Source organism: Clostridium gasigenes, from assembly GCF_900104115.1.
Taxonomy (GTDB): domain Bacteria; phylum Bacillota; class Clostridia; order Clostridiales; family Clostridiaceae; genus Clostridium; species Clostridium gasigenes.
Map to the genome: position 1 here is coordinate 230,687 of NZ_FNJM01000001.1, position 57,671 is coordinate 288,357.

51 protein-coding genes (2 of these 51 running past the window's edge) are annotated in these 57,671 nt (G+C 27.3%); 44 read left to right on the plus strand and 7 right to left on the minus strand.

Features of this window, described 5'->3' with window-relative positions:
* From BLS77_RS01110 to BLS77_RS01165, 11 genes are all read left to right on the plus strand, one after another.
* Positions 1-822, plus strand: the 3' portion of a protein-coding gene (locus tag BLS77_RS01110) for an ATP-binding cassette domain-containing protein (protein ID WP_089964973.1). 123 nt of this gene lie to the left of the window's left edge; the window shows 822 of its 945 coding nt (coding positions 124-945); its start codon lies beyond the left edge, outside the window; it ends in the stop codon at positions 820-822.
* A gap of 128 nt (positions 823-950) precedes the next feature.
* Positions 951-1,874, plus strand: a complete 924-nt coding sequence (locus BLS77_RS01115) for a hydrogenase small subunit (RefSeq protein WP_089964975.1) — start codon at positions 951-953, stop codon at positions 1,872-1,874.
* Between the two features lie 2 nt (positions 1,875-1,876).
* Positions 1,877-3,289, plus strand: coding sequence for a nickel-dependent hydrogenase large subunit (locus BLS77_RS01120; RefSeq protein WP_089964977.1), 1,413 nt, complete (start codon positions 1,877-1,879; stop codon positions 3,287-3,289).
* Complete coding sequence (locus BLS77_RS01125; protein ID WP_089964979.1) at positions 3,286-3,804, plus strand: hydrogenase maturation protease; 519 nt, start codon at positions 3,286-3,288, stop codon at positions 3,802-3,804. The genes BLS77_RS01120 and BLS77_RS01125 overlap by 4 nt, the downstream gene beginning before the upstream one ends.
* A gap of 66 nt (positions 3,805-3,870) precedes the next feature.
* Positions 3,871-4,212, plus strand: a complete 342-nt coding sequence (gene hypA / locus BLS77_RS01130) for a hydrogenase maturation nickel metallochaperone HypA (protein WP_089964981.1) — start codon at positions 3,871-3,873, stop codon at positions 4,210-4,212.
* Positions 4,213-4,258: 46 nt separating this feature from the next.
* A complete protein-coding gene (locus BLS77_RS01135; RefSeq protein ID WP_089964983.1) occupies positions 4,259-6,694 on the plus strand; it encodes a carbamoyltransferase HypF in 2,436 nt (811 codons plus the stop codon).
* Positions 6,678-6,935 carry a HypC/HybG/HupF family hydrogenase formation chaperone gene (locus tag BLS77_RS01140; protein ID WP_242873904.1) on the plus strand — a complete coding sequence of 86 codons (258 nt, stop codon included), beginning with the start codon at positions 6,678-6,680 and terminating at the stop codon, positions 6,933-6,935. The genes BLS77_RS01135 and BLS77_RS01140 overlap by 17 nt, the downstream gene beginning before the upstream one ends.
* Before the next feature lie 114 nt (positions 6,936-7,049).
* Positions 7,050-8,132 carry a hydrogenase formation protein HypD gene (gene hypD, locus BLS77_RS01145; protein ID WP_089964987.1) on the plus strand — a complete coding sequence of 361 codons (1,083 nt, stop codon included), beginning with the start codon at positions 7,050-7,052 and terminating at the stop codon, positions 8,130-8,132.
* A 181-nt stretch (positions 8,133-8,313) separates the two neighbouring features.
* The gene (hypE, locus tag BLS77_RS01150) at positions 8,314-9,306 is read left to right on the plus strand and encodes a hydrogenase expression/formation protein HypE (protein WP_089966472.1); all 993 of its coding nucleotides are present in this window, start codon (positions 8,314-8,316) and stop codon (positions 9,304-9,306) included.
* Positions 9,307-9,552: 246 nt separating this feature from the next.
* The gene (locus BLS77_RS01155; RefSeq protein ID WP_089964990.1) at positions 9,553-10,305 is read left to right on the plus strand and encodes a hypothetical protein; all 753 of its coding nucleotides are present in this window, start codon (positions 9,553-9,555) and stop codon (positions 10,303-10,305) included.
* A gap of 430 nt (positions 10,306-10,735) precedes the next feature.
* Positions 10,736-11,116, plus strand: a complete 381-nt coding sequence (locus BLS77_RS01165; protein ID WP_089964994.1) for a hypothetical protein — start codon at positions 10,736-10,738, stop codon at positions 11,114-11,116.
* A 153-nt stretch (positions 11,117-11,269) separates the two neighbouring features.
* On the opposite strand, the gene BLS77_RS01170 is transcribed toward BLS77_RS01165, so the two are convergent.
* Positions 11,270-12,064: an N-acetylmuramoyl-L-alanine amidase family protein gene (locus BLS77_RS01170; protein WP_089964995.1), complete on the minus strand. Its 795-nt coding sequence runs from the start codon at positions 12,062-12,064 to the stop codon at positions 11,270-11,272.
* Between the two features lie 420 nt (positions 12,065-12,484).
* Between BLS77_RS01170 and BLS77_RS01175 the strand changes: the two genes are divergently transcribed.
* Positions 12,485-14,563 carry a YgiQ family radical SAM protein gene (locus BLS77_RS01175; RefSeq protein WP_089964997.1) on the plus strand — a complete coding sequence of 693 codons (2,079 nt, stop codon included), beginning with the start codon at positions 12,485-12,487 and terminating at the stop codon, positions 14,561-14,563.
* Between the two features lie 109 nt (positions 14,564-14,672).
* Here BLS77_RS01175 and BLS77_RS01180 read toward each other — a convergent pair whose 3' ends face one another.
* The gene (locus BLS77_RS01180) at positions 14,673-15,215 is read right to left on the minus strand and encodes a DUF2812 domain-containing protein (protein WP_175490727.1); all 543 of its coding nucleotides are present in this window, start codon (positions 15,213-15,215) and stop codon (positions 14,673-14,675) included.
* Positions 15,202-15,537, minus strand: a complete 336-nt coding sequence (locus BLS77_RS01185) for a PadR family transcriptional regulator (RefSeq protein WP_423231019.1) — start codon at positions 15,535-15,537, stop codon at positions 15,202-15,204. The genes BLS77_RS01180 and BLS77_RS01185 overlap by 14 nt, the downstream gene beginning before the upstream one ends.
* Before the next feature lie 429 nt (positions 15,538-15,966).
* Between BLS77_RS01185 and BLS77_RS01190 the strand changes: the two genes are divergently transcribed.
* The 27 genes from BLS77_RS01190 to BLS77_RS19420 all read left to right on the plus strand — a co-directional run bounded on the left by BLS77_RS01190 (position 15,967) and on the right by BLS77_RS19420 (position 45,051).
* A complete protein-coding gene (locus BLS77_RS01190; protein ID WP_089965001.1) occupies positions 15,967-16,326 on the plus strand; it encodes a nucleotidyltransferase domain-containing protein in 360 nt (119 codons plus the stop codon).
* Entirely contained in the window at positions 16,304-16,723 is a 420-nt protein-coding gene (locus BLS77_RS01195) for a HEPN domain-containing protein (RefSeq protein WP_089965003.1), read from the plus strand. Before BLS77_RS01190 ends, BLS77_RS01195 begins: the two co-directional genes overlap by 23 nt.
* 76 nt (positions 16,724-16,799) lie before the next feature.
* Positions 16,800-17,831, plus strand: coding sequence for a PocR ligand-binding domain-containing protein (locus tag BLS77_RS01200; RefSeq protein ID WP_089965005.1), 1,032 nt, complete (start codon positions 16,800-16,802; stop codon positions 17,829-17,831).
* A gap of 326 nt (positions 17,832-18,157) precedes the next feature.
* A complete protein-coding gene (locus tag BLS77_RS01205; RefSeq protein WP_089965007.1) occupies positions 18,158-19,300 on the plus strand; it encodes a glycerol dehydrogenase in 1,143 nt (380 codons plus the stop codon).
* A 290-nt stretch (positions 19,301-19,590) separates the two neighbouring features.
* Complete coding sequence (locus tag BLS77_RS01210; protein WP_089966477.1) at positions 19,591-21,150, plus strand: P-loop NTPase family protein; 1,560 nt, start codon at positions 19,591-19,593, stop codon at positions 21,148-21,150.
* Between the two features lie 33 nt (positions 21,151-21,183).
* Positions 21,184-21,567, plus strand: coding sequence for a type VII toxin-antitoxin system MntA family adenylyltransferase antitoxin (mntA, locus tag BLS77_RS01215; protein WP_089965009.1), 384 nt, complete (start codon positions 21,184-21,186; stop codon positions 21,565-21,567).
* The gene (locus tag BLS77_RS01220) at positions 21,560-21,997 is read left to right on the plus strand and encodes a hypothetical protein (protein ID WP_089965011.1); all 438 of its coding nucleotides are present in this window, start codon (positions 21,560-21,562) and stop codon (positions 21,995-21,997) included. The genes mntA and BLS77_RS01220 overlap by 8 nt, the downstream gene beginning before the upstream one ends.
* Before the next feature lie 281 nt (positions 21,998-22,278).
* Positions 22,279-23,799: a glycosyltransferase family 39 protein gene (locus tag BLS77_RS01225; RefSeq protein WP_242873905.1), complete on the plus strand. Its 1,521-nt coding sequence runs from the start codon at positions 22,279-22,281 to the stop codon at positions 23,797-23,799.
* Positions 23,786-24,649: a decaprenyl-phosphate phosphoribosyltransferase gene (locus BLS77_RS01230; RefSeq protein WP_089965013.1), complete on the plus strand. Its 864-nt coding sequence runs from the start codon at positions 23,786-23,788 to the stop codon at positions 24,647-24,649. Before BLS77_RS01225 ends, BLS77_RS01230 begins: the two co-directional genes overlap by 14 nt.
* Positions 24,650-24,660: 11 nt before the next feature.
* A complete protein-coding gene (locus tag BLS77_RS01235) occupies positions 24,661-25,284 on the plus strand; it encodes an HAD-IB family hydrolase (RefSeq protein WP_139164801.1) in 624 nt (207 codons plus the stop codon).
* 101 nt (positions 25,285-25,385) lie between these two features.
* Positions 25,386-25,658, plus strand: a complete 273-nt coding sequence (locus tag BLS77_RS01240; protein ID WP_207648670.1) for a nucleotidyltransferase domain-containing protein — start codon at positions 25,386-25,388, stop codon at positions 25,656-25,658.
* Between the two features lie 291 nt (positions 25,659-25,949).
* Positions 25,950-26,642 (plus strand): response regulator transcription factor, encoded by a 693-nt coding sequence (locus tag BLS77_RS01245; protein WP_089965020.1) that lies wholly within the window; start codon positions 25,950-25,952, stop codon positions 26,640-26,642.
* Positions 26,617-28,647 carry a HAMP domain-containing sensor histidine kinase gene (locus BLS77_RS01250; RefSeq protein ID WP_089965021.1) on the plus strand — a complete coding sequence of 677 codons (2,031 nt, stop codon included), beginning with the start codon at positions 26,617-26,619 and terminating at the stop codon, positions 28,645-28,647. Before BLS77_RS01245 ends, BLS77_RS01250 begins: the two co-directional genes overlap by 26 nt.
* Before the next feature lie 217 nt (positions 28,648-28,864).
* A complete protein-coding gene (locus tag BLS77_RS01255; protein ID WP_089965023.1) occupies positions 28,865-29,830 on the plus strand; it encodes an arsenic resistance protein in 966 nt (321 codons plus the stop codon).
* Between the two features lie 81 nt (positions 29,831-29,911).
* Positions 29,912-31,039 carry a vWA domain-containing protein gene (locus BLS77_RS01260; protein WP_089965025.1) on the plus strand — a complete coding sequence of 376 codons (1,128 nt, stop codon included), beginning with the start codon at positions 29,912-29,914 and terminating at the stop codon, positions 31,037-31,039.
* Positions 31,040-31,300: 261 nt separating this feature from the next.
* Positions 31,301-32,107, plus strand: a complete 807-nt coding sequence (locus BLS77_RS01265; RefSeq protein ID WP_089965027.1) for a hypothetical protein — start codon at positions 31,301-31,303, stop codon at positions 32,105-32,107.
* Positions 32,108-32,256: 149 nt separating this feature from the next.
* On the plus strand, positions 32,257-32,937 hold the full coding sequence (locus BLS77_RS01270) for a Crp/Fnr family transcriptional regulator (protein ID WP_089965029.1): 681 nt from the start codon (positions 32,257-32,259) through the stop codon (positions 32,935-32,937).
* Positions 32,938-33,089: 152 nt separating this feature from the next.
* Positions 33,090-34,727, plus strand: coding sequence for a hydroxylamine reductase (hcp, locus tag BLS77_RS01275; protein ID WP_089965031.1), 1,638 nt, complete (start codon positions 33,090-33,092; stop codon positions 34,725-34,727).
* A gap of 450 nt (positions 34,728-35,177) precedes the next feature.
* A complete protein-coding gene (locus BLS77_RS01280) occupies positions 35,178-35,858 on the plus strand; it encodes a manganese efflux pump MntP (RefSeq protein ID WP_089965033.1) in 681 nt (226 codons plus the stop codon).
* 209 nt (positions 35,859-36,067) lie between these two features.
* Positions 36,068-37,027: an alpha/beta fold hydrolase gene (locus tag BLS77_RS01285; RefSeq protein WP_089965034.1), complete on the plus strand. Its 960-nt coding sequence runs from the start codon at positions 36,068-36,070 to the stop codon at positions 37,025-37,027.
* 424 nt (positions 37,028-37,451) lie between these two features.
* The gene (locus BLS77_RS01290; protein ID WP_089965036.1) at positions 37,452-38,390 is read left to right on the plus strand and encodes an ABC transporter ATP-binding protein; all 939 of its coding nucleotides are present in this window, start codon (positions 37,452-37,454) and stop codon (positions 38,388-38,390) included.
* A gap of 11 nt (positions 38,391-38,401) precedes the next feature.
* On the plus strand, positions 38,402-39,148 hold the full coding sequence (locus BLS77_RS01295; RefSeq protein ID WP_175490728.1) for an ABC transporter permease: 747 nt from the start codon (positions 38,402-38,404) through the stop codon (positions 39,146-39,148).
* Positions 39,142-40,119 (plus strand): ABC transporter permease, encoded by a 978-nt coding sequence (locus tag BLS77_RS01300; RefSeq protein ID WP_089965040.1) that lies wholly within the window; start codon positions 39,142-39,144, stop codon positions 40,117-40,119. Before BLS77_RS01295 ends, BLS77_RS01300 begins: the two co-directional genes overlap by 7 nt.
* A gap of 26 nt (positions 40,120-40,145) precedes the next feature.
* A complete protein-coding gene (locus tag BLS77_RS01305; protein WP_089965042.1) occupies positions 40,146-42,707 on the plus strand; it encodes a LuxR C-terminal-related transcriptional regulator in 2,562 nt (853 codons plus the stop codon).
* Complete coding sequence (locus tag BLS77_RS01310) at positions 42,704-43,627, plus strand: class I SAM-dependent methyltransferase (RefSeq protein ID WP_242873906.1); 924 nt, start codon at positions 42,704-42,706, stop codon at positions 43,625-43,627. The genes BLS77_RS01305 and BLS77_RS01310 overlap by 4 nt, the downstream gene beginning before the upstream one ends.
* A gap of 253 nt (positions 43,628-43,880) precedes the next feature.
* A complete protein-coding gene (locus tag BLS77_RS01315; RefSeq protein ID WP_089965044.1) occupies positions 43,881-44,672 on the plus strand; it encodes a hypothetical protein in 792 nt (263 codons plus the stop codon).
* A 214-nt stretch (positions 44,673-44,886) separates the two neighbouring features.
* Positions 44,887-45,051, plus strand: a complete 165-nt coding sequence (locus BLS77_RS19420; protein WP_139164803.1) for an iron-containing alcohol dehydrogenase — start codon at positions 44,887-44,889, stop codon at positions 45,049-45,051.
* A 273-nt stretch (positions 45,052-45,324) separates the two neighbouring features.
* Here the strand turns inward: BLS77_RS19420 and BLS77_RS01320 are convergent, their stop codons facing one another.
* Positions 45,325-46,026 carry a DsbA family oxidoreductase gene (locus tag BLS77_RS01320; RefSeq protein WP_089965046.1) on the minus strand — a complete coding sequence of 234 codons (702 nt, stop codon included), beginning with the start codon at positions 46,024-46,026 and terminating at the stop codon, positions 45,325-45,327.
* A gap of 271 nt (positions 46,027-46,297) precedes the next feature.
* Between BLS77_RS01320 and BLS77_RS01325 the strand changes: the two genes are divergently transcribed.
* Together BLS77_RS01325 and BLS77_RS01330 are read left to right on the plus strand one after the other, a co-directional pair.
* Complete coding sequence (locus tag BLS77_RS01325) at positions 46,298-47,029, plus strand: metalloregulator ArsR/SmtB family transcription factor (protein WP_089965048.1); 732 nt, start codon at positions 46,298-46,300, stop codon at positions 47,027-47,029.
* A gap of 358 nt (positions 47,030-47,387) precedes the next feature.
* Positions 47,388-49,682, plus strand: a complete 2,295-nt coding sequence (locus BLS77_RS01330; RefSeq protein WP_089965050.1) for a bifunctional diguanylate cyclase/phosphodiesterase — start codon at positions 47,388-47,390, stop codon at positions 49,680-49,682.
* 55 nt (positions 49,683-49,737) lie between these two features.
* On the opposite strand, the gene BLS77_RS01335 is transcribed toward BLS77_RS01330, so the two are convergent.
* Entirely contained in the window at positions 49,738-51,828 is a 2,091-nt protein-coding gene (locus tag BLS77_RS01335; RefSeq protein ID WP_089965052.1) for a sensor histidine kinase, read from the minus strand.
* Between the two features lie 260 nt (positions 51,829-52,088).
* Here BLS77_RS01335 and BLS77_RS01340 point away from each other — a divergent pair, with 260 nt between their 5' ends.
* Together BLS77_RS01340 and BLS77_RS01345 are read left to right on the plus strand one after the other, a co-directional pair.
* Positions 52,089-52,319, plus strand: a complete 231-nt coding sequence (locus BLS77_RS01340; protein WP_089965054.1) for a hypothetical protein — start codon at positions 52,089-52,091, stop codon at positions 52,317-52,319.
* A gap of 333 nt (positions 52,320-52,652) precedes the next feature.
* Positions 52,653-54,095, plus strand: a complete 1,443-nt coding sequence (locus BLS77_RS01345; protein WP_089965057.1) for a deoxyguanosinetriphosphate triphosphohydrolase — start codon at positions 52,653-52,655, stop codon at positions 54,093-54,095.
* 110 nt (positions 54,096-54,205) lie between these two features.
* Here BLS77_RS01345 and BLS77_RS01350 read toward each other — a convergent pair whose 3' ends face one another.
* Complete coding sequence (locus tag BLS77_RS01350; protein ID WP_089965059.1) at positions 54,206-56,179, minus strand: elongation factor G; 1,974 nt, start codon at positions 56,177-56,179, stop codon at positions 54,206-54,208.
* A 299-nt stretch (positions 56,180-56,478) separates the two neighbouring features.
* Here BLS77_RS01350 and BLS77_RS01355 point away from each other — a divergent pair, with 299 nt between their 5' ends.
* Positions 56,479-57,471, plus strand: a complete 993-nt coding sequence (locus BLS77_RS01355; RefSeq protein ID WP_089965061.1) for an alpha/beta hydrolase — start codon at positions 56,479-56,481, stop codon at positions 57,469-57,471.
* Between the two features lie 160 nt (positions 57,472-57,631).
* Here BLS77_RS01355 and BLS77_RS01360 read toward each other — a convergent pair whose 3' ends face one another.
* Positions 57,632-57,671: the end of a hypothetical protein gene (locus tag BLS77_RS01360; RefSeq protein WP_089965063.1), read on the minus strand. Its footprint extends 443 nt past the window's final position; only the last 40 of its 483 coding nucleotides appear in the window; its start codon lies off the right edge, out of view; its stop codon occupies positions 57,632-57,634.

The following is a 57,671-nucleotide window of genomic DNA, read 5'->3' on the forward strand; positions in this document are numbered from 1 at the left end:
TTAGTTGGAGAATCAGGAGCCGGAAAATCTACAGTAGGAAGATCTATAATAAAAATAAATAAATCAACTGCTGGTGAAATAATATATAAAGGAAAAAATATAGCTAATAATTTGGTGTACAAGAAAGAAAAAAAATCTATAAATAAAACAATGCAATTTATTTTCCAAGATTCAACTTCAGCTCTAAATGAGCGTATGACCATAGGAGAGATAATTGGAGAACCTCTTAAAATTCAAGGATTATATAAAAATAAAGAAGAAAAAATGAATAAGGTTTATGAAATGCTTGAATTAGTAGGGCTAGATAAAAGCTATGCTAGCAAATATCCTAGTGAATTTTCGGGAGGGCAAAGGCAAAGAGTAGGAATAGCTAGAGCTCTTTCTATGAATCCAGATTTTATTATAGCAGATGAGCCAATAGCTTCTTTAGATGTATCAATGCAAGCACAAATTGTTAATTTGTTTAAGAAACTAAAAAAGGAAAAAGAGTTAACCTGTCTTTTTATTACTCATGATTTATCTATGGTTAGGTATATAAGTGATAGAATAGGTGTTATGTATAGGGGGAAGTTAGTTGAGCTTGCAGAGGCTAAAGAGTTATACGAAATGCCCCTGCATCCATACACAAAATCATTACTTCAATCAATTCCAATTGCAAATCCAAAATATAAAAATATTAGAAGTAAATGTTTATATAGTTACAAAGATCATGATTATTCAAAAGAAAGTCCTAAATGGGTGGAAATAAATAAGGCACATTTTGTTTATGCATCATCATCAGAAGTAGCGAGTTATAGAAATAGAATAAATAATAAAGAATAAGTATTTAATACCCCTCATATATTACTAATAAGGAATCTCCAAATAAATAACAAGCCAAAGATTCTTAGGATTTTTGACTTGTTATTTCTTTTTAGATTCCTAATAAAAATAATATATGAGGGGTTATTATGGGCAAAAATAAAAATATTAGCTCTAAAGAATCAAATAATTGTGAAAGAAACTGTAAATTACAAGTTGATAAAAAAGAGAAGGCAATTAAAATTGCTATGAGAGCTATTGATGATGTTAAACTAGGAAAAAATGAAAAGATAAATGCCATATGGTTAGAAATTTCAGGTTGTTTTGGACAAGTAATTTCATTATTAGATGCAGAAGATCCAGATGTAATTTATTTGCTTAGAAAATTTGTTAATATGACATTCTTTGGTAGCATAAGTGGAGATGAGGGTGAAGTTGCTTATGAGAGAATATTAGAAACTTTAAACACCGATTATATTTTTATAGTAAGTGGAGCAGTTCCCTTAAAAGATAATGGATTATATACAACAGTAGCTACTTATAAAGGACAGAAAATAACTGCAATGGAGGCGGTACAGACTATTGCTAAAAATGCAAAGCATATTATTTCTGTTGGAACTTGTTCTTGTTTTGGAGGACCAACTGCAGCTAGCCCTAATTTATCAGATGCAGTTAGTGTTTCACAATTTTTAGGTAGAGATGATGTTATTAAAATACCAGGATGTCCCGCAAATTCAGTTTGGATAATGGGAACGCTAGGATATATTGCTTCTTATGGAGCGCCAGAGTTAGACTCTGAAGGAAGACCAAAGGCCTATTATGGAGATCTAATTCATGATAATTGCCCAAGGAGAAGATTTTTTGATGCAGGAATATTCGCAAAGAAATTTGGAGAAAAAGAATGTATGTTTAAGCTTGGGTGCAGAGGGCCAAGGACTTATGCTTATTGTCCTATAAGTAGATGGAACGGTACGGATAATTGGCCAATTGGAGACAATACAAATTGTATAGGTTGCGCAGGTTCTGAATTTCCAGATGGCACATCACCATTTGTGGATTATGGAGGGCTTTAGTTATGACCAAAATAATAATTGATCCAATAACAAGAATAAGCGGACTTTTAAATATTGAAGTTGAAGTTATAAATAATAAAATAGTGGATGCAAAAAGTAGCGGTAGTCAGTTTAGAGGTTTTGAAAAAATGTTTCAAGGCAGAGATCCACTAGATATTATAAGACTTGCTCCAAGAGTATGTGGTATTTGTTCAACTCATCATACAATAGCAGCTGTTTTAGCATTAGAAAATGCTATGAATATTACACCAGATTATAACGGGAAGGTTGTTCGGGACATTGCTAATGGTTTTGAATTTATACAAAATTATTTAAGGCATATATATTTTTTTGTATTTCCTGATTATGTGGACATAATTAATATAAATCCACTATATAAAACAGCAAGTAAAAAGGAAGCTGATTATAGATTATCAAAAGCAGATACAGATAAAATAAATGAAGATTATTTAGGAGCTATAAAGTATAGTAGGCAAGCTCATAGTGCTATAGCAGAAATTGCAGGGAAAGTACCTCATACCCATGGAATATTTATTGGGGGTACAACTACTAATATTGATGTACAACAAATAGAAAGCATTAAATATAGTATTAATGTAATAAAAGCTTTCGTTGAAGATAAATTAATACCAGATGTAGATCTTATATCAAAAGTATATAAAGATTATTTCAAGAAAGGTGTTGGATACAAAAACCTAATGAGCTTTGGATTATACAATGATTATGAATCGCCAATTAAATACTCAGAGCCAGGAGTAATGTTAAATGGAACTAGGGAAGAATTTGATGTTAATAATATTACAGAAAATGTTGCGAGAAGTTGGCTAGAGACTACAAATAAAAATGGAAATATTTACACCCCAGGGGTAGATGAAACTGTTACCCCCAATCCATATAAGCCTGGTGGTTATAGCTGGGTTAATGCGCGATATGCTATGGAAGTTGGAGCAATAGCTAGAATGACCTTAAGTGGAAATTATAAAGGTGGAATATCTGCAATGGATAGAATTGTAGCTAAATCACTAGAAGCTAAGAAAATTTGTGAAATAATAGAATCATTAATTGGGAAGCTTAAACTTGGCCCTGCATATCAAGAGCGATGGCAAGTTCCAGATAAAGCAAAAGGAATTGGATTAATTGAGGCAGAGAGAGGGTCTCTTGGTCATTGGGTTTCTATAGATAAAAAACTTGTAGCTAATTACACATTAATTCCACCATCATCATGGAATTTATCACCATCAGATAGTGAAGGGATAAGGGGACCTGTTGAAGAAGCTTTAATGGAAACTGAAATTGCAAGCATTAAACATCCAGTTGAAATAGGAAGAATAGTGAGAAGCTTTGATCCTTGTTTAAATTGTGCAGCTCATATAACTAGCGATAGATATGAGCCTATGACTATAGATATAGTATGATAAAAGTTTTTGGGGTAGGAAATATAATGCTTTGCGATGATGGAATAGGTGTGAAAGTTGCTGAATATATAAAAAAAGAATTAGAATCAAATGAGAATATAGAATTAAATAAAAACAAAGAGTTAAGCAAAAATATAGAAGTGATAATTGGAGAAACTGATTTTATGTATTGTCTAGATTGCATAAACAAGGATGATTTTGTAGTTATTATAGATGGGACATACTTTGATTTTAAACCAGGGTATATATCAAAATTATCATTTGAGGAATGTGATAATTTAATTGTAGAAAGTAGAGATCCTCATGGCGATAGTCTACTTAAGGTTTTACGTAGAGAATATAGAGAAATTAATGGGTATTTAATTGGAATAGAAATAGATAAAGTAGATTATTCATTAGACTTATCGCCTAAGTTAAATAAAGAATTTAATAGTATATGCAATAGGGTTTTAGATAAAATAAAAACTCTAATATGCCTAAGTGAAGTTCAAATAAATAGGAAGTCAGTAGTCTAGTCTATTTTGCACCTTGCCTTGTTATTTTTTTAAAATGCCTAAAATGAAAATGAGGGAGATGATAAAGTGCATGAGTTATCAATCATTAGTAGTGTTATTAATATGGTTGAGGAAAATTGCAGGGATAACAATATAAGTAAGGTAGAAAAAATTGTTTTAAAAATGGGTGAATTTTCTTATATAAATAATTCAGCTCTCATTTTTGCCTTTGAAAGCTTAAGTAAAGATGGTATATGTGAAGGTGCGACTCTAGATATAGAAAAGGTTATTGCAATGGCTTATTGCAAAAATTGTAATAAGGAGTTTCACCTTGAGTTTAGTAAAAAGGAATGTCCTATATGTAATAGTTACAGTATGGATATTACAAATGGATATGAGATGTTATTATATAGAATCGAAGGAGAGTAGGGTTTTATGATTTTTTTAGAAGATATTTTAAAGGAAAGAATATAAAATGATTAGGAAATATATTGTAGTAAAAGGTATAGTTCAAGGGGTTGGATTTAGACCTTTTATATACAAAATTGCATTAAATAATAAACTAAATGGCTGGGTAAAAAATAGTTGTGAGGGTGTTTATATAGATATAGAGGGACATTCTAATGATATTTCTAATTTCATAATAGATTTAAAGAGCAAAGAACCTATACTAAGTAAAGTTGAGGATATAACAATAATTGAAAAAGATCTAAAGGGATATAAAGATTTTAAAATACTAATAAGTGATATTAGTAGAAAAGATAGAAAATATCAATACAAAGATGAAAATGAATTAGAAGAATGTAGTAAGGGAATATCAACAATAATATCTCCAGATATAGCAACTTGTGAAGATTGTAGAAATGAGGTTTTAGATAAAAGCAATTTTCGTAGGGGAGGGTATTCCTTTACTAATTGTATAAACTGTGGACCTAGATTTACTATAATAAAAAAATTACCTTATGATAGATTTCAAACTACAATGAATGAATTTAATATGTGTAGCCAATGCATAAGTGAATATGAAAATCCTTTAAATAGGAGGTTTCATGCAGAACCAACATGTTGTAATAGATGTGGTCCAAAGTTAACCGTTTTAGATAATAGGGGAAATATCATAGATTGCATAGATGAACTTAAAAAAATACGAGACTATTTAAAGGAAGGAAAAATAATTGCTGTTAAGGGATTAGGGGGATTTAATTTAATTTGTAATGGAAAAGATAAAGAGGCAATAGATTTACTTAGAAAAAGAAAAAGACGAAAGACTAAGCCTTTAGCATTGATGATGAGAGACATAGATATAATCTTGAAATATTGCAATATAAACAGTAAAGAAAATGAAATCTTAATAGGAAATAAGAAACCTATAGTTCTTTTAGAAAAGAAAGATAATCAATTAGAAAACAACAAAACAATAAATAATGAAGATATAAATCAAACTTTAGGAAAAATAGTGAATAATAAATTATTAAATTACAAACTTCCAAATAATATATCCTTTAATAGTAGTAAATTTGGGGTAGTGCTACCCTACACACCACTACATTATTTATTGTTTGATGAAGAATTAGAAGTATTAGTTTTTACAAGTGCAAACATTAGTGGAGCTCCTATGATTTATAAAAATGAGGAAGCTTTAAGTGAGCTTAAAGCTATTGCAGATTATTTCTTGATTCATAATAGAGATATAAATATGCCTATTGATGATTCTGTGGTTAATGTAATCTTAAATGAGGAAAGAGTTATAAGAGGTGGCAGAGGATATGCTCCAATATCAAGGAAATATATTGTTAATGATGGAATATTAGCACTAGGATCTCAGTTTAAAAATACGTTATCAATAAGTAGTAATAAATATATTTTTACAAGTCCTTATATTGGAGAAATGGACAATTTGGAGACTTTTAGTAATTTTAAAAATAACATGAATTATATAAAAAATATCTATAACATTAATATTAAAACAGTATGTTATGACATGCATCCAAATTATTGGAGTAGTGAGTTTGTTAAAAATTATAAATGCGAAAAAATAGGAGTATATCATCATCATGCACACATAGTAAGCTGTATGGTTGATAATAATATTACTTCAAGAGTTATAGGATTAGCCTTTGACGGTACAGGCTATGGTGAGGATGGACAAATTTGGGGAAGTGAGTTTTTAATATGTGATTTTAAAAGATTTAAAAGAGTTGGACATTTAAGTTATATGGATATGCCAACTGGAGATGGAGCAGTTATGTATCCTTGGAAAATGGGAGCAAGCCTTATATACAAGGCTCTTAAAAAAAATCTAAACAAAGAAATGCCTAATATAATTAAGTTTTTACCAAGCCAGTTTAGTTATAAAAATATTAATTTAATAATTAAGATTATATATAATAAAATTAATACTCCCTTAACTAGTAGTATGGGGAGATTATTTGATGGTGTAGCAAGTTTGCTAGGTTTTAATAGTAAAATATCCTATGAGGGGGAAGCTGCAATTTATCTTCAAGATTTAGCAGAGTATTTTATTAAGGAAAGGAATAATAATATTTATAAAGAGTTTTATAGCTATAATATAAAATTAAATAAGGATATAAATATTATAGATACAAATAAAATAATAAAAAATATTTTAGAGGATTTAAAAAATCAAGTTAATAAAGGTGAAATTGCTATTAGATTTCATAATACTATAGTAGAAATTTCCTCTAATATTTGTATAAGTTTAAGAGATAGATATGGAATAAATGAGGTTGCTTTAAGTGGTGGAGTTTTTCAAAATGAAATATTATTAGAAAAATTATATATTAAGCTTAAGGAAAATGATTTTAATGTCCTTACTCATAAAAATATTCCATGTAACGATAGTGGAATATCTATAGGACAATTGGTTATAGCAAATGAGCAGGGAAATTAAAAAAAAAGAAGGGAGCAGCAATATGTGTGTAGCTATTCCAGGCAAGATTATTGAAATATATGAAAGAGAATCTTTAGTAGAGTTTGGGAAAATAAGAAAAATTATAAATACATCTTTAGTTGAAGATTTGAAAATTGGAGATTATGTTTTAGTACATGTGGGATGTGCTATTGATAAAATGGAAGAGGAAGAAGCAAGAGAAACTTTAGAGGTATTTAAAACACTAGGAATGTTAGAATAGATGTCTTTTACAAGAATAACAGAAGTTATATGGGGTATATAAAAAGTTGAACATGTTAGGCACAATCAAATAAATTGTTTGTAACTACTATTTTAGATATGTAAAAGGGGAATTATGAATTTAATAAATGAGTTTAATAGTGTGGATTTATCCATTAAATTACTTGAAGAAATAAAAAAAAGAGCAACTAAAGAAGTAAGGATTATGGAAGTTTGTGGCACGCATACTAGAAGTATATATAAATATGGAATAGATAAGTTGTTGCCTTCAAATGTAAAGATGTTATCGGGCCCTGGATGTCCTGTATGTGTTACTTCTCAAAGTTATATAGATAGTGCAATAGAGATAAGTAAAAAGAAAAATGTTATAATTACAACCTTTGGAGATATGATGAGAGTACCAGGAAGTTTAAGTTCATTAAGGGCTGAGAAGGCAAAAGGGAGTGATATTAGAGTAATATATTCTCCTTTAGATTCCTTAGAAATAGCTAAAAATAATAAGGGTAATGAAGTTGTATTTTTAGCAATTGGATTTGAAACAACCGCACCTGTAATAGCATTAACTTTGAAAATGGCTAAGTTGGAGAAAATAGATAATTTTACTATGATACATTCAATAAAAACTATGCCAAATACTATGAAGACTTTAGTTTTAAATGAGGTCGTTAATATAGACGGGTTTATAGCTCCAGGACATGTAGCAACAATAATAGGAGAAGAAGTATTTAATAAGTTAGCCAAGGAAAGTGGAACGCCTATGAGTATATGTGGGTTTAAAAGTACAGAAATATTAGCTGGAATACTTTCTATAATAAATATGGTAAATAATAATGAAGTTAGATGTGAAAATCTATATAAGGGGTTTGTTAAAAAAGAAGGGAATATTATTGCTAAAAAACTTATGAATGAAGTATTTGTACCTTCAGATAGCTTATGGAGAGGTATTGGAAATTTAGAGGGTACAGGATATATATTTAAAGAAGAATACGAAATATTTGATGCGAAATTAAAATTCTCATTAAATATAAAAGAAGATATTATTAATAATGGATGTATTTGCGGTGATATATTAAAAGGTAAGAAAAGCCCAAGAGAGTGCAAATTATTTGGAAAGCATTGTAATCCCAATAACCCTATAGGACCATGTATGGTTTCTCAGGAGGGGACATGCGGTATAGTTTATAATGCATCGTATTAGCTAGAAATACTGGGAATGCTAGAAACACTGCGATGGTTGGCAGGATTTTATAGATTGGCACAATCGGGATCAATGTAATAAGTATAATGAATTGGAATGATATAAGATAAATTGGGAAAGGTGTAATTAATTACACTCCAGGGGTGATTAAAGGGGATGGGTAAAAGTGGATATAATAACAATGGCACATGGTAGCGGTGGAGAAGAGAGTTATAAATTAATAGAAGAAGTATTTTATAATAATTTTAATAATGAAGAGTTGTTACAACAAAATGATTCAACTATAGTAGATGAAATTAAAGGAAAAATAGCAATTACCACAGATAGTTTTGTAATAGATCCTATATTTTTCCCTGGTGGAGATATAGGGAAACTTAGCGTATGTGGAACTATAAATGATTTAGCAGTAAGTGGAGCAAAGCCTTTATATATAACAGCTGCATTTATTATAGAAGAAGGATTTCAAATTGAAAGTTTAAAGAAAATTGTTAAATCTATGGCAGATACAGCAAAAGAAGCAGGGGTAAAAATAGTAGCAGGAGATACTAAAGTTGTTGAAAAAGGAAGAGGAGATAAAATATATATAAATACAACTGGTATAGGCGAATTTACTAAGGAGAGATATGAATTAAACATGAAAAACATAAGAATAGGAGATAAAATAATATTAAGTGGCACAATGGGAGACCATGGCATGTGTATTATGAATGAAAGAGAAAAATTAGATATTGAAAGTAGCATAAAAAGTGATTGTGCAACTTTAAATACATTAACAGCAGATATAATGAGTGTAAGTAAAGAAATAAAAATAATGAGAGATCCAACTAGAGGGGGAGTTGCAGGTACGTTAAACGAACTTGTAAATAGTGGTGGGAAAAGTATGATGATTTATGAAAAAGACTTACCTATAAATGAAGAAGTTACAAGCTTTTGTGAAATTCTAGGCATAGACCCTCTTTATGTAGCAAATGAAGGAAAATTAATTTGCATAGTTAGTAGTTGTGATGCTGAAAAAATAATAAATGTTATAAGGTCACATTCATTAGGGATGGATGCTGAAATAATAGGAGAAGTTGTGACAGGTCAAAGAAAGGCACTATATATAAAAACGGAACTTGGAGCAATGAAAATATTACCAATGCCACAAGGCGAGTTATTACCTAGAATATGTTAGGTAAATTTAGTGAAAAAATAGATAATATAATTTATTTTACATGCTTGGAATTGTAAAACAAATAAACACAATGATTATATGGCCTAAATTATTTAGAGTTAATACTAAAGTAGTATCTTAAAAGAATTAGTAATATACACAATATTATTAGAGGAAAATAATTCGAAAAATTAGGCAGAGTGTTGTATCAAATACCATAGTGAGTAAATAAACTATAGTAAGAACAATTTAATAGGAGAAATATAAATGTTAAATATGCTTTTAAATAATTTATTAGGTGGCGGTGGTATGGGGAAAATGCAAGGCAATGGAGGGATGGGAGGAAATCCCTTATTAAATATGTTAATGGGTAATATGAACATGGGTGGACAAGGAAATGGAATGGCAAATAACCCACTTAGTATGTTAATGGGCGGTATGAATGGTAATAGGGGAAATAACATGAATAATCAAGGTGGAAATCAAAATAATGGTAACCAAAATAATGGTATGAATCAGATGTTGAGTATGTTAATGGGCGGAAATAATCCTATGAATGGTGGAAATCAAAATAGCAACCAAAATATTAATAAAGGGAATAATCAAAATTCAATGAAAAACAATCCTTTAAGTATGCTTTTGAATAACACCAATAGCACCGATGGAAATAATGGAGCCAATGGGAGTAATGGAAATAGTGGAAATGCTGGAAATAGTGCAAGTAATGGAGGTAACGGAAGTAACGCAAATGGTGGGAATAATGGAAGTAACGGAAATAATGGAATTGATATAAATCAGCTTTTGAGTATGTTTATGGGGGGGAATAATCAAAACAATCCCATGATGGATGAAAATCAAAATGGAATGGAAAATAATCCATTGAGTATGCTTATGAATAGTATGAATAATGGTAATATGAATAATAATTCGGATACAAATGATAATTCTGAGATGACAAATAGAAATAATAATATGCATAAAAGTCGTAGGCATCATAAAAGTAGTAGGAGACACAGATAATGTATATTTGAAGAGCTTGTTTTAATAATGAAAATAAAATTAAATAACTCTCGAAAATAAGCATTAACTGATATTGGTTAATGCTTATTTAAATTTTGGAAATTCCTTATATAAATGGCCATATTTTTTATATTTATATATCTTAATGATTGTAAGAGTAAAGAAAAGTAAAGTGTTTAAAGATAAAAGTATAAGTGTAAGTTTATCAATTGATTTATAAAATGAATGTATTGTAGATATTAGAGAGATAATAAATGTAATAGAAGTTAGTATTGTTTCATGTTTAGCTTTCATAAAATGCTCCTTTTAAAAAAAATATACTTATCAGAGTAGCCTCTGATTATACCTATAATAACCATGTAATGTAAGTATATCATATGTTATAGATAAGTATAGCGGCTACGATAAAGTTGTTTAATATATATCACAAATGGGACAATATGCAGTTATAAATCTTTCTTTAAAATCAGCAAAACAACCAAAATTTGAATTAGCTTATGAATGTTTGTTAAATGAAATAATTAAGGCCTTTAAAAGACATGACTATGTTTTGCAAAGTGATAAATTATCTTGTGAAAAAGATGATTATATAAATATTATAAAAAAAGCAAATTTTGGAACTGTTGTGACATCTATAAAATTTTTAACAGAATGTCTACAAAAATATCATAATAAAAAAGTTGTTATTTTAATAGAAGAAGGTTTTTCTAGGAAAAAGAAAAGGGACCTTCTTCTTTTTGTTATATTCATATTCACATCGGATTACCTGAAGTATATTCATAGTTTAATTTGTACAAACATTCTTAATTAAGATTAAGTAATTTGCTTTAATTTGTATATTTTGAGTTGAAATAAAGTGCCATATAACACTATAACAACTAGAGCAATTAGAAAAAAGGCATTCATTTTAATTTTGTAATGTTTTACCCTGTTATAATTCTTTATTGCAAAACATTTTTCAAAATTAATTTAATGTATCTTTATATGTTAATATACCATTAAATATAGCTTCAGCAGAAAGGGATTGACCATTTTCAGAAGTTAGGAAATATTCATCGGACAAGTTACTTAGAAAGCCAAGCTCTATAAGTACGGATGGAACGTCATTATTATTTAATACAGCTAAAGGTTCGTCTTCAGAATAATATTTAGTTCCTCTATCTGATGTATATTCCAAATTACTTAACTCATTTTGTATTAGTGTGGCAAATAAGTTGCTTTCATCGTCAGCGTTATTATACCAAGTTTCTATTCCTTTATAAGAATGGGATTCATCAGAACTATTACAATGTATAGAAATAAATAAATCAGCACCGCTATCCTTAGAAATATTAACTCTTTCATATAAATTTTCTGTAGAATTATCAGACCAAAACAATGTATCCGTGGTTCTTGTATATACTACATCAATACCCTGAGATTCTAATAATTCACCTAATTTAATAGTTATAGATAGAACAATATCTTTTTCAGCAGAATCATTTAAGCCTATAGTGCCAAAATCCCAATCACCATGACCAGCATCTATACAAATAGTAAAAACATCTGCACTATCTACAGGAACATTTTTGCTAGAAGTAGGTATAAATCTATTCTTAGATGTTATATTAGCAAGTCCTATTTTAAAACTTAATATCTTTTTAAAACCAATTCTAATTGATAGAATAGATATTAAAGAGAAAGTAATTAAATTTATTATCTTTTTACGGTGCCTTAATTTTTTTCTTTTTATATGGATATTTATGTCTCTATTACTCATAGTATGTACCTCATCCCCTTATTATAAATGAAAGTAAAGAATGCATTAGTTCTATAGGTTTATTAGAAGTTCTTAACTTTAAAATAAGCTTAAGGTGTTAATGTGGAGAGTAGGTGAAGATAGTATGTTTTCTTTGCGAAATTTAAAAAAATATAAGAAATGTGGATGTATGTTACACAAAATCCAACAAAAATTATAAAAAGTATTTATAAAATGTATATTTTACAGTGATTATAGTGTTATAATCAATAAACAGGAAAGTTATAGAGCATTTAAATGAAAATAATCACATTGAATATAATTGGTTATTAATTTAAAATAGTATGGTACAAAATAAACTAGCATAGTGACTAGTTATTTTTTTTGAAAATACCTAGTGAGATAATATAACTTTAAGAATATATAAGAGAAGGTGATATGATGACAGATAATAGATTTTTACCAATAAGTAAAGAAGATATGATTGATAGAGAATGGGATCAATGTGATTTTGTTCTAGTTACAGGAGATGCATACATTGACCATCATAGTTTTGGTACAGCAATTATTTCAAGAGTACTAGAAAATGCAGGTTATAAGGTTGGTATAATAGCTCAACCAGATTGGCATAGTACAGAGGATTTTATGAAACTTGGAAGACCAAGACTTGGATTTTTAGTTAATGCAGGAAATATGGATTCTATGGTTAACCATTATAGTGTAGGTAAAAGACAAAGAGATAAGGATCTTTATACACCAGGTGGAAAAATGGGAGCAAGACCAGATAGAGCTACAATTGTTTATTGTAATAAAATAAGAGAAGCTTATAAAAATGTTAACATAGTAATAGGTGGTATTGAAGCTAGTTTAAGAAGATATGCTCATTATGATTATTGGGGTGACAATGTACGTAATTCTATACTTGTAGATACCGGTGCAGATTTACTTATATATGGAATGAGTGAAAAGCAAATTGTTGAAGTTGCAAATTCATTAAATGAAGGATTTGAAGCAAAATACATAAGACACGTTAATGGAACAACTTACATAATAGACGAATTAGATGAAATTTATGGAGACTATATAGTAATGCCTTCATGCAAAGAAGTTGCTACTGATAAAGTTAAATATAATCAAGCTTTTAAAATACAAAATGAAGAGCAAGACCCAGTAAGAGGAAAGGTTTTAGTTCAACAACATGGTAGTAAATATGTTGTTTCAAACACTCCGGAAATGCCTCTTACAAGAGAAGAATTAGATGAAGTATATGGGCTTCCATACACTAAAGAATATCATCCTATATATGAAGATCAAGGTGGAATTGCAGCTTTAGAAGAAGTTAAATTTAGTGTGGTAAGTTCAAGAGGATGTTTTGGAGATTGTGCATTTTGTGCAATTACTTTCCATCAAGGAAGAGCAGTTCAAAGCAGAAGTGAAGAATCTATATTAGAAGAAGTAGTAGAAATTACTAATCTTAAAGATTTTAAGGGATACATACATGATGTAGGTGGTCCTACTGCAAACTTTAGAAAACCAGCTTGTTCAAGACAACTTACAATAGGTGCATGTAAACATAAAGAGTGTTTAACTCCAAAACCATGTAATAATTTAGTTGTTGATCATAGCGAGTTCCTTGGAATTCTTAGAAAAATAAGAAAAGTACCTAAGGTTAAGAAAGCTTTTGTTCGTTCAGGACTTAGATATGATTATATAATGGCAGATAAGGATGATACATTCTTTAAGGAACTTGTAGAGCATCATGTAAGTGGACAATTAAAAGTTGCTCCAGAACATGTAGCTGTTAATTCACTTAAATATATGGGTAAACCATCAGGTGATACTTATGATAGATTTAGAGAAAAATTCTTTAAAATAAATCAAAAATTAGGTAAAGAACAGTATATAATACCATACCTAATGTCAAGTCATCCAGGTACTGGTTTAAAAGAAGCTATAGAACTTGCAGAATATTTAAGAGATACAAAATATCAACCAGAACAAGTTCAAGATTTCTATCCAACACCAGGTACTTTATCAACAGCAATGTTTTATACAGGTGTAGATCCAATTAGTGGAGATGAAGTATATGTTGCAAGAACTAAAGAAGAAAAAGCTATGCAAAGAGCACTTCTTCAGTTTAAAAATCCTAAAAACTATAATTTAGTTCATGATGCATTAATGCAAGAAGATAGAGAAGACCTAATAGGAAACGGACCTAAATGCTTAATACAATCAAAAGAAACTAGATACCTTGCAAGTAACAGAAAATATTCTGGAACAGGATACCAAGGTAAGAATAAAAATAATAGAAATAAAACTACCGCTGATAAAGATAAAAAAACATATGAAAAGCCACAAGGTAAAATGAAAAGTGGAGAATCAAAAGGTAAAGCTGGAAACAACGAAAAACCAGCGGCAAGAGCAGCTAGAGGGAAAAATGGAGAAATGAGATCAACTGATACTAGAGTAAGTGCACCTAAGAAAACTAGAGGACCAGCTAGAAGTAGATTAAAGAAATAATTTAAAATTTCCAATAATTAGTACTTAGCCGCTAGATAGGTATTTAAAAGGTAGAATTCTTTGTGCAAAGCAGGGAGTTCTACCTTTTTTTACTTTGTTCTATTATTCCTTAATCATTCATTGAATTTTTTCTTATTCTAAAAAAGTAACTAATAACTCTATAATATAAAAACAAGTAAACCAACAGCATAAAAATAGGAATAATAATATAGACATCAGCATCTGAATTAATATCGCTTTGTATAATCTTAATACTCATTAGTATAAATGGAATCAAAAATGCACTATAGCGAATAAAGAATTTTCTAGCAAGGTTATACTTAATATCGTAGTCAGTATAAATATTAGGCTTTTCTTCATTAGAATTATATTCTTTTGCCCAAATATATCTAGTAGTAAGAGTATCATCAAAGGAATAAACCAGTTTCCAATTATCATCTCTATAAAGTTCATAGTAGCCAGCCGTAGTTTCACTATGACAATCGGTGCAATATCTAATATGTTTTGGGGTACCTTTAACAAAAGTAAAAATACAACCAAGGAAACCAACTTTCACAAGATTATAGCCTTTAAGTTCCATTTTCTCAAGGTAATCTTCAATTAAGTCCGGTGAATAACACCATCCAAATTTTAATCTCCTAATTTTCTTCATTTTTAAAACACCCCTCATACTTAATAGCATTATTGTTTAATTCTTTAATTCTTTCAATTTCTTTTAGTAATAGGGCTTTACCTATAGTAGTTATTTCATATATTGTTTTTCTATCCTCATCAGCGTAAATAGTTATTATATTAGCTTTATGCATCTTAGATAAAGTTCCATAAACAGTACCAGAACCTAGTCTAATTCTGCCTTCAGTAATTTTATCAACATGGACTATAATTCCATAGCCATGTCTAGGCTCTGTTAAGGAAAGTAGTATATAATAAGCAGTTTCACTCATAGGGAGAAAGGCTTTTAGTATTTTTTCCAAGGATAAGGTCACCTCCTATGTCACGTTATGACATATCATATGTTGACTATATCACAACGTGACTTAGTATTCAACAGTTATTTCAATAGGTTTGATCCAAATAATATTATTTGTTTTAGGATGCCTTAATGAATTAAGCAAAGAAATTGGTGATAAGCAAATATTTGAAAAATTAGCGAAGATGCTGTTGTATATTATTGGAGTAGAAGAACTGTTCAAAAATACAGACATAGTGGTACAATATAATTTTAGTAGGCAGAGTTGAATTTTTTAATTATAGGGAATATAATATTAGCTATACTATATTCATGTTGATCTATTACATTTTCAATTTCCTTTAAAATTTAGCCTATATAAATAAGCCTATTTATAGTTTTTCTCCTAACTTCTAAATCTAAGTAAATATATATAATAAAGGGGTATAATATCTTGAAAAATTATAGTGAATTTATAAAAGTAATTGATTGTATAAAAGATAGTTTGACATCTTGTGAACTATCTTTCATAAGGCACTCTTTAGTTTATGGGAGTGTATCTAAAATGGTTATACATGAGGAAAGTGATATAGATTTATTGCTTTTAGGAGATGAACCAAAATCTATAAAATTAATATCTATGATTGGAGATTCATTAGATAATAATAATAAATCATCTATACTAATAGATTTCAAATACTACAGTATGAAAGAGTTTCTAGAACTCAAGAATAGTAATCTATTATTGAAATCCATAGAAAAGGATTGTAAGGAATTGGAGGAGTTAAGAAATGAATTATTACGATTTTGCTAAAAAGAATTTAAAGTCAGCAGAGACTATGAATAAATATACAGATGAATATGATGTTATAGTAGTAGACTGTCAACAATATCTAGAGAAATCATTAAAATATTTATTGGAACTAAAGTGTGGAGAGTTAACTAGAGTACATAAGTTAACGGTAATAACTAGTAAATTAAATATAGAAGAATTAAGTAAACATGAGGATATTTTCAGAAAAATACAGGATTATTATTTTGATAAAAGATATCCTGGAGATAATTATTTAGAAACATCTAAAGATGAATGCGCAGAAGTATTTAAATTCACAATAAGCTTAAAACCATTGATAGAAGAGCTAATATTAAAATATACCATAGAGGAAATATCTAAAGATAATAGTGGGATTTTTGACAAATTGATAAAATAAAAGAATGAAAAAATCTAAGAATCTTTGGTCTGTTATTTATTTTACGATGCCTAAGATAATGGGGAGATGAAAAAACCTGAAAAATGAAAACTTAAGTTTAAATAAGATAATTGATTTAAAAAAATGGCAGAAATTACAGGATTCTATTGCATTAGTTACTAAGACTGCAATAATTACAGTTGATTATAAAGGGAATCCAGTTACTGAACATAGTTCTTGTCATAGATTTTGTGAAGAAGTAAGAGCAGATTCAGATATGGTAAAATATTGCGAAAAGTGTGATTCAAGAGGTGGGTTAGAAGCTATACGATTAAATGAACCATATATATATTTATGCCACTATAATATAGTAGACGTCGCTATACCTATAATTATTGATGATAAATATATTGGAGCAATTATGGCAGGTCAAGTAAAGTTATCAGATCCTAATGAAACTAAAATACTAGAGCAAATAGTAACAACGTCAAATAAAGATTTGGCTAATAAGAAATTAGAGGATTTAAAAGGGTATTATGAACAATTACCACTATTATCCTATGAAAAAGTTAAAGAACTTGCAAATATGTTAAGTTATTTATGCAATTATTTAGTTGAAGAATCAATAGAGAAAAATTTAATTTTACAAATGTATGAAAAGTCACTGAAAAGTGAAGTGGATTCTAATGCATTGATAGGGTATCCAGTAAAAAATATTGAAAATGTAAAAAAACAAATATCAAATGCTATAATAGACTCTTATATTATAGAAAAATCATGTGATGAGGGTAGAGAAGTTTTGGTAAGTACAACTTTAAAACCAGCTATAGATTATATTTATAATAATAAAAGTGAAAATATTTCAGCAGAAAATATGGCTAATATTTGTCATGTTAGTCAAGGTTATTTTAGTAGGTTGTTTAAAAAAGAAACTGGAGAAAATTTTTCGATTTATTTGGCAAAATTAAAAATTGAATGGGCTAAGAATCTGTTAGAAGAAACAGATATGCATGTTAATGAAGTTAGCCAAGAACTTGGATTTAGTGAATCAGGATATTTTATAAAAATATTTAAAAAGTATGAAGGGGTTACACCATCTATTTATAGAAAGTATTTTAAGAAAATTTAGGCAATAATCAGGTATCTAAATAGAAAGTCATAATGCTAAGAAGTTGTCTCTTTAAGTGATGAAAAATCATTTGAAGAGACAATTTTTTTATTATTTATATTAAAAAAAGATATATTAGGGAAATATAGTTTAAAAACGAAATAATCTGAAAAGTATAAAAATTACGATAATATAGTTTTATGTCAAAATATTACGGTCTGAAATCATAATATTTTGACATATTAGTCCAATGCGTAAAAATGAAAACGATATTATAATAAAGACAAGTTAAAAAACAAAAAAGTCAAAAGTAATAAATTTAAATAATACATAGAGGAGAGATTAATATGAGAAAAGCATTTATTTGCCCAACTAAATATGTTCAAGGTGAGGATGAATTATTAAATCTAGGTTATTTTGTGAAAACATTTGGAAAGTCAGGACTATTAATTGCCCACAAAGATGATGTGGCACGTATTAAAGAAAAATTAGATATAACTTCTGAAAAATTTGGAATTACTTTTGTAGAAAGTGGATTTAAAGGTGAGTGTTCAAGACAAGAGGTGGAGAGATTACAACAAATTGCTAAAGAAAATAAATGTGATTGTATAATTGGGCTTGGTGGCGGTAAAGCAATTGATACTGCTAAATGTGTTGCAGAAGGTGATGCACTAATTATTGTTCCAACTATCGCAGCTACAGATGCACCAACAAGTCATTCAGCAGTTTTATATACACCAGAAGGAGCATTTGATGATTATGCTTATTTCAAACAAAGCCCTAGTGTAGTACTTGTTGATACAACAGTTATTGCAAAAGCACCTACTCGTTTCTTAGTTTCGGGAATGGGAGATGCATTATCAACATACTTTGAAGCAAGAGCAACATCAAATTCATATTCAAATGTAAATGCAGGTTTACCTTGTGGAGTTCGCGAAGGGGTATGTGGATCAGCTATAGGAACTAACACAGCACTTGCACTTGCTAAGTTATGTTATGAAACTTTAATGATGGATGGAGTAAAAGCAAAAGCAGCTTCAGATTGCAATTTAGTAACACCAGCTTTAGAAAATATTATAGAAGCAAATATTCTTTTATCAGGACTTGGATTTGAAAGTGGTGGACTAGCAGGAGCACATGCAATTCATGATGGGTTAACTATTTTAGAAGGTACACATAAATATTTCCATGGTGAAAAAGTTGCATTTGGAACAATAGCACAATTAGTATTAGAAAATTCAAAAACAGAAGAAATAAATGAAGTATTAGATTTCTGCTTAGAAGTTGGACTTCCTGTTTGTTTAGAAGATATAGGAGTAGATAGTATTACTGATGCAGAACTTATGGAAGTTGCAGAAAAAGCATGTATAAAAGAAGAATCAATACATTCTATGCCATTCCCTATAACAGCACAGGCTGTTGCAGCAGCAATTATTACTGCAGATAAAATAGGAAAAAATCATAAGATAAAAAGAGCTATAACTAATTAAAGTTATCCAGATGCAAGAGCAAATGGAGTAGATATAATATTAACAGAAATTTCAAAAGCAATAAAATAGTATATTAAAATAAATGCATGCAGTGTAATAATCTGTATGCATTTTTGATTTTAAAGATTATATTTATTTTGTAAAATAGCCTTTTAAATATGATATTTTATACAGTAAAAGGATTCTTAACTTTTTATGTTGAAATGCATTAGAGGCATTTATATATTAGGTTGTTTAAAATATGGGAATTGGATATAATATTAATAAAGAGATGGAAAGATGGTGAATATATGAATAAAAGGTTTAACACTACAGGTACATGCATACCAAAGAAACATTATATGGTTAATATAGAGAATAAACTTAAGGCAATTGAAAAATTAGTACATCAAGGTGATTACTTTATTATAAATAGACCTAGGCAATATGGAAAAACTACAACTATGTATTTATTAACTCAAAGATTACACAATGAATATTTGGTAATAAAAACAAGCTTTGAAGGTATAGGAGATGTAATATTTAGTAGTGAGGAAAATTTTTGCAGAGATATACTGGATATATTTGCAGATAGTTTAGAGTTTGTAAATGAAGAAAAAAGTGAAGAATTAAGAGCATTAGGTACTAATCTAAAAAGTCTAAAAGAGGTTTCAAGGGCTATTACTAAGTTTGTAAAAAATAGTGACAAAGAAGTTATACTTTTAATTGATGAAGTTGATAAATCAAGTAATAATCAATTGTTTTTAAGCTTTTTAGGCATGCTTAGAAATAAATTTTTATTAAGCCAGGAAAATATAGATGCTACATTTAAAAGTGTTATATTAGCTGGTGTACATGATATAAAAAACTTGAAACTTAAAATAATAGGAAATGATGAGAAAAAGATGAATAGTCCATGGAATATTGCGATTGATTTTAATATAGATATGAGTTTTAATCCTTATGAGATAAAAACTATGTTAGAGGAATATTGTAGTTTAAATAAATTAGATATGGATACAGCTAAATTAAGTGAAAATTTATATTACTATACTAATGGATATCCATTTTTAGTAAGTAGATTATGTAAGATAATAGATGAAGATATATTGAAAAATAAAATACCTTGGGAGTTAAATCATATAATTAAAGCTATTAAGTTAATATTAAAAGAAAATAGTACTTTGTTTGATGATTTAATTAAAAATTTAGAAAATAATATGGAGCTTAACAATTATGTATTTGATATAGTTTTTAATGGGGAAAATAAAGTATTTAATATACATAATCCTCTAATTAACAGAGGTACTTTATATGGAATATTTAAAGAAGAAGATGGAATAGTTAAAATTAGTAATAAGATATTTGAACAAGTAATATACAATTACTTCATTTCAAAATTAGAAAATAATACAAGTAATATAAAGAATTATAATTTTAGAGATAATTTCATAAATAATGATGGTAGCTTGGATATGGAAAAAATATTATTTAAGTATCAACAGTTTATAAAAGAGCAATACTCTCATAAAGATGCAAAGTTTATTGAAAGAGAAGGGAGACTATTATTTTTAGCCTTCATAAAACCTATAATAAACGGTGTTGGTTTTGATTTTAAAGAAGTTCAAATAGCTGAAGAAAAAAGACTAGATGTTGTTATAACTTATAATAATTTTAAATATGTAATAGAGCTCAAAGTTTGGTATGGACAGCAGTATCATGAAAAAGGATTAATACAACTAGCAGATTATATAGATAATCAAGATTTAGATAAAGGGTACTTAATAGTTTATAATTTTAATAAGAGTAAAGAATATAATCAAGAATATATAAAATCTAAGGATAAAGGTATATTTGTTATCTACGTTTAGGCATTTAATTTTAATTATGAAAGGTGGACCAAAATGGATTATAAAGCAATATACGAGAAAATTAAAGATTTAATACCAATGGATAAAGTAGATGCATTATATTTATTTGGTTCTTATGCTGATGGCACATATGGAGAAGATAGCGATATTGATATTGGGATTTTTAGTGAAAATTTAAGTTATATAGAGTTGGTAGATTTAGAAGATAAAATAAGTGAAAGACTTCAAAAAGAAGTAGATCTTGTTTGTCCAGAAAAGACAGATACAATAATTCTTAGAGAAATACTTCAAGGAAAAAGCTTAATGGAAACTAGTGAAAGATTTGACGAATGGTTTGAAAGATTTGACCAGTGGTTAGTCTCTGAATGGTGGTTTATACAAATGTGTATAGATGAAAGGTGTGGATTAAATGAATAGGTTAAATATAGAGAGACTAAAATTTATAAGTAATAACTTAAAAGAAATTATTGGAGATTTAGATGAAATTGTAACTATTTATGATAATCAAAACTTAATTATACAAAAGCATTTAGAACAAAGTTTTAGGACAGGGTTTCTTCAATATAAAGAATTACTTGGGAGCTATATGAGTCAATGTCTTAAAACTATTTCTATAAGTGTTAGTAAACTTACATATGTTGATTCTATTGAGTTATGTATAAAAGAAGGTTTTTTACCAAAAGAGGAAATTATATTATATAAAACTTTAAGTAAGTTTAGAAATGATACATCTCATGTATATAAGAAACTACCATTTAAGATACTTCTTCAATTTTATATAGAAAATAGAGAGTTTCTAATAGGTGTAGGTGGGAATATTGATAAAGTAATAAAAAAAATACAATAGTTTGTGCGGAAAAATATAAAATTTTATAACTAATATAATAAAGTAGCCTATTTTAGGTTGCTTTTATTTTTTTGTAAATTATTAAGTTAGAAAAAATAAATACTGATACTAAACTTCATATTTTTGTAAGATTTTTGCTAACTGATTTGTAAGATAAAAATTATATTATAAAGACAAGTGATTATGGTAAAGAAGAATACATAACTAGAGAGAATAGTTTAGTTATGTATTTATACATCACAACTATTTTTAATAGAAAATTATAAAAGGAGAAAATATTAATGGAAAAATTCAGCAAGTATTTGAATTGGTCTTTAAGAATCTTATTTTTTATTGTAATTATTGGAAGTATTGTAGCATTTGGAGTTATTACGTATTTAAATTGGGGTGAAAATAATTCAATAATATCAATTGGATTTTATATAAATGCAATCATATTAATTTTTAGCATTTACTATACATTAAAAAATAAATATAAAAAATCTTTAATCATCATTAGTATAATGATGATTGCTTTAGCCTTAAGGCTATTATGGTTTTATAGTATAGATAGTATTCCTGTAGGAGATTTTAATAGGATGTTTATATGTGCAGGAGAGTTTTTAGATGGTGCTACATACATGTTTGAGGGTACAGCTTATTTTGCAAGGTTCCCACATATGAGTATAACAGTTTTATATTTTGCTTTAATTAGGGATGTTTTTCGAAATTCACTGGAAGCTATAAGGTTTATAAATATTATATTTTCAATGTTTAATGTAATAATATTATTTTTTATATCTAAAGAAATTTTTAATGATGAAGAGAAAAGTATATGGGTGTTATTTATAAGTGCAATATATCCGCCTATGATTATTTATAATAATGTGTATTGTTCTGAAAATATGGCTATTCCATTATTGTTATTAAGTATATTAATGTTTTTAAAATCTTTTAATAATAATAATAGGTCGAAAAACAAATTATTATTTATTTTAGCATCTGGGGTAAGTTTAAGTGCTACACAGATTTTCAGACCTATTGGCTATGTAATTATAATTGCTTATATAATGTATGTTTTTATATATTTTAGAGAGAAAATCAGAATCAAAATAATTATGAATGTATTATTAATAGTATCATTTGCAATACCACTAGCTATTGTCAGTTATACATTAATAGGATTAAACATAACTGAAAATCATCTTTGGAGGGGTGCAGAGCCGCCAAGTGTATCTATGCTAAAAGGTAGTAACATTAAATCAGTTGGAAGATGGAATCAAGAAGATTCGGAAGTTTTTGATAAATATAATGGCGATTATGAAAAGGTAGATATAGCAGCAAAAGAAATTATAAAGGAAAGATTAATTGAAACTCCTAAAATAGATTTGTTGAAATTTTACACTTTTAAATATGGTAGACAATGGAGTATAGGAGATTTTGGTGGAGCATTTTGGGCAGAAAATGGACTGGATGAGGCTTATAATAAAGAAGAATATTTAAATATGATTGGTAAAAATGAAGGTAGGATGTTAATACGGTTAAGTGTAGAAGGCGGAGGTTATATACAAATTTCTTATTTAATAATTTTAGTTCTTTCATATATAGGTTTATATAAAAATAAAAAAGATAGAAATTATAAAATAGATCTTTTATATATTATATTTGGAGGAGTATCTCTTCAATGTTTAATAACAGAATCTCAAGATAGATATGCATATCCATTTGCTTGGATTTTTATAATATTAGCAATGACAGCTTTTAATAGAAGTAAGGCATCTCTAAATATTAATATGAATGGAGAAGAAAATGAAAGACTTTAAATATATAATAAAATTGTTAAGACCTAAGCAATGGATTAAAAATTTCTTTGTTTTTGGAGCAGTAATTTTTTCAAATAATATTATTAATTTTGGAGTAGCAAAAAGTAATATTCTTACGTTTATAGCTTTTTGCTTAATATCATCTACTGTTTATATACTTAATGATATTGTAGATGTAGAAAGGGATAGAAAACATCCTAAGAAGTGTGAAAGACCTATTGCTAGTGGTAAGGTTAGCGTAACTAAAGCTATAATAATAGGAATTATATTAGCTATATTATCATTATTTATAGCAATTAATTTAAAAAAATTAATATTTATTATTATAATTTTATATCTGGTTAATAATATAATTTATTCGTTTAAGATTAAAAATATAATTTTATTAGATGTATTTTGTATATCAATTGGATTTATTTTAAGATTATTAGCAGGGGGAATCGCTACAGGCGTTGAAACTTCTAAGTGGATAATTTTATGCACATTATTTTTATCATTATTTTTAGGGTTTGGCAAAAGAAGAAATGAAGTAATTATTTTAGGGGAAGGGGCAAATGAACATAGAAAAAATTTATCTCAATATACTGTAGAGTTATTAAATCAACTTATAAATATATCTTTAACATGTACAATTATGTCTTATGCTATTTATTCTATATTAGGATCAGTATCAGAAAATTTTATATGGACAAGTATCTTTGTTATTTTTGGAGTTTTAAGATACTATTACTTAATGTATTCTAAAGGTGAAGGTGGAAGTCCAACAGAGTTAGTATTAAAGGATAAGCAACTTGGGGGCTGTATAATGTTTTGGGTTTGTACTTGTATAGTTATTTTAAATATATATTAGGGGGTGAAACAATGAAAAGTACTTTTGCAATTTTTGATGTAGATTATACAATTATAAAGGGTGATTCAATGTTTTTAATGCTGATATTTGGAATTAAAAAAAGACCATTAATCATATTTTATACTCCTATAATTTTAGTTAAGATAGTGTTGGCTTTATTAGGAATTATAGATATAAGAGTAGCAAAAGAAGCTATCTATATTCCACTAAAATTTTTAACAGAGAAAGAGCTAGAGGGATTTTATAATGAAGTATTATTAAATAACCTTAATATTGAAGTTATGAAACGTCTAAAACAACATAAAGAAGAAGGACATCATATTTTATTAGCATCAGCTTCACCAGAAGCATATTTAAGTTGGTTCAAAAAAAACAATTATATTGATGGAATAATAGGCACAAAGATTAAAAAAATAGATGATAAGTATATTAATGAAATCGAAGGTGAAAATTGCAAAGGCGGTGAAAAACTTAAAAGGATAAATCAATATTTAGAGGAAAGAAATTTGGAAATAGATTTTGAAAACTCTTTTGCATACTCAGATTCTTTAGGTGATAAGCCTATGTTGTCATTGGTTAAGAATAGATATAAAGTTAGTAAAACACAAGGAATAATAGGGGAATTTATATGGTGATAAAAATTAGAACTGGTATGATATTAATGTTAATATCAGCATTTTTAACTGCTACAGGTCAATTAATGTGGAAAATAGGTATATAATAATATTAAATTTATTTGTTTGGATCTTATGCATATGGAACTCCGAATGTTGAAAGTGATTTAGATATATGTATAATAACTGATGACAAAAGTAAGAGAAAGCTAGAAATAATTAAAACAATAAGAAAAGCAATGGCCAAAGTGGCAACTATGCCTATTGATATATTAGTTTATTATAGTGATGAATTTAGTGAAAGAGCAAAAAGAAACTACACTATGGAAAACGAAATTTTACTTCAAGGAGTTAAAATTTATGGGGAAGGAAGAGTTATATTTAGAATGGTTTGAATTTGCAAAGAGAGATTTGAAATCAGCTAAATTTTTAATTAATTAACAAGTATAATAAAGTAGCCTATTTTAGGTTGCTTTTATTTTTTTGCAAATTATTAAGTTAGGGAAAAATAAATTTCTAATATTAAACTTCATAGTTTTGTAAGATTTTTGCTAACTGATTTGTAAGATAAAATTTATATTATAAAGACAAGTAATGAGAGAAGAGATTATTATAGTGTATAATTAAGGAATAAAAATAGTGTTATGGGGAAAATAACAATTTTAACAAGTGATTAGGGGGACAAAATGAGTAACGTTTTAGTTGTAGATGATGATAGGGAAATAGTTGATGCTATAGAAATATATTTAAAAAATGAAGGTGTAAATATCTTTAAAGCTTATGATGGATTGGAAGCTTTAGACATTCTGCTATCCAAAGATATTCATCTTATTATTATGGATATAATGATGCCAAAGCTAGATGGATTAAAGGCAACTATAAAAATAAGGGAAGAAAAAAATATTCCTATAATATTAATATCCGCAAGATCAGAGGATTCTGATAAAGTAATTGGGTTAAATTTAGGGGCAGATGATTATATAACGAAACCTTTTAATCCGCTAGAACTTATTGCAAGAGTGAAATCACAACTTAGAAGATATATAACCTTAGGTAATTATAATAATGAAACTGAAGATATATTAAAATGTGGAGGACTTGAGCTTAATTTGCAAACTAAAGTAGTTTTAGTTGATGGTGAAGACGTTAAAATGACAGCTAAAGAAATTAAAATACTTCAATTACTTTTATCAAACCAAGGAAGAGTTTTTCCAACAGATGAAATATACGAAAGAGTTTGGGATGATCCATGTTTTAATGCAGATAACGTTATAGCAGTTCATATAAGAAGAATAAGAGAAAAGATAGAAATAAATACTAAAGATCCAAAGTATTTAAAGGTGGTGTGGGGACTTGGATATAAAATTGAAAAACAATAAAAATTGCAAAATAATACTATTTTTCACAATTATAGTTTCAATAGCATTAATGTTATTACCGCTACGTTGGGAAAATATGTGGTTATACAGTGGGCATAACAAGGAATTCTATAAAAGTGAAGAATTTAATAATTATATAAATGAGAAGTTTAATAAAATCTATTCAGAGGTAGATACAGATTATATATATAGTGATCAAATGGAAGAATTGGGCGATTTATATGCAGAAAAAAATATAGAATATATGTCAGTTAATAATGAAACAAAAGAAATATATACAAATACAAAATATGATAATATTGATGATTTTAAAAAAGAGAAAAAAGGATATGCAGAAATTGAAGGAGAGAGATATAAATTCAATTTAAAGATAGGTGATGAAAATTTTGTTTATGAGAATAAAAAGAATGAGGATTGGATATTAACTATAGATAGAAAAATTAAAGGAAGAAGAATAGTAGATAGAAAAAGGACTGAGGTTAAAGGTAATGATATAAGCACTTATATTGTATTTCCAGAAAATCCAGGAGAGTATGACTATTTAACCAGCATTTACTCAAAGAATATGGTTGGCTATAATATGAAAATATTTATGATTATTATTGGAGCAGTTGGGTTAGTGATGTTTATTTTTACGAGATTTATTTATAAGAAAAGAGGTTATACTGGAATTAATGAAGAAAATAAAATATACAAGCATTACACTAGAATACCACTAGAATTAAAGCTGGTATTTGTTACTATATTAATATTTACAGATAATATAATTAGACTTTATGTCTACACAGATATAAAGTGGGGATGTGAAGATAGGGTATTTGTAGTACCGTTTGCAATGATAAGTAGTATAATGCTCAAAACTATATATATAACTATGATATATATGCTTATCCAAAATAAAAAAGATAAGATTATGATTAAGAATAGTTTTATGTGTAAAATATTAAAATATGGAACAATATATATAAAAAGAATTATTATAGCTACTAAGCAAATAGGCTTAGTTAGAAAAATAGTAATAATCTTTATAATTATTATACTGATAAATATGGGAATATTTATTTTTGATACAGTATTAAATCCATATAGAAATCCTTCTAGGTTGGGCATATTTGTAGGGGTTACTAGCTATATATTATTTACATTATATATAGTAGGTAAATTAGGATATTTAAATGATATTATGGAAGGTGTTAATAAGATAAAGGATGGAGACCTAAATTATAAAATAGAAGTAAAAGGTAATGATGAATTCACAGTTTTAGCAGAAAATATAAATGATATTGGAAGTGGGCTAGAGAATTCTATTGAAGAAAGGCTTAAAAGCGAAAGAATGAAAAGTGAGCTTATAACAAATGTTTCTCATGATTTAAAAACACCTTTAACATCTATATTAAATTATGTGGATTTGCTTAAAAAAGAAGATGTTATGCCAGAGCATTTAAATGATTATATTGAAATTTTAGATCAAAAATCAAAGAGATTAAAAGTTCTTATAGAAGATTTATTTGAAGCAGCTAAGGCTACAAGCGGAACTGTAGAATTAAATATAGAAAAAATCCAACTAAATCAACTTTTAACTCAAAGCATTGCAGAAATGGAAGGAAAGGTAACAGAAGCTAATTTAGATATGAAAGTTAATTTTCCTGAAAATAAAATTTATATAAATGCAGACGGTAAAAAATTGTTTAGAGTTTTTGAAAATCTAATTTCTAATATAGTTAAGTATTCATTAAAGGGTACAAGAGTTTATATAGATCTTTATACTAATGAGGAATATGCATATGTAACTTTTAAAAATATATCAGCATATGAATTAAGCTTTGAGGTTGGTGAAATTACAGAAAGATTTAAAAGAGGCGATGATTCAAGAAGCGAAGAAGGCTCAGGTCTTGGACTTTCAATAGCAAAAGGTTTAGTAGAAATCCAAGGTGGAGAATTTGTTATCCAAACTGATGGGGATTTATTTAAGGCTATAGTTAAATTAGGATTAAGTAAAGATTAGAGAATTAATTAACGAACAGGCGAAGATATATTAGACTGTGACCTTTGAGATAAGTCAGCATAATGCTGGCTTTTTTCTTTTAAATAAATTTAGAAGGGGACTCCGTAGATATTCTACTTATTGATAATTATTATCACATGTGATAACATTGAGACTAAACATGATTTAGGAAACTGAAAAATGATAACTATTAATTGACCGAAGAGGAGACAGCGATATGAATGACATAAATAAGTTTCAATCAGGGATTTTATTACTATTAATATTTATAAGTGTATTACTTGGACAAGTTAGTATAATTGGATTAGCAGCTGGATATGTTATAATTCCAGCTTTAATAATAATGTTATTTTTATTGTTTATTCAAATCCCTATAAGTGATATAGGGAAATCTATTAAAAATATTAAATTTACAGCAATAACAGTAGTAATTAATTTTATATGGACACCAATATTAGTATTTTTACTTGGAAGGGTATTTTTAAGTAATGATCCAGATTTATTAATTGGATTTGTTATGCTAATGGTTACCCCATGTACAGATTGGTATTTAATATTTATAGCCAGAGCAAAAGGAAATAGGGCACTTGGAGCGTCACTTCTACCATTAAACTTTATTTTGCAAATAATATTACTTCCTTTATACATACTAATAATAGGAGGAACTAGTGTTAAGTTAGATGTAGTGAATTTACTTACTAGTACTATTGTAAGTTTATTAATACCCTTAGTTTTAGCTTCAATATATAGAAAAATAATATTATCTAAAAAGGGTGAAAACTATTTTGAAAAAGTTATTTCGAAAAAAGCATGTAAGTTTCAAGGCTGGTTTTTGAATTTAGCAATAGCCACAATGTTTGCATCCCAAGGTAGATTACTTATAACAAATCCACAAGTATTATTTAAATTATTAATACCTATTTTACTATTCTTTATAATAAATTTAATTATAGGACAATGGATAGGTAAACTATTTAAATTACAATATGAAGATAAAGTAGTTTTAAAATTAACTACACTTGCAAGAAATTCACCCATTGCACTTGCAATAGCAGTGTTATCATTTCCAGATAAACCAATAATAGCATTAGCATTAGTAATTGGACCATTAATAGAGCTACCAGTGCTCTTAATAATATCAAGTATATTATTAAAAGGGAGAAAAATTGCTAAAGTAATATAGTTATTTTAAAAATTCAATCATTAAAATTACATTTTTAGAGTATAAATTTAAGAATGTAAAATTTTGATGGGGGAATTTATTGTGGCTGTATCCAAAGTAGACACAAAGTTTATTGGAAGAAAAGAAATTCAAATTTCAGATATTGAAACAAAGGAATGTAACTTTTATTCAATTAAAACTGTATCTGAAATTAAAGAAACTGTAAATCATCATATACTTTTAGTTGATGTATCGGGAAGTATGTGTTGCGAAATTGAAGAACTTAAGGTTAGGCTTAAATCAACATTAGATGCTTTAAGAAAAAGCGGGAATAACTATGTTTCAGTAATACTTTATTCTGGACATGAAGAAACTTTTAGAATTATTAATGCAGTTAAATGTGATTTAATATCTTTTAGAATGGCTCAGGTATATGAAACTTTAGAGGAAGAAGTGTATGCAAGAGGAATTACGGTAATGTCTAGGCCTTTAGAAGAATCTATAGAAATTGTAAAAACATTAGCAGGTGTATGTGATAAGCACCATATAGTTTTATTTACAGATGGATATTTAGTGCCTAGTAAATGGAATTGCATAGTTGAAGAAGAAAAATGTTTTGCAATTGCAGATATATGTAATGAGAAAGGAATATTCTTAGATGCAATTGGGTTTGGGCAATATTATGATAGAGAATTTCTTTTAGAGCTTGTAAGGAGAGGAAATACAGGAAGGTTTATTCATATTGATGAAATTATTGATTATTATAAAACTATTGTAACTATGGCGCAAGAAGTAAACAATAAAGAATTAATAGATTTTAGCATTACAAATAATGATTATTTTATTATTAATGAAAGTACTAGAAAGAATAAGCCTGAGATTATAAAAGTATTGAAAAATAATGGAGAAAATATAATTGTAGTTTTTAATGAAGAAATTATTATTAATGATAAAAAAATAAAGGCTACAAAAAAAGAAATGCCCGAAGAGGCTTTAGAGGACTTCTTTTATGGATTGGCTTTATATCATGTTATTAATGAGGATATAGAAAGCGGAGAAGTTGCAATAGCACAAACACAGGATATAGGGGCTTATGCTTCTTTAGCAAACTGCTATTCCTTCTTAGAGAAGGGAAAGATAATTAATTTATTAAATAAACTAATTGAAAGTAAGGATAAAAGATTTAAAAAAGGTAAAGTAAATATAAAAGTTCAATCACTAGAAGAGTAACCTTTATGCCTTTTAGAAGTATTAAAGGAAATACTTGAGGATGAGGAGTCGAAACTTCTTTGGGATTATAAATATAAATATAAAAGAATAGGGGTAAAGAGTAAAAGTATAGAAGATGAGTATAAATTTATTTATCCAAAGGAGGGATATGGGAAAATAATAAATCTTTCAATAGGATCTAAAAAATTAAATATTGGAGTTAAAGTTGAAATAAAAGGAGAAGTACAAAATACTACTAATAAGTTAAAGCTAGATGCGGTAGTGTATAGAGATTATAGTCTTATTGTTAATGGTAATATAAACACAACACAACTATGGTGTGAATTATCTAAAGAATTAAAAACTAAGCTTAGAAAAGAAAAAATAATTAAAAAGACAATAAAATCAGAACACCGTGAAATTTCTATTTTAGATTTAACTAAGCTTAAGGCAACAAATAAAAGATTATTAAAATCATTAAACAAAAATGATTTAGCTAAAGCTATCTATGACATAGAAGTTTTAGAATGCAAGCAATGGGCTGTGAAAAAGCAAATAGATGAATTGTTTAAAATTGGGAATGCTGAAAAAATAGATTTAGTAGATATGTCAAAAGAAGAAATTCAAATTAGAAAAATGTTTAGAGTAGATAAAAAGGGAACTTATATACCTCTCAAAGTATTACATGAAGAAACTGCTGCCTGTGAAATATACACTGCAAAAGTTTTAGAGTGGAAAATAGAAAAATTCCCTAAAAAGAAAGAACAAGAAAATGCATTGGCAAAGTATAAAGAATTACTTAAACAGGAATCTAGAGATCCTTATGAAGTTTTAAGACATGAATTATATATTGTTAAAAGAGAACTTAATAAAAAAAGGGATCTTGTTAATTTAGTTAGGTTATCAAGTGGGTTAATAGGTAAATCGATATTTTTATGGGAAGAAGAATTTGAAAAACCTAAAAAGGAAAATGATAAAAATTTAAATATTAACATGATAGTATCAGAAAAAATGAATGTAAGTATAAAAAATATAGATGGAATTAAAATAAGACAAGATAAATATAACATGTTAACTAAATGCACATAAAAAATAGATTGGTAAATTGGTTTGTTATTTTTTGAAAATACCTTATAATAGGTTTTACAAAGGTAAAAATAGAAGTACAATATAATTATAGTATAAAGAGTACGGAAATTTGAAAAAATAATTAAATATATTGATATGAAGGTGAACAAATGGAAGAGTATTTAGAAGTGCTACAAAAATGTAGTATTTTCAAAGGCATGGAAAATGAATATATAAAAAACATACTTAAAGAGAAAAACTATAAAATAGTTAATTATAATAAAGGTGATATTATAGCTATAGAGGATAGTGAATGTGAATATATAGGTATAGTTTTAAGTGGTAGTGTAGAAATTGAAAATATATATGAAAGTGGAAGAAGTTTAACAATTCAAAGGTTTATAGAAGGTAGTACATTTGGAGAAGCGATAGTTTTTTCAACAAGAAAAACCTATCCAGCTACAGTAATGGCATCAGTTAAAAGTAATATAATGTTTATACCAAATAATACCATTGTTGAATTGTGCTCTAGTGATAAAAATTTTCTTTGGAACTTTATGTCCTTACTAAGTGAAAAAGTTCTAATGATTAATAACAAGATGAAGATAATATCTCTTTCTAGTATAAGACAAAAACTTGCGAAATTTATTTTAGAACAGGTTAATATTCAAAAAAGTGAAAAAATAAAACTTAATGTAAACAAAAAAGAATTAGCAGAATATCTAGGCATTCAAAGACCATCGTTATCAAGGGAACTTATAAGGATGCAGGAAGATGGCATTTTAGAATCTAATAAAAACGAAATTAATGTTTTAGATATGAACGCCCTTAAAGAAATAATGTGCAAATAAAATATATATTTTAAAATCCGTAACATATGTTACGGATTTATTTCGTATATGGAACTATAATGAGTATATGAAATAGACCTAAAACATATTAAAAAGTAAAAACATTATTACTTTAATAGTAATAAATAAATATATCAATGGAGGTTTCTATTATGGATAAAAAGATGTTTTGTTTTCAGTGTCAAGAAGCAGCGGGATGTACAGGTTGCACAATAAAGGGTGTTTGTGGTAAAACACCAGAACTTGCAGGGTTACAAGATTTATTAATATACACAACTAAAGGATTATCAGAAGTAGCAGTAGAAGCAAGAGCAGAAGGAATAAAAGTTTCAGAAGAAGTAAATCATTTAGTTACAATGAATCTTTTCAAAACAATAACAAATGCAAACTTTGATAATGAGGTATTTTATAATAGTATAAGAAATACTTTAAAAGTTAAAAATGAATTATTAGCTAAAGTAACTAATAAAGATAATATTAGAGCAGGGCTATGGAGTGGCGTAACTAATGAAGAATTTGAAGTTAAGGCTAAACTAGTAGGTGTACTAGCTACTGAAAATGAAGACATTAGAAGTTTAAGAGAACTTGTTATTTACGGATTAAAAGGATTATCAGCATATTTGAAACATGCAAATGTACTTGGTCATGATTGCGAAGATATATCAATATTTATGCAAAGAGCATTAGCAAAAACAACAGACAACAATGTTACTGTTGATGAATATGTAGCATTAACTTTAGAAACTGGTAAATTTGGTGTTGATGGAATGGCTTTATTAGATACAGCTAACACTAAGACTTATGGTCACCCAGAAGCTACAAAAGTAAATATAGGAGTTAAATCAAAGCCTGGTATATTAGTTTCAGGACATGATTTAAAAGATTTAGAACAGTTATTAGAACAAACAAAAGATACAGGAGTAGATGTGTATACTCATTCAGAAATGTTACCAGCACATTACTACCCAGAATTTAAAAAATATTCAAACTTAGTAGGAAACTATGGTAATGCATGGTGGAAACAAAAAGAAGAATTTGAAAGCTTTAATGGACCAATACTTATGACTACTAACTGTATAGTTCCACCAAAAGATTCATATAAAGATAAAATATTCACTACGGGAGCTTCAGGTTATGAAGGCTGCGCTCATATAAATGCGGATGAAAATGGTAAAAAAGATTTTAGCAAAATTATAGAATTAGCTAAAAAATGCATGCCACCAGTAGAAATAGAAACAGGAGAAATACTTGGAGGTTTTGCACATAACCAAGTTATAGCTTTAGCAGATAAGGTTGTTGATGCTGTTAAAACAGGAGCAATTAAGAAGTTCTTTGTTATGGCAGGTTGTGATGGTAGAGCTAAATCAAGAAACTACTACACAGATTTTGCAGAGGCGCTTCCGCAAGATGCAGTTATATTAACAGCAGGATGTGCAAAATATAAATATAACAAATTAAACTTAGGCGATATTGGCGGAATTCCAAGAGTTTTAGATGCAGGACAATGTAATGATTCATATTCATTAGTATTAATAGCTTTAAAATTAAAGGAAGTATTTGAATTACAAGATATAAATGAACTTCCAATAGCTTATAACATTGCATGGTACGAACAAAAAGCTGTAATAGTATTATTATCATTATTACACCTTGGAGTGAAGAATATTCACTTAGGACCAACACTTCCAGCATTCCTATCACCAAATGTAACAAATGTATTAGTTGAAAACTTTGGTATAGGTGGAATAACAAATGTAGAAGATGACATGAAAATGTTCATGGATCTATAAAATATAATTAATAAGATTAGAATATATATTTCTAGAAAATAGGATTTAAAATAACTTTAACATCGGGCAACCTTTGTTAAAGTTATTTTTATATTTATTTTCAAATAGATACTTTGTTAATGAAACTTATAAGTTTAACTTGAATATATATATAAATATTGGTATTATTAGATAGTTAATTAAATAGATACTCATTTGTATAGGGGAGTAGTTAGCTTTGAATAGTTATTAAGTCAACATAATGGATGTAAATCCTGGCTTAATATTAAATAACGAGACTTATACGTAGTTTTGCGCTACGTATAAGTCTCTTTTATTTTGCAAACTATATATGTATTTTCCAATACAAGGCTCTAGTCCATCTACGAAAAACCTCCATACTTTAGTGTGGAGTAGTTTAGTTGGAGATGCTTTAGTTTTAAATTATTAAAAGAAAAAAGGAGATCTAAAATGGGATTATTATCAATATTTATGACAGCAATAGGACTATCAATGGATGCAGTTGCGGTTTCAATTGCAAAGGGAATGACAGTAAAGAAAAATTTACTTAGAAATGCTATAAAAATAGCTTTGTTCTTTGGAGTATTTCAGGGGGTAATGCCATTAATAGGGTGGTTTGCAGGGAGATATTTTGAAAACTATATTAAATCATTTGATCATTGGATTGCATTTATATTATTAAGCGTAATTGGTGGAAAAATGATATATGAATCACTTAAAGGGAATAAGGAACGAAAAGAAAATAAACAAGATGAAGTACGAGAAATAGATAAGATAGAAAAAGAAGATAAAATAATTGAAATACAAGAAGAAGTTAGTTTAGATAGAGATATTTGCGATAAACAATGTGAAATTAAAAGTGAAGAACTAAGCCATAAAAGTTTAACAATACTAGCAATTGCAACAAGCATAGATGCATTAGCTGTAGGAGTAAGTTTTGCATTTTTAGAGGTTAGCATAATTCCAGCAGCAACTATAATAGGATTAACAACATTTATACTATGTATAGCAGCAGTACTTATAGGTAAAAAATTAGGATGTATTCTTCAGAAATATGCAGAAATTATTGGTGGGGTAATATTAATAATTATCGGAATTAATATATTAATTGAGCATTTATTTATGAGTTAAATAATTAGTAAAAGACAAAGTAATTAAAGTAATGGATTGGAACCAGAAATAGATATAACCTTCACAGTATAGAAATATATTGTGAAGGTTATATTATTATTAAGATAGAATGTTCAAGAATTAATTGGGTTAATATGAAAAAAATGTTATAATAAAAAGATGGAAAATAAGAGATATATCTAAAGAATAAAATTGGAGGATGCAATCATATGAGAAATAAGAATAATAGAGCAATTTATTTTGATGAGTATATTGAAATTAATGGTATATTACAGTATCTTTATCACTGTGGAACAAATGAGGAAAATCCTGTAATGTTATTTTTACATGGGGGTCCTGGATCTGTGGAATCCTTGTTTGCTCATGCTTTTCAGGAGAAATGGGAAGAAATTTATACAGTGGTTCACTGGGACCAAAGAGGGGCTGGAAAAACTCTTTCTAAAAACCAAAGGGAGGAGCATTATCCAACAAGTGATTCTATTATGGAAGATACTTATGAGATTGTTCAATATTTAAAGAAAAGATATAAGAAAGAAAAAATTGTGATATTTGGTCATTCTTTTGGTAGCCTTTTAGGTAGCTTGTTCACTTTAAAATATCCAAATGAAGTAGAATATTATATTGGTGTTGGGCAAGTAGTTAATATGTTAGAAAATGAAAGAGTCGGCTATGAAAAAATTAAGGAAGTAATTATAGAAAGTAATAATAAAAGTGATTTAAAGAAGCTTGAAGCAATTGGAGACTATCCGGGTGAAAATTTTGATTGTAATTTTCTGAAAAGTATTAAAAAATTAAGACATCTTCAGGAAAAGTATAAGTTAGCAGTTGCGCCTACATTAGGTTTAATTTTACTTGCATTTAAAAGTCCAATATTTAAACTAAGTGATATTATGGCACTTAGAAATGGTATGAAATCAAATAAAAATTTATTTAATTACTTATGTAAATTTGATCTTTACGCATACCCAAGCAATTATGATGTGCCTATGTATTATATTTTAGGCGGTGATGATTGGCAAACACCGTACGTTTTAGCTGAAAAATACTATGAAATTGTTAAGGCTCCTAATAAGAAGTTCTTTAAAATTCCTAATGCAGGACATTTGACAATGATAGACCAACCTGAGCTGTTTTTTGATGTCATGAAGGAAATTAGATATACAAATTAAAGTGTATTAAAAATATTTGTTTTTAATACACTGAGTATAGAAGCAATTAACAGTGTGTCAAAGATAGAATGTATACCAACAATTAAATAAATAACTTTCTTAAATAATGGAGAAGAAAATATAGGGGGATTTATAATAAGTGGTGAAAAATCTGTTGGAACAATAGATGGAGACTACACAATAAGTAGAATAAATGAAAATGGAAAGATAAGAATAAAATGTGACTATTAATTCTAGATAGAAAATAAGAAAAGTGTAGTAGCTAAATTATGAAATCCACGACAGTAGAAATGTCGTGGATTTTTTTATGCTGAAAATTAATAACTTAATATTTTTAAACCCTAAGTATAAAAAAAATCAACCTTTCGGTTGATTTCAAATATGAATGTAAAATATATAATGATATTACAGGAGTTGATGTTAGATGAATAATATTATTGAAGTAAGGAATTTAGAAAAAAGCTATAAAGACAATAAGGTGATTAAAGGTATAACATTTGAAGTTGAGAGAGGTGAAATACTTTGTTTCTTAGGACCAAATGGTGCAGGTAAAAGTACTACTATAAATGTTCTTATAGGTGCACTTGGTTATGACAAAGGGGATATATATTATAAAAATAGAAAAATAGTTAATGATGATATGGAATTTAAAAAATGTCTTGGAATAGTACCACAGGATATTTCATTGTATGAGGACATTTCAGCTGAGAAAAATATCAGGTTTTTTGCATCACTTTATGGACTAAAGGGGAAGGAACTTGATGTTAAAACAGAGGAGGCTCTAGAGTTTGCAGGTCTTACAGATAGAAAATTTGACAAGGTAAAAACATTCTCAGGGGGAATGAAGAGGAGACTAAATATTGCCTGCGCAATAGCTCATAACCCTGAGGTGCTTATAATGGATGAACCAACTGTAGGCATAGATCCTCAATCTAGAAATCATATATTAAGTTGCGTTAAAAAGATGAGAGATAAGGGAATTACTATTATTTATACAACTCATTATATGGAAGAGGTCGAAGAAATATCAACAAGAATAATAGTAATGGATAAGGGCGAAATAATAGCAGAGGGGACAAAGGAAAAACTTAAGGAAGAAGTAGTTAAATACAAAAAGCTTATTATAGATGCAGATAATTTAGAAAATGTTGACCTAGAAGAGTTTTATAATATTGAAGGTGTAAAAAAAATTAGAATAAATGATGATAAAATCGAAATTGAAACTATAACTGGAATAGAAAATTTAGATAAGATAATTATTAAATTAGTTAATATGGGCGTTGCAATTAGAAACTTAACATGCAAAACAGCCAGTTTAGAAAATGTATTTTTGAGCCTAACAGGCAAGACTTTAAGAGATTAGAGGTGAAGTTAATGTATAAGTTTTTACAGATATTAAAAAGAGACTTTCTGAACCTAGTACTAAATCCTATGTGGAGTTTTTTCAGTATTGCATTCCCATTTCTCCTTGTACTAATTCTTGGGTTTTTAAATAGTGGTGCATATGGAAGTGAAGTTACTTCATATGATTATTACGGTATAACTATAATGATATATATGATTTTTATGTCATCTTGTTTATCTGCAAACAGTTTTATGGAGGAGCGTATAAAAAAAGGTAATATGAGACTTATATATGCGCCTTTACCTAAAAGTTATATTTATATTTCAAAAATAGTAGCGGCATTTAGTTATTCAGCTATTTGTGACCTATTACTAATATTAACATTAAAGGTAGTTTTGAATATTAATTTTGGTGGAAATAACATTATTTATATTATACTATTATTAATAATTTTTCAAATTTTAGCATCGATACTTGGAGTACTGCTTTGTATAATATTTAAAAGTGAAAACACTGCAAATCAGGTTCTAAATATTTTTATAAATGTATTTGCAATTTTAGGTGGATTATTCTTTAGAGTTGATTCTTTAGGAAGCGTAGTAGAAAAAACAAGTTATATATCACCTATAAAATGGATTGTTAGCAGTGTTTTTAGAGTAATCTATGATAGGGATTTTACTTATTATATACCTACAATAAGCTTTCTAATATTTTTATGCGTACTAGGTTTAATTATGTGCAAAAGGCTGTATAAAGGAGAGGACTATATATGCTAGTATTTATTAAAAACCATTTTTATAGAATGATAAGTAAGAAAAATTATATTATTATTTCTTTAGTAATGACAATAGTAGCAACATCCTTAGCGGTGTTATTAACCAAAAAAATGGAGGTGAAAGGAACACTTGCTGTGGTGACTTCAAGTAGTAATGAGAATCTAAAATCTAATTATGTAAAATTTTTATATATGCAAAAAGAACCAAATGAGTCAGATTTAGTGACTGGAAAGTACGATGGAGTAATAATAGATAAAGGTAATGGAAATTATGAAGTTAATACTATAAAAGGTGATGACTTTAAAAAATTAATAGAGGAAGTTATAAAGGATCCAGAAGGGTTTAAACCAGAAATTAAAAATATAAGAGGCATAGGTACTAATATTTTAGGGTTTCTAGAAATATTTATATTGATGCAAACAGTTACGTATATGTTTTTACTTGCAGAGGATAGAGAGCAAAAGCAAATAGAAAGAATTGCAACTTCACCAATTTCTATATTTAAATATATGCTTTCTTATTTCATATCAATATTTTTATTAGTATTAGTGCCAACATTTTTTGTTATTGTAATAGTTAAATATATATTTGGAATTAGTATAGGGTTTAGTCTAATGCAATATGTTGGATTACTTAGTTTAATTTCATCACTAGGTATTTCTTTTGCAATGCTTTTAAATTCATTATTAAAGGTTGGGGATACCGCTAATATGTTAGGGTCTTCAATTGTTACTTTAACAACTATTTTATCAGGAAGTTTTTATTCATTTGAAGGTGGTAATAAAATACTTGAAAGTGCATTATGTATATTGCCACAAAAAGATTTTTTAAGTTTCGTGCAGGGTTTAGAAAGAGGTACAAAAATATCTTCAATGATTCCACAATTAGCTTATATATTAATTTTAATATTGGCATTTTATATAATATCTTCTATAAAAATAAAAAAATATTACATTCTTGCAAAGAAATAATGTAAAATATTCACAAGGGTGATGATATGATATTAATGTCAACAAAATTGAAAATGCCACAACCAAGAAATAGTTATATAGTTAGAGAAGAGCTTTTTTCAAAACTAGAGAAAATAGATGAATATAAAGTTACGTTAGTTAAAGGTGGAGCAGGTGCTGGGAAAACTACATTAATTACTACCTTTGTTAAGGAAAATAAAATATTAAATTTAAAGTGGATATCTATTGATGAGAGTTGTAATAATGTATTTATATTTTGGAATTATTTTATTGAAGCAGTAGGAGAATATCTAGGAAATGCAAAACAGGATTTTCTATCAATGCAGGATTCTAATTTTCAAAAGGAGAACATGGAAAAGATTATTACACTTTTAATTAATAATCTAGATGAGAATGAAGATATATATATAGTTTTCGATGATTTTTACTATATTACTGAAGAATTTTTACTTCATACCATAGATTTTTTCATAAAGAATACTTCACATAATATTCATATAATTATTATTACTAGACATGAGCCAACCTTATATTTAGGGGCTTTAAATATGGAAGGAAACCTTCTTATAATAGACGATAATGATTTTAAACTTTCTTTAAAAGATGGATTTAAATTTTTAAGACAAACGCTGAAGTTAAACCAAAGTGAAGAAAATTTAAAATTAATAAATGAAGTTTCAGAAGGTTGGATTGGAGGTATGCAACTTATTGCTGCAGCTGTAGGGTGTAAGAATAAAAGTGAAATAATAAATTTAAATCTTAACAATAGGATGCTAGGTGAATATTTAACAAAGGAAATTTATGAGTTTCTAAATGAAGAAGAAAAGGGATTTCTGGTTGTTACATCTATTCTATCATATTTTAATGAAGAAATTTGTAGTAAACTACTAGAAAATATTAAATATAAGAAAATGATAGAAGGGCTTATTGAGAAAAATATTTTAATAATATGTATAGATGAGGAAAACGGTATTTATAGATATCATAATATTTTAAAGGAATATTTAATAGGTAAATTTAAAGAACTTAAAAAGGAAGATCAGTGGGATTTACATTTTAATGCAGCAAAAATATTAGAAGAACTTGGTGATTACAATGAATCTTTAGAACAATTAATTGTATCTAAAGGATATAATGAGGCAATGGAATTAATAATAGATGAATCTAATAATGTATCAATATTTTCATATATTGATAGGATTCCAATAAGGTTTATTATAAAAAATCCTAATTTTGCATATCAAAGTTTTTTTTATTATTATGTCAATATGGAATTTGAGAAGTGCATGGAACTATATAATCTTATTAAAGAGTATATAGATAAGGATATTCTTTATTCAGCATTTAAATTTTCAAATATGTTTATAGAGGATACATTTAATATTAATTATATTAATGTAATGACAAGCTCTGAAATTGATAGTCTTCTATTAAAAGACATAACAAAGTCTATTATATTAATTAAAGATTCTACTTATTTATATGTACAAAGTAAGTATAGGGATGCTTTGGAATATATAGATAAAGCGATAGGTTATGCTAAAAATAAGGAAAAATTCTATTTGGAATTTTTCGCCTTAAGTAATAAAACTCAAATACTTGAGGATCTAGGCGAATTCAATAAATGTGAAGAGATTTATAAAGAAATGGAAAAAATCAAAGGTTTAAGTAGAAAGCTCTTTATATTATCAGCAAGTTTTGATATAGGTATCACGGGTATTCACTTAAAGCGAATGGATGTAAAATCTGCAGAAAAATCTTTAAAAAATGTTGAAGAGTGTATTTCGAAAGATGTTCTTCCATTAAATAGGGCATACAAGTATAACTTAGCAGAATATAAATTTATAATTGGAGAAGTTAAAAATGCAGTTAATTTAGTTAATGAAATCATTAATGATGAAAATCAAAATAATCTAGTGTATTTAGCAAGATTATTAAAATATTATTTTAAGGAAAATAAATACTCGGGTAAATATATTTTAGAATTTATGACTAGTTATGAAAGCTTAGTACAAGAAAATAGGACATTAGAAAGCAAATTTGTTTATGCTAATATATTAGGAAGCAAAGATGATTTTGAAGAAGCGATTATTATGGCTGATGAAATTCTAACCTGTTCCCGTAAAAACAATATAAAACTAAAAATTGTAGAGGTAGTACTTTTTAAAATTAGAATGTTGTTTATTATGAAGGGAAACAGTAGAGAAATAATAAATCTATTTAAGGAAGCGATATTTTATAGTTACGAAGATAAAATACTTCAACCTTTTTATGTTGAAAGTGATATTGTAGCTAAGGTAATAAAGGATTCCAATAGTGAGATATATAGTTGTTTGAGTTCAAGTGAAAAAATATATTATAAGGAAATAATGAAGTTATGTAATATCAATTCAAAATCTGTATTAAGCCAAAGGGAAATTGAGGTGTTAAACGAAATAGCAATAGGGTCTTCGAATAAGGAAATTGCAGAAGTACTGTGTATTTCATTAGCAACAGTTAAATCACATATTATTAATATATATAGTAAGCTTCACGTCAATAATAGAATATCAGCAATTGAGGTTGCTAAAGATAATGACTATATATGAATTCAATTATAGTTAAAAATAAGAATGTTGCCAAGGCTCGAAAGAGATTTTGGGGTACTGTTGAGAAATTTGATTATATGGTTATACAAAGTAATGTAAGCAAGGGGGTATATATTGTGGATAAGGTTAGAGAATATTATGATAGTAATGCAGAAATGGAATGGGAAAGGCTTAATAATCCATATAGTATTGTTGAATATAAAAGTACATTATTTTTAATAGATAAGTATTTTAGTAATGATGGAAGCGTTATTGATATTGGTTCAGGACCAGGTAGATATTCAATAGAACTTTTAAAAAGAGGATATGAAGTAGATCTTTTAGAGATATCGCAAGAAGAGTTAAACATTGCTAAAAATGAAATTGAAAAATTAGGATTAAAGGCAAATAATTATTACTGTAGAAGTGCAATAGAACTAGAATGTTTTGAAGCTGAATCGTATGATAATATATTAGTAATGGGACCTATGTATCATCTTCATATTAAAGAAGAGAGGCAAAGAGTTTTAAAAGAAGTATATAGAATTTTAAAGAAAGATGCAGTAGCGATAATATCATATATAAATACCTGGGGAGCGATTAAAGCAGCAGTAACTGAGTTTCCACTTGAGTTTGATAATAAAAATAAATTTAAAAGATATATGAATGGAGATTTAAGTTTTTCAGAAGAAGAAAGCTTTACAAAAACTTATTTTACAACAGCAGAAAAAGCTTTACAGGAAGTAGAAGAGGTAGGATTTGAAATAGTATCATATGCTGGTGCAGAAGGATTTCTTAGTGGAATTTCTACAGATATTAAAAAACTTGCAAATAGTAACAAAGAAATATATGAAAATTTTATCAACGCAGCAGTAGAAACATGTGAACTAAAACAATATAGAGATGCTACGGAACATATTAATATTGTAGTTAGAAAGTAGAATGAGTTTAACTATGTAGAATAAGTAACTACATGGTTTCTTCTATATGTATTTCTAAATACATTGATTCAAAGAGAGAATTAAATGTGAAAATAAATGGGGTATTTACAAAAAAATGATTTCATCCTAATATTTAGGATGAAATTAGATAAACTTTTGTATGATTAGTACGAAAGTATTAATAGAGTATTAGTAAATATGATATGTAATGGGAAATATACTCTTTTGCTAGTATTAAAAGAGGGGGATAAATATGAATATATCTATTAATAATAGACAAGGTTTTAACACTTTAATAAACAATAAAAGTAATGAAAAAGAGGTTATAGATAAATCTATAAAAGTTGAAGATATTAAAGGAAATAAAAATTCTACTTTAAAGAAATTAGAGGAGTGGAAAGAAGATCTTATTATACAAAAAGGAAAGTTGCAAGAAGAAAAAGAAATGGATGCAGAACTTAAAAAGAATAAAATGAAACAAATTAATGAGGAAATAAATCAAGTACAGAAACAAATTCAGGAAATTGAATTGATTGAAAAAGAAAGAGAGATAAGAGAACGTAATGAGAAGCGTGAGGGAAAAAAACAAGAGAGCGATATTAATAAAGATGAAGTAAGAGATGGAATAATAATAGCTAGTAGCTTAAATAAGTTAATTGATGCAAATAATAATTTAAAAAACTCAAGAAATCTTAGGATAACTAAAACGAATATGGAAATGGAGCTAGGATACTTAAAGAAAGGCAATAGCGACAGCAATTTTGTGGCTAAACAAAAAGAAAAGTTAACAACTGGAATAGGTAATCTAGAGTTTAAGGCAAAAATGAAAGTAGCTGAATCAATTAGAAATGTAAATAAAAATGAATATAAAGCAGAGAATACTATTAAAAAAGAAACATTAATAAATGGAGATGATTCAGAATCAAAGAGATCAAATGAAAATAAAGTTAATAATAAAGTTAATAATAATAAAGAGAAAGATCAAAATGAAGACGGTATTAAGAAAAATGAGGAAAATGCAGAAATTCTAAATAAACAAGTCTAGTTTAGAAACTAATATAACTATTAGAGTTACAGCTGTATCCATTTAAAGAATAATTCAACATATCTTAATCCATCTGATCCAGATAGTTGCAAAAATAATATTGTTAATAATTTTATTTATTTTACAATGCCTAAAATAATTCACTTATCAGCAATAGTAAAGAATTATACTAAATAACAAAGGAAAAAATTATAATTAAAAGGAAGAAAATAATATGATGAATTTTAATTTTCAAAATTATACAAAACTTATATTTGGTAAGGATAAAGAGTTAACAGTTGGTAAAGAGGCTAAGAAGTTTTCTAGTAAAATACTTATTCATTATGGTGGAGGAAATATAAAGGCTAGTGGATTATATGAAAAAAAGTTGCATCTTTAAAAGATGCTAATGTAGAATTTATAGAGCCATCAAGGGTTAAACATAATCCAAGGTTATCACTTGTAAAAGAATCAATAGATATGGTTCTATATAGTTTAAGTTAGATAAATCTCTGTTAAATATTAGTTAACACTATATTTAACAGAGATTTTCTTATTGATTAATGTAATTTAATTCAACATTGATGTTTCAGGAATAATAAAATAAATAACAGACCAAAAATCAAGAATAATGGTGTTATTTCTAAGAAGAAGATCAGATACACAAAGTTTTTTACAGACAAGTACCATTGCTACATTTATTATCATCTTCCACATCTACGTTATCTTCTGATGATAGATCCATTTCAGAATAAACTTTTTCTAAAAAATCTAAGAAAACCGTACTTGGTTGAGCTCCAGATACTACATATTTATTATTGAAAACAAAAAATGGAACTGATGTTACTCCAAGATCTGCAGCTTTTTCTCGTTCTGCTTTTACATCATCTTTATAGCTATTTCCTTCTAACATAGAAATTACATCAGTTTTGTTAATTCCAACCTCTAAAGAAATATCACCTAGAACATTTATATCACCAATATCTAATGAATCAACGAAATAAGCTTTTAGCAATCTTTCAACTATTACATCTTCTTTATCTATAGATTTTGCATATTTAGCAAGTCTATGAGCATCAGCAGTATTATTTGGAATTAGATTTTCGAAGTTGTAATTTAAGCCAACTTCCTTAGCTTGAGTAACTATACCATCATTCATTTCTTTTGATTTTTCGTAAGTAATGCCATATTTTTTAGCAATGATACTATTAATATCAGCATTTTCTGTTTTTCTTGCATAAGGGTTAAGCTGAAAACTACTATATGAAATTTCTACATCATCTTTCCCTTTAAATTTATCTAAGGCACCTTCAAAATTTCTTTTTCCTATATAACAAAATGGGCATGCATAATCTGACCAAATTTCAACTTTCATAAATAAACCCTCCTTAATAATTATTATTAAATAACTATATATATCATTGCTTCTATAGATAATAGCATAAATTTTTGGATAGTACAAATTTGGTGGAAAAGTACTGAATTAAAGGACGTTATAATTTCTATAGCAAAGCAAGAATTTGCTAATAATATACTCTAGTAGCGTAAAATTATAATTTTTAATAAGTTACTAAAAAACATTGAAGTTAGTATATAAAAGTATTATAATTTAATTAAGCAAATGCTTAACTAGATGAGGCGATGTTATGGAAGAAGCAATAAAAATTTTAAAAGCATTAGGTGATGAGACTAGAATTGAAATTTTACGTCTTATATCAGAGAAAACCATGTCTGCCAAGGGAATAGCAAGTCACCTTAAAATAACAGAGGCAGCGGTATCACAGCAAATAAAGATTCTTAAAGAATCTGAATTAATTATTGGATATAAAATTGGTTATCATATTATCTATGATCTAAATGAAAAAAAATTAAAACATTCCATAAAGTTCATAGAAAATATTATAGATAATGATAAAACTAATATAAATGTACCTAGTGCTCTTAGATGTACTAAGAGCTGTAAGCATTTAAAGTGTGTTAATAATAATAAATTTAAGGAGGAATCTATAATGAAAGTTTGTTTTCCAGTAAAATCTAATGAAGGAATTAAAAGTGTACCATATGGTCACTTTGGAACAGCTCCACTATTTGTAGTATGTAATTTAGAAAATGATGAGGTAACTACAGTTGGAAATGGTGACTTAGGACATGAACATGGTAGTTGTAATCCTATTAAAGCATTATCAGGAGAAGCTGTTGATGCTGTAGTTGTTGGGGGCATTGGAGCTGGAGCAATTAATAAATTAAATTCAATGGGAATTAAAGTATATAAAGCTAGTGAGGGAAATATAGAAGAAAATTTAGTTTCGTTTAAAAATAATGAACTAAAGGAATTTCCAAGTAATCATTTATGTAGTCATGATGGATGTTCTCATTAGTAGCAAGATAATCACTATGTGAATATCTTGGTTTCTAGAAAACTAACAACCCAGTAATTATAAAATTACTGGGTTGTTTAATTTTGGGGTTATATAATTTAAATAGTATTTCATTATTTTTTTTATTCTAATTCTTTAAGCATATCCAAATAAATAATAAGAATACTGACTTGTTATTTATTTGGATACCCCTTAGATATAAACGTCTTCATTTATAATGTTAACCCATTATTTATTTACAGAGTTGTTTTGAATATTAGCTTTTTAGACTATAGAAAAATAGTAACTAAATAATGAGAAAATATAAAAAAAGTGGTATAATTAGGTTATTATTATAAGGAATATTGGAGGAAAAATAATGAAGCTGTCAAAAAAAGTAACCTTGATTTTTTTAATATCAACTATTTTTAGCTTAGGATTTTATAAAATTATGGCATATATAATGATTGATAAAATGTATAGTGGAGAAAATGAGAGAATAAGTGGAATTGCAGGTGGAGTAGTAACACGATTTAAGAGTGAAACAAATACCATTAAGGTGAAAGGCTTAGACTATGCAACATTAATAAAAGCTTCAAATAATATAAATAAAGACTTTGGAATAAATGATGGAGATTATAGAGTTGGACTGCAAGAAAAAATGGAAGAGGATAATATCGAATATAAAATAATGCTAAAAGAAGATCTTTCATTAGATAATATATATTTACATAGTGAAAATGATAAAGATGTGGTAAATAAATTAATTTCGGATGTAAAGGGAAATTATAATGGTGGCATGGAACCTTTTAATGATATTATTACAGCAAATGAAAAGTTCTACATTGTAGCGGTTTCACCAATTTTAAAGGATGGTGATAGTGAGGTAGGTAGAGGATATTTTCTGCTTGCAGAATGTATAGATGAAGGTTTAGCCCAGAAAATTGCAAAAGTATTAAGCAGAAATGTAAGCCTTGTTTATGAGTTAGAAAAACCATCAATTGCAAAGATGGGAACAACTGATAATAAGGAGACTATTATAAATGAAACTGATAAGGTAGAGGTTTTATCTTATTACAAAATAACATCAGTTACAGGTGAAGAATGTTATTTAAAGCTAAAAGAGAGCCTTCTTGTAAGGATAAGTGCTACTAAAACTATAAATAGATTTACAATATTAGTGAGTATTGTATTTTTAATTATAAATATATTGATATTTATAGCTATTAAAAATGTGGTTGTTAAAAGAATAGTATTTATTAATGATGAAATAAAAAAGGTTGCAAGAAATAAACAAAAAAATATAATAACTAATAAATTAAGAGGAAGAGATGAGATTAACGACTTAGCCAAGGATATTAGTGATATGGTTATATTTTTAGATAAGTCAATAGATAAGATGTCTTACTTAGCAAATTATGATACTGTTACAAATCTACAAAATAGATATAGCATATGTAATTTTATGAATACCCTTATTAAAGAAAAAAAAGACTATACCATATACTATATAGATTTAGATAACTTTAAAAGTATAAATGATAATTTAGGACATACTATTGGGGATAATGTTCTTTGCGGGGTTGCAAAGACTCTTTTGTCACTTGAAGAGGCTGAAGTAAAGGTTGGAAGGGTTGGTGGAGATGAGTTTATAATTATAAGAGAAGGGACAAGAAGTGATGAGGAAAGAATAGAGTTTGGAAATTATTTTCTGAAAGTTTTAAGACAAACATTTAAATATAAAAGTTATACTTATCATTTAAGTGGAAGTATTGGGATAAGCGCTTATCCAAAACATGGGGAAAATATTGAAACACTTTTAAAATATGCAGATATTGCTATGTATAGAAGTAAGAAGAGTTTTAATAACAAGGTTCAGATAATTTCAGAGGATATGATAGATGAAATTGAGGTTGAGGGAATGTTAAGTGATGCATTAAGTAGAAATGAGTTTATTGTTTATTATCAACCAATTTTAAAGTTAGGTTTAAATAAAATTGTTGGTGCTGAGGCATTAGTAAGATGGAATAGGTCTGGAGAAATAATACCACCTTCTAAGTTTATAGACATTGCAAAAAGAAGTGGAGAAATAGCTAATATTGATGCTATAGTTTTAAAAGAAGGGATAAGAGTAGCTAAAGAGTTTAGGGATAAAGGATATAAAGAATTCCAAATTTCTGTTAATATATGTTTTATGTTATTAAAAAATGATAGCTTTGTTATTGATTTAAAGGAAATGTTAGAGGAAATAGATTTAGAGCCTAATGCTCTTAAAATTGAGATTACAGAGGATGAAATATTAGATGATCCAAAGTATATAATAGGTATATTAAATGAAATTAAAAAAATAGGGGTACAAGTTAGTCTAGATGATTTTGGATCAGGTTATTCATCTTTTAATCACATAAAAATACTTCCTATTGATACTATAAAAATAGATAAAACTTTATTATTGGAGGTAGATGGGGATGATAAAAGTAAATCTATTATTGAAAGTATAATAAATCTTTCCCATTCATTAGGATTAGATGTTATATGCGAAGGTGTAGAGGAAGAAAATCAGTTAAGGCTATTAGAAAGCATAAATTGTGATAAGATACAAGGTTATTACATAAGTGCACCTGTTAATGAGGAAAAATTTAAGAAATTATTAGATAATTATTCTTTTATATGATTATATTAAAAGTGCCTCTTAGGTCAATTAAGATTGACCTAAGAGGCATTTTAAATTAATTGAGCTCATATATATCTGAAAATTCAGCAGAAATTTTTGAAGTATTGGGAACGTAGGTATTACAAATTATTTTATCATAAGGCTCCATAGATTTTACATTTGGTAGTAAAATAATAAATTCACTACCTCGCATTCTAGTACTATTTAGATAAACTCGTCCATTATGTAATTCAACTATTGATTTAACTAATGATAAACCAATGCCACTACCTTCTTTCTTTCTATTTAATGCATTATCTACTTGAATAAATTTATCAAATATTTGATCTCTCATTGAAGGGGGTATTCCAATACCATCATCATTTACTTTTATGCACACATTTGTATCTTTTAATGAGATAATAACATTTATATTGCCACCATTATTTGTGAATTTAATTGCATTAGATAATAGGTTTAACATTATTCTTTCTATAGCATAAGGGTCACATTTTATTTCTAATTGTTCTATTTCAGTATCAAATATAATATTCAATTTTTTTATTTCAATATAAGGTAATGTTGATAATGTAATATCTTCTATTAATTTTACAATATCATAGTTAACAAAAGTAAGATTAAAACTACCAGAATCTATTTTAGTAGTATCTATAAGGTTATCTATTAATTTTAAAATTCTTAAACAATTATGAGTTACACTTTTTTCATGTTTTCCATAATAGCCTTTAAATTTATCATCGTTTGTATCTTTAAACATATTTAAAAGCTGTATAGAGGAATAAATTATATTAATAGGAGTTTTAAGCTCATGGGAAAGATTTGCAAAAAATTGATTTTTGGTTTCTTCATTTTCTTTAAAGTCTTCATACTCCTTATAAACTTTAGTATAATTATCTAATAAGTTAACATGTTGAATAGTGCTTCTAATTTTATCAACCTTTTCCATGTTAATAAATGCTTCTTTGTAATTATTTAAAGCTGCATAATCTTTAGCGATTTTTTGATGGGCATATATAACATATTTTGACTCATACATAGAGGAAAACTCAAGTGCGAGTTTATGATACTCAAGAGCGTTTAAATAATCTTCAAATTCATAATAAATATCTCCAAATAAACAGTTTATTGTATAATCAGCATGACTAAATCTATATGAAGTTTTATAAACTGTATAAATTTCGTTTGATTTAGTAATCCAATTAAGTAATGTGTCAATAGATTGATTATTTAATAAAAGACCTAGTCTACATTTTATTATTAGTAACTGAGAGATAAATTGTAATCTATCTAGTTGTGGAAGTAATATTAAATTTTCTTGGATAAAGTCTATGCCTTTACCAATATAATCAATATTTGATTCAGTAGTAATATATAAATTAAGTAATTCTAAAGTGAATACACATTTCATTGTAATAGGTGGCACAGCTACAGTATCAGAAAGCAAATTTTCTAAGATTTTACAACCTTCGTTATTTCTATTTAAATCAATATATCCAGTAGCTATAAAATAATTAATCATAATTTTTAAAGTAACTAAATTGTATTTATTAGCTAAAAATAAAGCTTTTTTATATAGTTCAATAGCATAATAATTATCTTTAAGGTAAATAGCGTAAACTGAGCCTAAAATCATATAGGTTTGGGCAGAAAACTCATTTTCATAAAGTGTAAGCAAATTTAAAGTTTTTGCTATAAAACCAAAAACTTTACTTGTGCAAATACCTAGCCTTAAATTATGCAAAATTGTATAGATATATAGTTTACTTAAATCACAGTAGTTATTGTTAGAGGTGAAAATTTTTTCAGCTTTATTAAAACAATAAACATATTCATCTAAGTCGCTTAATATAAAATATAATTTAGATGCATAAAGATAACATTTACCTATGTAAGTCTCATTATTGGTAATAATACTATAGTATAAACACAAGTTAAAGTGATGCAATGATTTATCATTATTTCGTAAATTATCATCACATAGTGCAATTAGATAATGAATATACATTAACTCTTCTAAGGAAGAGGTATTTTCTTCATCTATAAGGTTTTCATATTTTGTAACAGTTGTAGTTAAAAAATTCATGTCCAAAGTAAGACTGTAAGAATACTCTAATGAACTAATTAAATTTTTCAATGTATTTATCATAAATATCACCTTTTATTTTTCATACTTTTTATATAATTGTAACATAAAATGCCAATAAAACACAAATTTTTCTAAAAAAGGATTGAATGTTAAATAAGTGTGAATTATCAACACTTTATTGTATGAATTTTACTCGGATAACTTAGACTTATATTCTATAGGCATTATATAGTTTATGGGACTACAAGTTTTCAATAAATAGGAACATTTGAAACTCCTATGAATATTATAAAACTATATAAATTATTAGGAGATTTTAAATGAATGGTTATGAATTAATTATGACAATTCAACGAAAAATGAAAGATCCGGAATTCGCTAATAGATTTAATAATCTTACAGAAGAATTTAATAATGTACCAGGAATGCAACAGGAAATAATGAGAATAGTACAAATACAAGATGAACATAGTAGACAAAAGGCTATGGAGAAACTACCATCTAAAGTTAAAAAATTAGCTAAGGAAATGCTTAGTCTTATAAATGATTAAGGCATTTAAAAAAAATAGCAAGTCAAGCTGCGATATATATTGGCTTGTTATTTTTTGAATATGACTAAAACTTATATTAGTTAGTTTTGTAATGTGCATTAGGTCAAATAAATCTTAGGACTTTTAGGAGTTCTAAGATTTATTTATTTACTACTATATAAGTAATATTCAAAAAAAAATAAATAGTTGAATAATAAAGTCTTTTTAGTTAAAGATTATAATAGGTCTTTTTATTTAGGAATTTAAAAGAAAACAAGGCAAGGTCAAATGTATATTTTGTTTTCATATGAATTATAAATATTAGATCATATTTGAAAAAAAGGGACGAATTTTATGGCAAAGCTAAAATGGAATTTAATTTTAAGTAAGAAAAGAATTAAAGATTATAAAGGTTCAAAAAAGAGTAGCGATATTAGAGATGAATTTGAAAATGATTATGACAGAATTTTATTTAGTGCTTCATTTAGGCGACTTCAAGATAAAGCACAGGTATTCCCCCTAGAAAAGCTAGATTTTGTTAGAACTAGGTTAACACATTCTTTAGAAGTTTCGTCTATTGCAAAGTCATTAGGAAGAAGTATAGGCAATAGTTTAATTGAAAAAACAAAAAATGATTCTGATAAAGTTACAATGGAAGATGTAGATGATATGTGTAACATACTTTCTTGTGCAGGGCTTATTCACGATTTAGGAAATCCACCTTTTGGGCATTTTGGAGAAACTGCTATAAGAGAATGGTTTGAAGATAAATTAAATGAAAATAAAAATGGAACATATACATTTAAATTTAATAATTATGAATTTACCTTAGATGAGCAGGAAGCAAGAGATATTTTGAATTTTGAAGGGAATGCTCAAGGTCTTAGAATATTAACTAAACTTCATTTTGTAATTGATAGATATGGAATGAATCTAACAATGGGAGTATTAAGCTCTATTATAAAATATCCTGTTTCTTCTTTAGAAATAAAGAAGGAAAATGTTTATAGTAAAAAGCTAGGTTTTTATAAAGCAGAAGAAAAAGCTTTTAGGGAAATAGTTGAAGCCACAGGCTTATATAATTGTAGAAATCCATTAGTATTTATATTAGAAGCTGCAGATGATATTGCTTATTTGTTAGGAGATTTAGAAGATGCTTTTAATAAGGGAATAATATCTCATGATATATTTAAATTAAGGTATGAAGAATTTCTTCAAGAAGAAGGTTATGAAGAAAAAACATTAGAAGAAAGTTTATCATTTTACCTTTCGAAAAATTATGATATAGCAAAAGAAGAGTATGGATATGAAGACCCTGGAGAATATGCCTTGAAATCTTTTATTATTAAATTGAATAAACATTTAAGAAGTTTTGTGGTAGAAGAGTTTTTAGCTTCATATGAATTAATCATGAATGGAGAATATAACGGGGAACTTATAGGAAATTCTAAAGGAAATAAAATTTCTATATTCTTAAGGAGTATATCTAATGAATATGTATATAATGATGATAAAATAGTATCAAATGAAATAGTAGGTTACAATATGATCCATAGTTTAATGAATACTTTTATTCCAGTAGCACTAAATGAAAATGTTAAGTTATATAAAGGCTATGATGGAAAAGTATACTCACTTATTTCTAAAAATTATAGGTTTATATGTGAACATAGTATAGAACAAGATAATTGTTCTAAGGAATATTGTAGGCTTTTATTAATAACAGATTTTATATGCGGAATGACAGATTCTTATGCTGCTTATATATATCAAGAATTAATGGGGATAAAAGTATAAAAGATATAAAAAAATAGACAAGAAAATTACTATAAGGCGGAGCTAAAAATAAATAATAAGTCAAAAATCCTAAGAATATTTGACTTGTTATTTGTTTAACTATTCCTAAATTATAGTGCTTTTCTTGCGTATAATATATATTTTGATCTGTTGATAGGATTAACACCTACAAAGTCTTTACTACTACCAAGCTCTATAGGACAAGGAGAATAACCACTAAATTTAGTGCTCATAACACCACGGCCAGAGGATAGAATTCCAAGGTTAATAGGATAATTTAAAGATGTTGAAACAGGTACGCTGCCAACTACAGTAAATATACCATTAATAATAGTTGGAGAATCAAATGCTCCTCTCATTGTAACTATATCATTTAAAACTTTGCTGCTAAACATTTCAGGAACTGAAATTTTAAAATCTATTAAAGGTTCTAGAAGTGTCATACCAAGTTGAGAGAACCCTCTCATAAGGGCTATAGCAGTAGCTGTTGTGAAGTCACCAGAGCGAGAATGCATTACATGATCTTCACCATCAACTAAGGTTATTTTTAAATCAGTAACATTCCATCCATATAAGCCTTGTTTTAATAATCTATCTAAATTACTTTCAATTTCACGTCGATACCTTTGTTTTATATATTCAGTTCTAACTTCACTTTCAAATATTATACCACTGCCAAGGGGAAGAGGTTCTATTAAGAAGGTAACAACTGCCCAGCATGGCTTAGGCATTGTATAGTATTCCTCGCAATAGCCTTTAATAGAAGGGGTTTCTTTGTATATAACAGAAGCTTCACTAAAACTAGCTTCTAAATTAAACCGTTCTTTTAATATGGTTTGGATAATTTCAATTTGAATAGCTCCAGTAATTTGGATATTTATTTCACTTTTATCTTTAATCCATTCCATATTTAAAAGAGGATCTTCAGATTGGAGAATTGTTAAGGCTTCAACTAAAGGAATATAGTCGCTAGCAATATTAGTATAAACTTTTAAAGTAAGAACTGGGTTTGCGATACTTGGCAATTTAGGGATGAAATCCTTAATGCCTAAAATATCACCAATATTACTATTAAGACCAGAAATCATAATTAATTCACCACTAGAGCCTTCTTTAATATCACAATCTTTATGATTAATTATTTTTCTCATTAAAGTTACCTTTTCTTTAATATCAGTTCTTATATTTAAAACACTATCTCTAGCTTTTAATTTTCCACTAAAGATTTTTATATGAGAAATTTTCCCGAAAGTTTTATGGTGGGATATTTTATAAACTAAAGCAGAAAATTCTTCGTTGTCTAAATTTTTAGGGGCTGGAATATAGTCAATAAGCCCGTCTAATAATTCTTCAATACCTACACCATCAATTGCAATACCAAAAAGAACAGGATAAATTTTTGCAGCTTTTGCTTGAATAATTATTTCGGATTTAACTTTATATAAAGTTAAAGTTTCATCATAAAATTCATCTAAAATACTTTCATTTTCTTCCCCTAAGAGAACTACTATATCTTCTATAATAGAAGAGTAGTTTACATCATTAATAGAAGATATAGTAGAAAATAAATCTTTCCTGTTAAATCCATTATCTAAAGTTTCTATTATTTGAAGTGGGATAAACCTACTAGTAAGTAGCTTTTTTATATCGTTCAAAACATTTTTAGGATCTGAACCAATTCTATCAAGTTTATTTATAAAAAATATAGTAGGTGTGTTCATTTCTTTTAATGTATTAAAATATATTTCTGTTTGAGGTTGCACACTTTCTACAGAAGAAATTACAACAACAGAACCATCTAATATACCAAGACTTCTTTCAACTTCACCAATAAAATCTATGTGACCTGGAGTATCTATTAAGTAGATATGAGTATCTTTATATTTAAAATCTATTTCAGAGGATTTAACAGATATTCCACGTTGCTTTTCTATATCCATAGAATCAGTATGAGTTGTACCTTTATCTACACTGCCAAGTGTTCTACTAGAACCACTTTTGTAAAGTAGTTGCTCAGTAACCGTAGTTTTACCAGCGTCAACATGAGCAACTATCCCAATATTTCTTATATTATCTTTAAACATAAAATTCTCCTCATAAGTTGAATAATAAAGTCTTTTTATCTTAATAATATAATAGCATGTTTAATTTTATCTTTCAAAGAATTATGATTTAAAGAAATGGATTAACTTGAATAGCCGTTTTATAAGTAGTAAAGTATATCATAAACAAAGTGAATAAAAATTTCACTTTAATAGTATATTATAAATATTAAATGTTTTTTAATATTTAACATGAATACAGGATTAAATTTTATATTATAATAAAATAGAGAAAGTAAAAAGAAATTATATTTTAAAAAATTAAAATGGTGGAGGGAAGTATGAAAAAAATATTAAAGTGGATAGGAATAGTGCTTTTAATAATTATCCTGCTCTTAGGTGGGTATATATATTCTATAAGAGGAAGGCTAAGCCTTTATAAAAGCATTGGAGAAAAATATATGGAGATAGCTAAAAATCCTCCAGTTATTAATAGTATTGAAGAGTTAAGTACTATGGAGTCTATGGATTATAAGGATGTAGAATATAATAATATTAATGGTATTGTACAAACTTTAGATATATATGGCCCTAAAAAAGATATAAAAGGAGGCTCACCAGTAATTTTATATGTTCATGGGGGAAGCTGGGCTTATGGAGACAAGAGCATACCAGATGTTATTTCTCCAGTATTAGATTCTTTTAGAGATGAGGGATTTACTATAATAAGTACATCCTATGAGTTGATGAGTGGTGAAGAAATATTTGGAAAACAAATTAGTGACGTTAAAGATACGATAAGATGGATTCACAAAAATAAAGAGAATTATGGATTTAATACAAAGGAAATTGGTGTTATAGGAACATCATCAGGAGCTCATTTGGCATTAATGGCTACATATACTGACGATGGTGAATTTAAAGGTGATGAGGATTTAGCAGGTTTTTCATCTAAAGTAAAGTATGTAGTTGACTTCTTTGGACCTACAGATTTGAATACATTAGATTTAAGTGCTGGAGGTGGGGATATTAATGAAGCAATAAAATCTGCAGAGGAAGAAAATAAAAAGGAAGAAGTGCTTAATACCTATAGTCCTATAAATTATGTGGGGAAAAATATGCCTAAAACCCTAATAATACATAGTAAGGCAGATAAAATAGTATCATATAATAATTCAGTAATATTGTATGATAAATTACAAAATACAGGTAATAAGGTAGATATGCTTACATTAGAAACAAGTAATCATGATTTGTCTGGAGTAAAAGATGAAGAAGGTTTAGAAATAGCTATGAAAATGTTGAAGTTTATAGTTAGAAATTCACCTTTATAAATAGTACAGACATTTAAGAAATAGAGCTTTTAAAGTGGGAAAGTGAAAGAAAATAAACTGGAATATGGGAAGTTATTTTTGAAAATAACTTATACACAAAAACACCCTATAAATAAGCTTTTTTAATTGCCTATTTATAGGGTGCTTTTTTTATAGAATTTTATGCATCAATAGCTTGATCTTCGTCAGGATTTGCAAAT

What these genes read in the sequence shown, in the direction of transcription:
- hcp (WP_089965031.1), top strand. Translation starts at nt 33,090, where the DNA reads ATGGATAAAAAGATGTTTTGTTTTCAGTGTCAAGAAGCAGCGGGATGT.
- BLS77_RS19420 (WP_139164803.1), top strand. Translation starts at nt 44,887, where the DNA reads ATGATGAATTTTAATTTTCAAAATTATACAAAACTTATATTTGGTAAG.
- BLS77_RS01310 (WP_242873906.1), top strand. Translation starts at nt 42,704, where the DNA reads ATGAATTCAATTATAGTTAAAAATAAGAATGTTGCCAAGGCTCGAAAG.
- BLS77_RS01330 (WP_089965050.1), top strand. Translation starts at nt 47,388, where the DNA reads ATGAAGCTGTCAAAAAAAGTAACCTTGATTTTTTTAATATCAACTATT.
- BLS77_RS01210 (WP_089966477.1), top strand. Translation starts at nt 19,591, where the DNA reads ATGAATAAAAGGTTTAACACTACAGGTACATGCATACCAAAGAAACAT.
- BLS77_RS01115 (WP_089964975.1), top strand. Translation starts at nt 951, where the DNA reads ATGGGCAAAAATAAAAATATTAGCTCTAAAGAATCAAATAATTGTGAA.
- BLS77_RS01195 (WP_089965003.1), top strand. Translation starts at nt 16,304, where the DNA reads ATGAATTATTACGATTTTGCTAAAAAGAATTTAAAGTCAGCAGAGACT.
- BLS77_RS01315 (WP_089965044.1), top strand. Translation starts at nt 43,881, where the DNA reads ATGAATATATCTATTAATAATAGACAAGGTTTTAACACTTTAATAAAC.
- BLS77_RS01270 (WP_089965029.1), top strand. Translation starts at nt 32,257, where the DNA reads ATGGAAGAGTATTTAGAAGTGCTACAAAAATGTAGTATTTTCAAAGGC.
- BLS77_RS01320 (WP_089965046.1), bottom strand. Translation starts at nt 46,026, where the DNA reads ATGAAAGTTGAAATTTGGTCAGATTATGCATGCCCATTTTGTTATATA.
- BLS77_RS01245 (WP_089965020.1), top strand. Translation starts at nt 25,950, where the DNA reads ATGAGTAACGTTTTAGTTGTAGATGATGATAGGGAAATAGTTGATGCT.
- BLS77_RS01235 (WP_139164801.1), top strand. Translation starts at nt 24,661, where the DNA reads ATGAAAAGTACTTTTGCAATTTTTGATGTAGATTATACAATTATAAAG.
- BLS77_RS01325 (WP_089965048.1), top strand. Translation starts at nt 46,298, where the DNA reads ATGGAAGAAGCAATAAAAATTTTAAAAGCATTAGGTGATGAGACTAGA.
- BLS77_RS01170 (WP_089964995.1), bottom strand. Translation starts at nt 12,064, where the DNA reads ATGAGTAATAGAGACATAAATATCCATATAAAAAGAAAAAAATTAAGG.
- BLS77_RS01155 (WP_089964990.1), top strand. Translation starts at nt 9,553, where the DNA reads ATGTTAAATATGCTTTTAAATAATTTATTAGGTGGCGGTGGTATGGGG.
- BLS77_RS01285 (WP_089965034.1), top strand. Translation starts at nt 36,068, where the DNA reads ATGAGAAATAAGAATAATAGAGCAATTTATTTTGATGAGTATATTGAA.
- BLS77_RS01140 (WP_242873904.1), top strand. Translation starts at nt 6,678, where the DNA reads ATGAGCAGGGAAATTAAAAAAAAAGAAGGGAGCAGCAATATGTGTGTA.
- hypD (WP_089964987.1), top strand. Translation starts at nt 7,050, where the DNA reads ATGAATTTAATAAATGAGTTTAATAGTGTGGATTTATCCATTAAATTA.
- BLS77_RS01335 (WP_089965052.1), bottom strand. Translation starts at nt 51,828, where the DNA reads ATGATAAATACATTGAAAAATTTAATTAGTTCATTAGAGTATTCTTAC.
- BLS77_RS01135 (WP_089964983.1), top strand. Translation starts at nt 4,259, where the DNA reads ATGATTAGGAAATATATTGTAGTAAAAGGTATAGTTCAAGGGGTTGGA.
- BLS77_RS01295 (WP_175490728.1), top strand. Translation starts at nt 38,402, where the DNA reads ATGTATAAGTTTTTACAGATATTAAAAAGAGACTTTCTGAACCTAGTA.
- BLS77_RS01355 (WP_089965061.1), top strand. Translation starts at nt 56,479, where the DNA reads ATGAAAAAAATATTAAAGTGGATAGGAATAGTGCTTTTAATAATTATC.
- BLS77_RS01340 (WP_089965054.1), top strand. Translation starts at nt 52,089, where the DNA reads ATGAATGGTTATGAATTAATTATGACAATTCAACGAAAAATGAAAGAT.
- BLS77_RS01125 (WP_089964979.1), top strand. Translation starts at nt 3,286, where the DNA reads ATGATAAAAGTTTTTGGGGTAGGAAATATAATGCTTTGCGATGATGGA.
- BLS77_RS01180 (WP_175490727.1), bottom strand. Translation starts at nt 15,215, where the DNA reads ATGAAGAAAATTAGGAGATTAAAATTTGGATGGTGTTATTCACCGGAC.
- BLS77_RS01305 (WP_089965042.1), top strand. Translation starts at nt 40,146, where the DNA reads ATGATATTAATGTCAACAAAATTGAAAATGCCACAACCAAGAAATAGT.
- BLS77_RS01300 (WP_089965040.1), top strand. Translation starts at nt 39,142, where the DNA reads ATGCTAGTATTTATTAAAAACCATTTTTATAGAATGATAAGTAAGAAA.
- BLS77_RS01220 (WP_089965011.1), top strand. Translation starts at nt 21,560, where the DNA reads ATGAATAGGTTAAATATAGAGAGACTAAAATTTATAAGTAATAACTTA.
- BLS77_RS01165 (WP_089964994.1), top strand. Translation starts at nt 10,736, where the DNA reads ATGGGACAATATGCAGTTATAAATCTTTCTTTAAAATCAGCAAAACAA.
- BLS77_RS01350 (WP_089965059.1), bottom strand. Translation starts at nt 56,179, where the DNA reads ATGTTTAAAGATAATATAAGAAATATTGGGATAGTTGCTCATGTTGAC.
- BLS77_RS01205 (WP_089965007.1), top strand. Translation starts at nt 18,158, where the DNA reads ATGAGAAAAGCATTTATTTGCCCAACTAAATATGTTCAAGGTGAGGAT.
- BLS77_RS01230 (WP_089965013.1), top strand. Translation starts at nt 23,786, where the DNA reads ATGAAAGACTTTAAATATATAATAAAATTGTTAAGACCTAAGCAATGG.
- BLS77_RS01345 (WP_089965057.1), top strand. Translation starts at nt 52,653, where the DNA reads ATGGCAAAGCTAAAATGGAATTTAATTTTAAGTAAGAAAAGAATTAAA.
- BLS77_RS01280 (WP_089965033.1), top strand. Translation starts at nt 35,178, where the DNA reads ATGGGATTATTATCAATATTTATGACAGCAATAGGACTATCAATGGAT.
- BLS77_RS01290 (WP_089965036.1), top strand. Translation starts at nt 37,452, where the DNA reads ATGAATAATATTATTGAAGTAAGGAATTTAGAAAAAAGCTATAAAGAC.
- BLS77_RS01225 (WP_242873905.1), top strand. Translation starts at nt 22,279, where the DNA reads ATGGAAAAATTCAGCAAGTATTTGAATTGGTCTTTAAGAATCTTATTT.
- BLS77_RS01175 (WP_089964997.1), top strand. Translation starts at nt 12,485, where the DNA reads ATGACAGATAATAGATTTTTACCAATAAGTAAAGAAGATATGATTGAT.
- mntA (WP_089965009.1), top strand. Translation starts at nt 21,184, where the DNA reads ATGGATTATAAAGCAATATACGAGAAAATTAAAGATTTAATACCAATG.
- BLS77_RS01120 (WP_089964977.1), top strand. Translation starts at nt 1,877, where the DNA reads ATGACCAAAATAATAATTGATCCAATAACAAGAATAAGCGGACTTTTA.
- hypE (WP_089966472.1), top strand. Translation starts at nt 8,314, where the DNA reads ATGGCACATGGTAGCGGTGGAGAAGAGAGTTATAAATTAATAGAAGAA.
- BLS77_RS01255 (WP_089965023.1), top strand. Translation starts at nt 28,865, where the DNA reads ATGAATGACATAAATAAGTTTCAATCAGGGATTTTATTACTATTAATA.